Source organism: Pseudomonas sp. PA-7-1E (assembly GCF_021605325.1).
In the GTDB taxonomy this organism is placed as follows: domain Bacteria; phylum Pseudomonadota; class Gammaproteobacteria; order Pseudomonadales; family Pseudomonadaceae; genus Aquipseudomonas; species Aquipseudomonas fluorescens_BV.
Map to the genome: position 1 here is coordinate 1 of NZ_WKFA01000052.1, position 40,929 is coordinate 40,929.

Below are 40,929 nucleotides of genomic sequence, written 5' to 3' on the forward strand. Positions count from 1 at the left end.
GAGGACTACAATCCCCTCCCCCCCGCCACTGGCTGATTCACCCTCGCATGTCGACCTGCTCCGTTTACCCCTTACCCTACCGGGCCAACCCCGCCGAGTACTTTGCGGCTATTCGCCATGCGCCTGGCGCGGTGCTGCTCGACAGCGGCCGCCCGGCTGCCGAGCGGGGGCGTTATGACCTGCTCAGCGCCTGGCCCGAAGCGACCTTGACGGTTGGGCCGGATGAACGCGGCAGCGATTTCCTGCAACGCCTGCGCGAGAACCTGGCGCAGTTGGGTGAGGCGGCCCTGCCTGCTGGCGTTGAATTGCCATTTGCCGGCGGTTTGATCGGTTACTTGAGCTATGACTTCGGCCGGCACTTGGAACAGGTCTCGCGCCTGGCCGTGGACGACCTGCATCTGCCGGATGCGCGCCTGGGGCTGTATGCCTGGGCACTGGTCAGCGATCACCTGGCGCACACCAGCCAACTGGTGTTTCACCCGGTGCTGGCCGATAGCGAGCGGCAACGTCTGATCGCCCTGTTCAGTCATGCAACAGGTGACACCCCCACCACCTTCAAGCTCCAGGGCACCATGGCGCCGGACCTCAGCGTGGATGCGTACCAGCAGGCCATCCTGCGTATCCAGGATTACATCCAGGCCGGCGACTGCTACCAGGTCAACTTTGCCCAACGCTTTCGTGCGCCGTGCATCGGCGATCCATGGGCAGCCTACTGCGCGCTGCGCGAAGCCTGCCCGACGCCGTTTTCCGGGTTCCAGAGTTTGCCCGATGACGGCGCGGTGCTGAGCCTGTCGCCGGAGCGCTTCGTGCGCATCAGCGAAGGCCAGGTCGAAACCCGCCCGATCAAGGGCACCCGCCCTCGCGGTTTGACACCGGAAGAGGACGCTGCCAACGCCGCTGAGCTGCTCGCCAGCCCCAAGGACCGCGCAGAAAACCTGATGATCGTTGACCTGCTGCGCAACGACCTCGGCCGCAGTTGCCGAATCGGCTCAGTGAAAGTGCCGGAGCTGTTCAGCCTGGAAAGTTACCCCAACGTGCACCACCTGGTGAGCAGTGTCACTGGCATATTGGCCGACGACAAAGACGCCCTCGACCTGATCGCCGGCAGCTTCCCTGGCGGCTCCATTACCGGCGCGCCAAAGATTCGCGCCATGCAGATCATCGATGAGCTGGAGCCCACCCGCCGCGGGTTGTATTGCGGCTCGCTGGTGTACCTGGACGTGCGCGGCGAAATGGACAGCTCCATCGCGATTCGCAGCTTGCTGGTCAAGGATGGGCAGGTGTGTTGCTGGGGTGGCGGCGGGATTGTGGCGGATTCAGAGTGGCAGGCGGAGTATCAGGAGTCGCTGACGAAGGTGCGGGTGTTGTTACAAACGTTGGAAAACCTGTAGGGCACAGCCCCTGCCTAGCGTTCGAGTAGAACGCCATGCGATAGAAAAAGCCTGAATCAGAACCGCTGTGGACGGAATAGACGCTTGCAGATAGCGTCCGGATCGACCGTCCACCGCCACCTGTGAAGGATCACATGAAGCGACTACCTCCTCGTCTGGAAATATTTCCGAGATTGCCTAACCACGCAATCGCACCTATGATCTCCCAAAACGGGAGGTTGAAGCGATGCGGATAATCGCTCTCTCTACCCTACGAATATTCTGGGAAAGCCATTCAGCTTATAGCGACGCCAGAACACCGCTGGTCGAGTGGTATCGGCACATGGAAAAGGCCAATTATCCAACACCGCAAGCACTCAAGGCCGAGCTCAGAACAGCGAGCATTCTTAAGGGCGGCAGGGTCGTGTTCAACGTCGGCGGCAACAAGTATCGAGTGATCATGGCCATCGACTACCAGCGACAACTAGGGTTTATACGGTTCGTGGGGACCCACGCTCAGTACGACCAGATCAACGCGGAGACTGCGTGATGAACATCAAACCTATTCACTCCCAGGAAGACCTGACTGCGGCACTCGTACGAGTCGAGCAGATATGGGGAGCACTACCCGGCTCGCCTGAAGGTGATGAGCTGGAAATCCTGGCAATCCTCATCGAGAAGTACGAAGCCGAGCATTACCCCATGCCCCCTTCGGATCCGGTAGAGACTATCAAGTTTCGCATGGAGCAATTGGGCATGACCGCCCGCGATCTGGAGCCGTTTATCGGCACCAGTGGGCGGGTGTCAGAGGTGCTGAACCACAAGCGCAAGCTGAGCCTGGCGATGATCAAACGCCTGCATGAAGGCTTGCGTATTCCTTATGAGCGCTTGCTGGCCGAGGGTTAGGCGGTGACGGAGCCGACGCCGTCGCGGGCAACCCCGGCTCCCTCCGTTGACCGCGTCGTTTGACGTTACAGGGTCGAAGGTGGGAGCTGGCTTGCCTGCGATGGAGCAATCAGCCGCGCCGCATAACTTACAGGCTCAACTGCCGATTCGACGCCTTGATAAACTCTTTCTTCAGGTCTTCAAACGTATGCACCGCCGGGAACTGCGGGAATTCGCGAATCACATTGTCCGGCGCATGGAACAGAATCCCACGGTCAGCTTCACCCAGCATGCTGGTGTCGTTGTAGGAATCACCGGCAGCGATCACGCGGTAGTAGAGCGTCTTGAATGCCAGCACCGATTGGCGCTTGGGGTCTTTCTGGCGCAGTTGGTAGCTCACCACCCGATCGTTTTCATCGGTGATCAAGCGGTGGCAAAGCAAGGTCGGGAAACCCAGCTGACGCATCAGCGGCTGGGAGAACTCATAGAAGGTGTCGGACAGGATCACCACCTGGAAGCGCTCGCGCAGCCAATTGACGAACTCAATGGCGCCGTCCAGCGGCTTGAGCGTGGCGATAACGGCCTGGATATCGGCCAGCTTGAGCCCATGCTCGTCGAGGATGCGCAGGCGTTGCTGCATCAGCACGTCATAGTCGGGAATGTCGCGGGTGGTAGCGCGCAGGGATTCAATACCGGTTTTTTCGGCGAAGGCGATCCAGATTTCCGGAACCAGCACCCCTTCCAGGTCAAGGCAGGCAATTTCCACACGACACTCCTGTTAGATATTGTTAGTTGAGCGAGCAAAAGAACTGCCGAACTCTAGCGACTCAAGCCAGCCGCCGCAACGCGGGACAGTTTTTGATACCATCGCCCTCCTAGAGAGCGCTCAGCGCCACTGACCTGTAGGAACCGTCCTGATGAACCAAGCCTTCGACGTCGTTGAACTCGCCACGACTTATGCCAACAAGTCTGCCCAGGACATTCTCAAGCTGGCGTTCAGCCAGTTCGGCGATGACTTGTGGATTTCCTTCAGCGGTGCCGAGGATGTGGTCCTGGTGGACATGGCCTGGAAGCTGAACAAAAACGTCAAGGTGTTCAGCCTCGACACCGGCCGCCTGCACCCGGAGACCTACCGGTTTATCGAGCAGGTGCGTGAGTTCTACAAGATCGACATCGAGCTGATCTCGCCAGACCCGAGCAAGCTGGAGCCCTTCGTCAAAGAAAAAGGCCTGTTCAGCTTCTATAAGGACGGCCATGGCGAATGCTGCGGCATCCGCAAGATCGAACCGCTGCGCCGCAAACTCGCAGGCGTCAGCGCCTGGGCCACCGGCCAGCGCCGCGACCAGAGCCCCGGCACTCGCAGCCAGGTGGCGGCGCTGGAAATCGACACGGCGTTCTCCACACCGGAACACACCCTGTACAAGTTCAACCCGCTGGCGCAGATGACCAGCGAAGAGGTCTGGGGCTACATCCGCATGCTGGAGCTGCCGTACAACAGCCTGCATGAGCGCGGCTTCATCAGCATCGGCTGCGAGCCCTGCACCCGGCCGGTACTGCCCCGCCAGCATGAGCGCGAAGGCCGCTGGTGGTGGGAAGAAGCCACGCAGAAGGAATGCGGGCTGCATGCGGGGAATATCATCAGCAAGGCTTGAGCCTCCGATGCCACCGCCTCTGTAGGAGCGAGCTTGCTCGCGAAAAACTCACGGACGCCGCGTTTATTCAGGAAGCCCGCGTTATCGTTGACGTTTTTCGCGAGCAAGCTCGCTCCTACATAAAGCGATATTTGCCTTGGGGGTCGGGTAAACCTGTACACAACCTTGTAACCATAGGTGCCATTTTTGTGTGCAACTTAATGTACAACGCACCAAAACGTAACATCTCCCTGCGCCAATGGCGCTGCATATAAATAACCCTGCAATTAATGAAAAAATAAATACCTGTTCAAACGGTCAACTTATAGTGCCCGTAATTCAGTAAGTTATTCGAAACCTATATAAAAACGAAATTAGCCAAGATTTTCATATATCGAGAATTGGCACGCATATGGCTTAGGCAGAAGTACGCTTTGTATACAATCAATACAAAACCTACATACACTTTGCCATCCGCCGCTTTGCTGCAGATGCGCTGGAGCCTGCCGGAATGCGTACAAGTCTCTCGAACACCCTCGCACTGGATCTGCCCTCCTCCCCCCTGAATCCTGCAGCCACAGGCCCCGGCCCGCTGGTACTCAGCCCGCGCCTGCACAACAAGGACCTGGCGCCCACCAAAGTTGAAGCCCGACGCTGGGGGCGCTATAGCATCTTTGCGCTGTGGACCAATGACGTGCACAACATCGCCAACTATTCATTCGCCATTGGGCTCTATGCCCTGGGCCTGGGCGGCTGGCAAATATTGCTGTCCCTGGGGATCGGCGCAGCACTGGTGTACTTCTTCATGAACTTGTCGGGCTACATGGGGCAGAAGACCGGTGTGCCGTTTCCGGTTATCAGCCGCATCAGTTTTGGCATTCATGGGGCGCAGATTCCGGCGTTGATTCGGGCGGTAATTGCGATTGCCTGGTTTGGGATCCAGACCTACCTGGCCTCGGTAGTTTTCCGCGTGCTGCTGACCGCCATTCATCCAGGCTTTGCCGATTATGACCACGACTCGATTCTCGGCCTGTCGACCCTGGGCTGGGCGTGTTTTGTGGCGATCTGGCTGGTGCAGTTGGTGATCCTCGCCTATGGCATGGAAATGGTACGTCGCTATGAAGGCTTCGCCGGGCCGGTGATACTGCTGACCGTGGCCGCACTGGCCGGCTGGATGTACTTCCAGGCGAACGGGCAGATCGCCTGGTCGATCCGCGAGCCCCTGAGTGGCGGCGAGATGTGGCGCAATATCTTTGCCGGCGGCGCGCTGTGGCTGGCCATCTACGGCACCCTGATCCTCAATTTCTGCGACTTCGCGCGTTCATCGCCGTGCCGCAAGACCATCCAGGTCGGGAACTTCTGGGGCCTGCCGGTCAATATCCTGGTGTTCGCCGCAATTACCGTGCTGCTGTGCGGCGGACAGTTCCAGCTCAATGGCCGCGTGATCGAAAGCCCGACCGAAATCATCGCGGCGATCCCCAACACCTTTTTTCTGGTGCTCGGCTGCCTCGCTTTCCTGATCGTCACCGTGGCGGTGAACATCATGGCCAACTTCGTCGCCCCGGCCTTTGTACTGAGCAACCTGGCGCCCAAGTACCTGAACTTCCGGCGCGCCGGGTTGATCAGCGCCTTCGTTGCCGTGCTGATCCTGCCGTGGAACCTCTATAACAGCCCACTGGTGATCGTGTATTTCCTCTCTGGCCTCGGCGCGCTGCTGGGGCCGTTGTACGGGGTGATCATGGTCGATTACTGGCTGATTCGTAGAAGCCAGGTGGATGTACCGCAGTTGTACAGCGAAGACCCCCAAGGCATTTATTACTACAGCCGCGGGGTGAATATGCGTGCGGTGGCCGCGTTCATTCCGGCGGCAGTGATCGCCATCCTGCTGGCGCTGTTGCCGGGGTTTGCCAGCGTCTCGCCGTTTTCCTGGTTGTTTGGCGCCGGCATTGCCGGGTTGCTGTACCTGCTGATTGCCAAGCGTCAACCGCACTACGCCGATGTCAGCGGCGAAAGCATTGCCGTCGATAACGTCAGTCATTAAACAAGGACTTTCCATGCGTATCCTCGTGGTCAACGTCAACACCACCGAATCCATCACCGACACCATTGCCCAGCAAGCACGGGCCGTGGCTTCACCGGGCACCGAGATTGTCGGGCTCACCCCGTACTTCGGCGCAGAATCGGTGGAAGGCAACTTTGAAAGTTATCTGGCAGCCATCGCCGTGATGGATCGGGTCATGGCCTACGACCAGCCCTTTGATGCGGTGATCCAGGCCGGTTATGGCGAGCATGGCCGTGAAGGGTTGCAGGAATTGCTCAACGTGCCGGTGGTGGATATCACCGAGGCGGCGGCCAGCACCGCGATGTTCCTGGGGCACGCCTACTCGGTGGTGACCACCCTGGACCGCACTGTGCCGCTGATTGAAGACCGGCTGAAACTCGCCGGCCTCTACCAGCGTTGTGCTTCGGTGCGCGCCAGCGGCATGGCGGTGCTGGAACTGGAAGAAGACCCGCTGGGCGCCATGGAGGCCATCGTGCGCCAGGCCGAACTGGCCATCCGCGACGACAAGGCCGAGGTGATCTGCCTGGGCTGCGGCGGCATGGCAGGGCTGGATGAGCAGATCCGTCAGCGCACCGGGGTTCCGGTGGTGGACGGGGTAACGGCGGCGGTGATGGTGGCCGAGTCGTTGGTGCGGTTGGGGTTGTCGACCTCGAAGGTCAGAACTTATGCGACACCGCGGCCGAAGAAGGTCATCGGCTGGCCGGGCAAGTTCGGGCGGTAGACCGATGCGCCTGCATCGCGGGCAAGCCCGGCTCCCACATTGGATTGCGATCACTGTGGGAGCCGGGCTTGCCCGCGACGGCCACGACTCGATGCAAGGCCCTGCTCAGATAGCACTGAACCGTTGAGCCAGTTTCTGCTCGGCGAACTGCTCAATAATAAAATCCACAAACGCCCGCGTCTTGCCCGGCAGCAATTTATGCTCGGCGTAGTAGATGGAAATATTGCCGTCGTCCACATACCAATCGGGTAACACTCGCACCAACGCACCGCTGTCCAGGAACGGCACCGCCATCGGCATACTCACCAGCGCGATGCCAAGGCCCTGGGCACTGGCGCAGCAAGCGGCTTCGGAGTCGCTCATGGTCATCGCTGGTTTCAGCACTAGAGGGCTGTGCTCGCGCTCACGATGGGTCAGTTGCCATGAACGCACCCGGCCTGTCTGCGGCGAGCGGATCAAGATGCCAAGGCAGTGCGACAGGTCGTCGGGCGCCCGTACCGGCAAGCACCGCGCCAGGTAATCCGGCGACGCCACCAGCACCCGGTGCGCCGGGGTCAACTTGCGCGCCACCACGCCTTGGGGCAGCTCAAACCCGCCGCCAATGGCCGCATCGAAGCCTTGCCCGATCAGGTCGACCTGGCGGTTATCGAAATGCCAGTCCGGGCTGATATCCGGATAGCGCCGCATAAATTCGCCCAGCAACGGCACCACGTACCGGTTACCGAACACTGGCCCCATGCTGACCTTGAGCGTGCCCACCGGCCGCCCTTCGGCACTGGCCAGGTTGGCGACCGCATTCTGAATGGTGGTGAGGCTGCCGCTGACTTCCGCCAGGAACATCTTGCCGGCTTCGGTCAGCGCCAGACGCCGAGTGCTGCGCTGGAACAGCCGCACACCGAGGCGCGCCTCCAACTTGGCAACGCTTTTACCCACCGCAGCCGGGGTCAGGCTCAGGTGCCGAGCAGCCTCGGCAAAGCTGCCACCCTCGGCGCTGCGCACAAAGCATTCGATACTGCCAAAGCTTTCCATATCGCCAAACTCTAAACTTTTGGTTTACACAGACTATAGCAACCACGGGCTACCGAGCAGCGCGGGTGAGGTCGATACTCGCTCCATCAACTACCTCGGAGATCGACATGACCACACACAACCTCACCGGCAAAGTCGCCTTGATTCAAGGCGGTTCCCGCGGCATCGGCGCCGCCATCGTCAAGCGCCTCGCCGACCAGGGGGCAGCGGTTGCCTTTACCTACGTCAGCTCGGCCGCCAAGGCTGAAACACTGCAGAACGAGGTGATCAGCGCAGGGGGTCAGGCTCTGGCGATTCACGCCGACAGCGCCGATGCCACGGCGATTCGCGCTGCGGTCAACGCCACGGTCGAGGCGTTTGGACGCCTGGATATCCTGGTGAATAACGCCGGCGTGCTGGCCATCGCGCCGCTGGACGAATTCAAGCTGGAAGACTTCGACCAGACCTTGGCGATCAACGTACGCAGCGTGTTTATCGCCACCCAGGAAGCCGCCAAGCATATGGGCGAAGGTGGCCGCGTGATCAATATCGGCAGCACCAACGCCGAACGCATGCCCTTTGGCGGTGGCGGGCCCTACGCCATGAGCAAGGCGGCGCTGGTGGGGTTGACCAAGGGATTGGCGCGGGACCTGGGGCCACGGGGCATTACCATCAACAACGTGCAGCCTGGGCCGGTGGACACCGATATGAACCCGGCGAACAGTGATTTTGCCGAAAGTCTGATCGGGTTGATGGCGGTAGGTCGGTATGGGCATGTGGAGGAGATTGCCAGTTTTGTGGCCTATCTGGCCGGGCCGGAAGCCGGCTATATCACGGGCGCCAGCCTGACCATCGATGGTGGTTTCAGCGCCTGATTTTTGCAGAACCGCAACCCAAATGTGGGAGTGGGCTTGCTCGCGAAGGCGGTGTGTCAGTGCAGCATCTGTCACTGCACTACCGCTTTCGCAGGCAAGCCAGCTCCCACATTTTTGACCGCGCGGGGTCAGGCCATGGGGGGCAAGCCGTAGGCGGCCAAATCAAAGTCGGCGAGCTTGCGAATAATCTGGTCAGCATGCTGGTACTTGCTGTCAGCCATCGCCTCATCGGGCACCGCAATAGCGGTCATATGCGCAGCCTTCGCCGCCGTCACGCCGAACGGCGAGTCTTCGAACACCAGGCAATCCTCAGGCGCTACACCCAACCGGCGCGCGGCGGTGAGGAAGATATCCGGCGCTGGCTTGGCGGCGCCGACTTCCGGGTCATCGGCAGTGACGATGGTGTCGAACAGGCCAAACCATTCACGGTGCAGGGTGGTCTTGTGGCCAAACGAGTTACGCGATGAACTGGTGCCCACCGCAATCGGAATATTGTGCGCCTTCAAATGCCGCACCAACGCCTCGGCGCCGGGCATGCCCTGGGCCTTGGGAAAGCGCTCGCTCATCAGCGGTTCGCGTATTTCCAGAAACTCGGCGGGCGTGATCGGCAGGTCCAGGGCCTTGACCACGTAATCGGCCAAATCCTGGGCACCCCGCCCGATGATGTGCTGCTTGATGCTCCAGTCGTAGGTACGACCATAGCGTTCGGCAATGATCTGCGTGACTTCGGTGTAGATGCCTTCGGTATCCAGCAACAACCCGTCCATATCGAAAATAACGGCTTTGATCGGGACAGCGGTACGCGGTGCATTCATCACAACACAACCTTGGGGCGAGGACTAAAAGGATTCAGCACAATAACGGCCCTCATTGCCTGCAAGCAACCTTCGTGGGCCTTCCGTTGATTCATACCACGCAACAGTTTTACCCGTCGGCGCTGACGGCGGCCGTCTAGGGTTTGAAAGGAAAACGTCATGACCCGTTGACGCGGATCTGAAAATACCGATTGCAAACCTTATAAAAGACTTATTAACCTCCCATGAATTCAATCCAATGGACGCGAAAAGCCGTCAAACAATTGCTTCGGTTGCATTCGTATCATCAGCAACAGGTACGCGATGCCGTGTCCGCTCTTGAACACATGCCCGATGCAATCAACGTCAAGGCGCTGGTTAACCATCCTCACAGCTATCGCTTGCGGGTAAGTCATTACCGGGTCCTTTTCGACTGGGACGGCAGCATCCAGGTCGTCAGCATCCAAGAGGTTAAAAAACGTGACGAGCGAACCTACTGCCGTACAGATCATCCACAATACGCAGGGCGAGCCAGCCTATGTGGTGATTCCCTATGAACACTATGTGGCGCAGCAAAACGATCCAAACCTGATACCCCATGCGGTAGTCAGCCGCCTGGTGGATGGCGCAACACCTATTCGCGCGTGGCGCGAGCACCTGAGCCTGACCCAGGAAGAAGTCGCCAAACGCCTGGGTATTTCACAGTCGGCATTTGCCCAGCAGGAAGCGGTCAGCAAACCCCGCCGCACCACGCGAGAAAAGATAGCCAAAGCGTTCGGTATCAATGCCCGTCAACTGGAGCTATAACGGCACGCTGCAAAACTTCACCTATCCCTTCACCTTACATCGAGCTCACACATGCTCTACCGCCTAGCCGCCGACGGCCTCGTGCTGTTCCACCTGGCCTTTATCCTGTTCGTGCTGTTCGGCGGCCTGCTCACCCTGAAGTGGCCCCGGGTAATGTGGCTGCACCTGCCCGCCGTTGCCTGGGGCATCGCGGTAGAGGTGCTGCACCTGCCCTGCCCACTCACCCGTTGGGAAAACCTGTTTCGCCACTTGGCCGGGCAGGATGGTTATGGCGGTGGGTTTATCGAGCATTACATTCTGACGATGATCTACCCAGCCGGGCTGACTGCGAATACTCAATTAGTGCTGGGGGCCGTGGTGGTGGTGGTCAACCTCGCCGTGTATGCACGCCTGATCAAACGCAAGTAGGCAGGCAACCCAGGCCAACCAGGGTGGCCTCCACCGCCTGTTCCAGCGGTGTGTGGGGCTCATGGCCGAGCGTCGCGAGCAGGCGCTGGTTATCCAGGCGCAACGGTGTTTGCCACAGGTAGCGCATCTCCTGCATCTCACGCACGGTGACGACAAAAGGCGCCGCCCAGTTCAACAACCACCAGGGAAACGCGCCGACCCTGGGTTGCTGGCCCGTCCTGCGCAGCACCACACGCTGGATCGTCTTAGCCATCTGCGCACCGTCCGCATCCATGTACCCAGCCATATGAAAGCAGGCGAAGGCGCCAAGACTGGCACGACGCTCAATCAACTCAAGCATTGTACGCGCTACGTCCGGCAGATAAGCCCATTGATGGGCCACGCCGTAATCGCCTGGGTAGCGGATGGTGTGCACCGGTTTGCCGGGTTTGACCAAGCCTTGGGCAAACCAGTTATTGGCCACCCTGGCGCCGAAAAAATCCCCAGCGCGCACAATCACCACCCGGGCGCCCTGAGTGGAAGCGGCTCGCAAGCGCTGCTCCATCTGCACACGGATCGCGCCCTTGCGAGTCAGCGGGTGCTGGGGTGAGTCTTCGTGCAGCACAGGGAATGCATCCGGCCCGAAGTTGTAGACCGTGCCGGGCAGCACGACTGTCGCGCCTTCGCAGATGGCCGCCGCAATGGAGTTGTCGATCATCGGCAACACCCACTCGGCCCATTTGCGATAACCCGGCGGATTGACGCCGTGCACGATTACCGCGCAGCCCCGGGCGGCCGCGATCACGTCGTCGCGATTCAGGGCATCGCCTTTTAGCCACGTAAAAACAGGATTTTGGCTGCGAGCCTTGATCAGATCCCGAGTCAACGCCCGCACCTCCCAGCCCGCCGCGCTCAACTGCCGCGCCACTTCGCCACCAATGCCACCGGTTGCACCCAAAACCAGAACCTTGCTCATCACCCTCTCCCACTGTTGGTTGATGAGGGTATGTTGGATGCGGAACAGCTATAGAGGAATTGCCCAAGAGTATCGAGCCGCTATACATTTATGTATGGCTACGAATATCGGTTGGGAGCTTTACCGGTCATTTCTCGGTGTACTCAAGGAAGGATCACTGTCGGGGGCCGCACGGCAGCTCGGCATCACCCAACCCACGGTAGGGCGGCACATCGCCGCGCTGGAAACGGCGCTGGGCGTCGTGTTGTTCACCCGCTCGCCCTCAGGCTTATTACCCACTACGGTCGCCCACACACTGCGGGCGCATGCAGAAACCATGGCGCGTACCGCCGCCGCCCTTGAACGCGCCGCCTCGTCCCAAGGCGATGAGGTGCGCGGCGTGGTACGAGTATCGGCCAGTGAAGTGGTGGGTGTGGAGGTACTGCCGCCGATCATCACGCAATTGCACCGGGAACACCCGCACCTGAAGGTGGAACTGGTGCTGACCAACCGCTTGAGCGACCTGCTGCAGCTGGAAGCCGACATTGCCGTGCGCATGGTGCGCCCCAGCCAGGAGCAGCTGCTGGCGCGGCGTATCGGCCTGATCGAAGTCGGCCTGCATGCCCGTGACGATTACCTGCAGCAACACGGCATCCCCCAACACATGCACGACCTGGCCGGCCACTCCGTCATCGGCTTTGATCAAGCCACTGCATTTATCCGCAGCCTGGCAATCAAGGGTTTTGAGCGCAACGCCTTCGCCATCAGTAGCGACAGCGACCTGGCGCAACTGGCAATGATCCGCGCCGGTGCCGGCATCGGTGGGTGCCAGGTACAACTGGCCCAGCGCGACCCACGTCTGCGCCGAGTGCTGCCTGACGGCTTCGCGTTTAAAATGGACACTTGGGTCAGCATGCACGAAGACCTGCGCAACAGCCCACGCTGCCGGGTGACATTCGATGCACTGGTGGCAGGTTTGCAGCGTTACGTACAGGCTTGAGACAGCTGCGCTGGTGAACAATCAGCGCACCTCAATCCGTTCGCGGTCGCCCCATGTCCGAAGCCTTCGAAGTTCCCAGCCCCCACGAAAAACACCTTGAACACACCACCGAGCATGCTCACGGCCGCGGCGATAGCTTTGCCAGTCGTATCGCCGTGATGACCGCGATCATGGCGACCGTCGGTGCCATGCTCAGCTATCAGGCCGGCTCCAGCGAAAGTGAAGCTGCGATGGACAAGAACAACGCCGCCATCATCAAGACCGAAGCCGCTAACCAGTGGAACTACTACCAGGCCAAATCCAGCCGCCAGAACCTGGCAGAACTGGCCAGCCATATTCCCGGCGTGGATGCGGCGCATTACCAGGCGGAGATCGAGCGCTACAAGCGCCAGAAGGAAGAAGTGCGTAAACAGGCCGAAACGCTTGAGGCCACTTCACGGGACTGGGACCACAAATCCGAGGAAGCGCTGCACCAGCACCATCGCTGGGCCCAGGCGATGACGGCGATTCAGATCGCGATTTCATTGGCGGCGATTACCCTGCTCACGCGCAAGGAATGGCTCAAACGCATGTCGTACACCGCCGGCGGGGTGGCGGTGATGTTGGGTGGCCTGGCGTGGCTGCATCTCTGACACGCCGAAGAATAAATGTGGGCGCTGTCGAGCCCCAACCAGGCTGCAATGGGATCACCGCGCAGTACCCGCCAGACTGCGACCCAGCCTCGCTGATTGATTTCAATCTGCCAACTGAGCGCTTAGAGTGTCGCCCCCCCGAGAATTGAATCTCGAGATTGAATTTATGGAGTTATAAGTGAAATACGTCAGTAAAGTCGTTGCAGCAGCCGTACTTGGTTTCACCCTGGCAGGTTGCACCGGCACCGCCATGAAAACCCAGCAATACGACGCCAGCCAATACACCGTCCTCGGCCACAGCGAAGCCAGCGCCACCGGCATCATGCTGCTGGGCGTCATCCCCATCGGCCAGAACAACCGCTTCGTACGCGCCCAGGATGCAGCCATCAAGGCCAAGGGCGGCGACGCGTTGATCAACACACAAGTGCAGGAAAAGTGGTTCTGGGCTTGGGTATTGAACGGCTACACCACCAAAATCTCCGGTGATGTGATCAAGCTGAAAACCGCGCAATAAAGTACGAAATTGCCAGGGCGCTGACCCCGGCAAGCGACGTATCATGGGCCTGACTTTCGAGGATGGCCCATGAACCTCAGCATCATATACGCCCTCGCGGCCGCCGCCCTGTTCGGCGCCAGCACCCCGCTCGCCAAAAGTCTTGGCCTGGGCCTCTCGCCCATCCTGCTCGCCGGCCTGCTCTACCTCGGCAGCGGCATTGGCCTTGCCGGTGTGCGCTTGATCCGTGATCGCGGCTGGAAACCTACCGGGCTAACCCCATCGGAATGGCCCTGGCTACTTGGCGCCATCGCCTTCGGCGGCCTCCTCGGCCCCGTTGCACTGATGTTCGGCCTGACCCGCACCACCAGCGCCAGCGCCTCCCTGATGCTCAACCTTGAGTCGGTACTGACCGCCGTGATCGCCTGGGTCGTGTTCCGCGAAAACGCCGACCGACGCATCGTCCTCGGCATGCTTGCCATTGTGTTGGGCGGCGTGGTGTTGTCGTGGTCCGGTGCTGACAGCAGCCATCAGGACTGGACCGGACCGCTCGCCGTTGCGCTGGCGTGTTTGTGCTGGGGCATTGATAACAACCTGACGCGCAAGGTGTCGGCGTCTGACGCGCTCTTTATCGCTGGCGCCAAGGGTTTGATTGCGGGGTTGGTGAATTGCAGCCTGGCGCTTTACCTGGGGGCGCAGATTCCGGGCATGGCGCAACTGGCGCCGATTCTACTGGTAGGTTTCCTCGGCTATGGCATCAGCCTGGTGATGTTCGTGCTGGCCCTCCGCGGGCTGGGCAGCGCGCGTACCGGCGCTTACTTCTCCACGGCACCCTTTCTCGGTGCTGCAGTGGCGTTACTGGTGTTTGGCGAGTCGGTGACCGTCGCCTTCTGGATTGCCTCGGCGCTGATGGCCGTGGGCGTGTGCCTGCACCTGACGGAGCGGCATGCCCATGAGCATGTGCATGAGGCAACGCAACATGGGCACTGGCATGTGCATGATGAGCATCATCAACATGAGCATAGGTTTGAGTGGGACTCGAAGGTGCCTCATAGCCATGAGCATGCGCATGGAGTGATGAGGCATAGCCATGCGCACTTTCCGGATGTGCATCATCGGCATAGGCATTGAGGGCGGGCTTAGGCATAGGGTGTGACGTCATGGGGCCGCAGACTGAAAGGCCAGACAACTGAGCTGATAAAAGTTGTACTTTTCAAACCCAGAAATCACAAAACCCCTGGTTTCTTTCGAAACCAGGGGTTTTGTTTACATCGAATTTGGCGGTGAAGGAGAGATTCGAACTCTCGATACAATTTCTTGTATACACACTTTCCAGGCGTGCTCCTTAAGCCACTCGGACACTTCACCGTATCTCGTCAAACCAGTTCAGTCTGTCGAGGCGCGCTAATGTAGTCGAAAGCCTTTCTGATGGCAAAGGTTTTTTTCAGAATTTTCATGCGGTTAGACCGTTATGCCATTCACCGTCCGGCAAGGGGTGGTGATTGTGCCATTCTCAGGCATCGGCGGCACGCGTCTGGAGCGCTTGCTGCGCCCTGCTCCGGGGCGTCTACCCTTGGGGATGCAGGAAAAGCCTGACTGGGTAGTCAGTCACGGTGCTTTACCCGCACGGGCGTGGTGAGTAACGTCTGCGCATCTATCTCTATAACAAGCCCTACAAGGAACCGCGTCATGAGTGAGTTGATTGCCTACCACTTCGAAGACGGTATCGCGACCCTGACCCTGAGCAACGGCAAGGTGAATGCCATTTCTCCGGCGGTGGTCAGTGAGTTTAATGCGGCGCTGGATCAGGCCGAGAAGGATCGGGCAGTGGTGATCATCACGGGCACGCCGGGGATTTTGTCGGGTGGTTATGATTTGAAGGTGATGACCGCTGGCCCTAAAGAGGCAATCAGCCTGGTGACCTCGGGTTCGACCCTGGCGCGGCGGATGTTGGCGCATCCGTTCCCGGTGATCGTGGCCTGCCCTGGCCATGCGGTGGCCAAAGGCGCGTTCCTGTTGTTGTCGGCCGATTATCGGATTGGCGTCGAAGGCCCGTTCAGCATTGGTCTGAATGAAGTGGCGATTGGCATGACCATGCACCATGCCGGTATCGAGTTGGCGCGGGATCGCCTGCGTAAGTCGGCGTTTCAGCGTTCGGTGATCAATGCCGAGATGTTTGATCCGCAAGGCGCCTTGCACGCCGGTTTCCTCGACAAAGTGGTGGCACCCGAAGAACTGCACGCTGCAGCACTGGAAGCAGCGCGGCAGCTGAAGAAGATCAATATGAACGCCCACAAGCACACCAAGTTGAAAGTACGCCGCGCGCTGCTCGAAGCCCTGGACGATGCAATCATCCAGGATCAGGGCCATAGCCTGAGCTAAGTCCTACACCTGCTGTGCCTGAGCCCGACCTTGAGTCGGGCTTTTTCTTACCTATAAATGTGAAACGTCCGTAGCCGCTCTAGCTAGCCGTTATCGGCCGATGTGGAAACATGCGCTTAAACATCGGCTATCTCCTACGTCTGTAGGGGCAATTGCCGAATACAGTGCACATCCGTACACTGCGCCACCTTTTGTCCCGATGGGCCGTGTCGATGCTTTTTCTGTTGCGTATGTTGTTGATGAGCCTGCATTTTATGATCGCTGGCGTGCTGGGTGTGCTGGTCGGTGTGTGCCGGCCGTTCAACCCGGACAACAGCCGTCTCTGCGCTCGCCTCTATGCGTTGCCGGCCATGCGGATCTTGGGCTTGAACGTGAAGACCGACGTCGACTCGCTGCGCGACAAGCCCGGTACCTGCGTGGTGATCGCCAACCATCAGTCCAATTACGATTTGTTTGTGTTCGGCAATGTAGTGCCCCACCGCACGGTCTGCATCGCCAAGAAAAGCCTGAAATGGGTACCACTGTTCGGCCAGTTGTTCTGGCTGGCGGGCAATGTGCTGATCGACCGTGGCAATGCGCACAAGGCCCGGCGTGCGATGCTGACGACCACGCATACCTTGCAGCATGAGGACACGTCAATCTGGGTGTTCCCGGAAGGTACGCGCAACCTGGGCAAAGGGTTGTTGCCGTTCAAGAAAGGCGCGTTCCATATGGCGATTGCGGCCGGTGTGCCTATCGTGCAGGTGTGTGTCAGCAATTACGTGACGCAGATGAAGCTCAATCGTTGGGACAGCGGCAGTGTGCTGATACGCTCGTTGCCGCCGATTCCTACCTGTGGGTTGACGGTGGATGACATCCCTCAGTTGCTGCTGACGTGTCAGACGCAGATGGCTGAGTGCATTGCACAGATGGACCGCGAACTGCAACGCGCGTAGGCGCACGCTTAGGGTGACGCGGAGCGTCACGGGCGGCATTCCCACGCAGAGCGTGGGAACGATCAGTGATATCAGCCAGCAACAACGGAACGCCATTCAGGCTAAGCTGCCCAACATCTGTCCTCTTGATAAGAAGTGATCAGCACCATGGGTAGAGTTGTTGCGGCTGCCGTCTACAGCGCCGGTAAGAAAGTCTCGGATATCACTCTCGATGAAGGCGCGGCCTGGGCCGCCAAACCTGGGCACTTTGTGTGGATCGGCCTGGAAGAACCCAGCGCCCAGGAACTGAACAACCTGCAACGCCAGTTCAACCTGCACGAGCTGGCGATCGAAGACGCCATGGAAAAACACAGCCGCCCGAAGCTGGAAACCTTCGGCGACGCGCTGTTTATCGTCACCTACTCACCGGTGCGCGAGAACGGCAAGCTGGAGTTTATCGAAACCCATATCTTTGCCGGCAACGGCTACATCATAACCGCACGCAACGGCCACTCGGCGTCCTACGGTTTTGTGCGCCAGCGTTGTGAGGCGCGACCGTTGTTACTGGAGCATGGGGAAGATTTCGTACTCTATGCGTTGCTGGATTTTGTCACTGAAAACTACCAGCCGGTGAGCGAGGCGATCCATGCCGAGATCGATGAGCTGGAGCGCAACGTGCTGTGCAGTTCGCTAAACGAGCGCGATATCCAGCACCTCCACGGCCTGCGCCGCGATGTGTTGCGGCTCAAGCGGCATGTGGCGCCGATGGTCGAAATCAGCCAAGAGTTGCAGAAGCTCAGCTTTCCGTTTATCGACAAGAACATGCGCCCGTATTTCCGTGACGTGCAAATCCACGTGACGCGGCAAATGGAAGACCTCACCACCCTGCGCGACATTGCCAGCCAGACCATCGAGATCGGTGTGTTGCTGGAGGCTTCGCGCCAGAGCGTGGTGCAGCGCAAGTTCGCCGCGTGGGCGGCGATCCTGGCGTTCCCCACGGCGGTGGCGGGGATTTACGGGATGAACTTTCAGAACATGCCCGAGCTGCAATGGCACTACGGCTATTTTGCGGTGCTCGGTTTTATTACCTTGGGCTGTACCGGTTTATGGGCCAGTTTCAAGCGTTCGGGCTGGCTTTAAGCCTTGGCTTCAGGCTGGTGCGCCACAAAGCGCATCATCCACTCCGCCACGGTCACGCCGTGGTGGTCGCGCTCCAGGCTGGCCACGCCGTTGCTGTAGACCTTTTCACCCAAGGTTGTCTGAAGTATTTCCAGCAACTCACGGGAATAGTCGTGAACAAACTCCGGATGGCCCTGGAAGCACAGCACTTGGTCGCCAATGTGATACGCGGCAAACGGGCAGAATTCGCTGGAGGCGATCACGGTGGCGTTTTCCGGCAAGGTGGTGACTTGGTCCTGGTGGCTGATCAATAGCGTCAGCTCCGGCACCTCGGGGCTCATCCATGGCGTCTTGGCATCCAGTTTGTAGGCGTGGGTGCCCATGCCCCAGCCCTGGCTGGCACGTTCGGCCTTGCCGCCCAGCAGCAGCGCGAGCAACTGATGGCCGAAGCACACGCCCAGCAGCTTGTCGCCGCGCTCATAACGCGTGAGCAGGTAGGTCTTGAGCGTCTGGACCCAGGGGTCGGTACCGAAGGAATCGGCCTTGCTGCCGGTGATCAGGTACGCGTCAAACACTTCGTCATCCGGCGGGTACTCGCCTTGCACCACGTTGTAGACCACAAACTCGGCGGCTATCGGTTGCTTGGCGAACAGGCGCTTGAACATCTGCCCATAGCCTTGGTACTCATCGATCAAAGCGGGACGCAGAATATCGGTTTCCAGGATGCAGACGCGTAGCGACATAAAAAATACCTGACACGGCGATGGGAATATTGCACACCCAGAGCCTGCCTTGAAATACACCCCCAAAGCAAGCCCTCAATGGGCACCCACACTCACTGTAGGAGCGAGCTTGCTCGCGAAGAACGTCAACGATAACGCAGGTATCCTGGATAAAAGCGATGCCTGTGCGTTTTTCGCGAGCAAGCTCGCTCCTACAGTGAAACGTCTAAAACAGCGCACCTTTTGCGGCTTTTTCCAACAACAACGTCGGCGGCGAGAAGCGCTCCCCGTACTCCTCGGCGAGGTAGCGGGCGCGGGCGATGAAGTCGTTCAGCCCGTACTGGTTGATAAACTGCAACGCGCCGCCACTCCAAGCGGCAAAACCGATGCCGAAGATTGAACCGACGTTGGCATCCGCCGTGGACATCAACACGCCCTCCTCCACACAGCGCACGGTTTCGATGGCTTGGATAAACAGCAAGCGGTCACGCACATCCTGGGGGGAGATTTGCTTGCCGGGCTGTTCGAACCGGTTTTTCAGCTCAGGCCACAGGTGCTTCTGGCCGCCAGCGGGATAGTCGTAAAAACCACCGCCGGCCGCCTTGCCCGTGCGCTTGTATTCGTTCACCAACAGATCAATCACCGCCGTCGCCGGATGGTTCGGCATAGCCTTGCCTTCGGCCTGCAGGTCCTTGGCCGTTTGCTGTCGGATATGGCTCATCAGGCTGAGGGACACTTCATCGGACACCGCCAGCGGCCCCACTGGCATGCCGGCCTTGCGCGCTTCGGTCTCGATCATCGGCGCCGCCACGCCTTCGCCGAGCATGGCGATGCCTTCGTTGGTAAAGGTGCCGAATACCCGCGAGGTAAAGAAACCGCGACTGTCGTTGACCACAATCGGGGTTTTCTTGATTTGGAGTACGAAGTCAAAACCTCGGGCCAGGGTTTCGTCGCTGGTGCGCGCCCCCTTGATGATTTCCACCAAGGGCATCTTGTCCACGGGGCTGAAGAAGTGCAGGCCGATGAACCTGGCTTGATCAGGCACCGCCGTGGCCAGGCCGCTGATGGGCAAGGTGGAGGTGTTGGAGGCGATCACCGCGTCGGCCCCCACCACGCTTTGCGCTGCGGCCGAGACCTTGGCCTTGAGTGCGCGGTCTTCGAATACGGCCTCGATGATCAGGTCGCAGCCGGCCAGGTCGGCGTCATCCTGAGTAGGATGAATGCGCGCCAGGGTGGTTTCGCGCTGTTCGGCGGTCAATTGCCCACGGCTGACTTTCTTGTCCAGCAATGCGGCCGAATGGGCTTTGCCTTTTTCAGCGGCGGCCAGGGTGATGTCTTTGAGCACCACCTCGATCCCCGCACAGGCACTGACATAGGCGATGCCCGCGCCCATCATCCCGGCGCCGAGCACGCCGACTTTGCGCGTTACATAAGGCGCAAAACCCTGCGGTCGCGAGCTGCCGGCGTTGATTTGGTTGAGCTGGAACCAGAAGGTGCCGATCATGTTCTTCGCCACTTGCCCGGTCACCAGTTCGGTGAAGTAACGGGTTTCGATCAGGTGCGCGGTGTCGAAGTCCACTTGGGCGCCCTCGACCGCTGCACACAGGATTTTCTCCGGCGCGGGGAAGCAGCCCTGGGTCTTGCTACGCAAAATCGACGGCGCAATGGCGAGCATCTGTGCGACTTTAGGGTGGGATGGCGTGCCGCCGGGAATCGCGTAGCCCTTGGTGTCCCAGGGTTGCCTGGCCTGCGGATTAGCCAGAATCCAGGCACGGGCCTGGGCCAGCAATACCTCGCGATCCGCCGCCAACTCATCAATCAAACCCGCTTGCAGGGCCTGTGCGGGCCGCACCTTTTTGCCTTCGAGCAAATACGGCAAGGCTTTTTCCAGGCCAAGCATGCGCACCATGCGCACCACGCCACCGCCCCCGGGCAACAGGCCAAGGGTGACTTCCGGCAAACCCAGTTGCACGGACTTGTCGTCCAGCGCGACCCGGTGATGGCAGGCCAGGCAAATCTCCCAACCACCTCCCAGGGCCGCGCCATTGATCGCGGCGACCACCGGTTTGCCGAGGGTTTCCAGGCGGCGCAATTGCGCTTTCAATACCAAGACACTGTCGTAGAACGACTTGGCGTGGGCTTTATCGACCTTGATCAGCTCATTGAGGTCACCCCCGGCAAAAAAGGTTTTCTTGGCCGAGGTGATCACCACCCCGGCGATCTCGTCCTTTTCCGCTTCCAGGCGCGCGAGGGTGGCCGCCATGGCTTCACGGTAGGCGGCGTTCATGGTGTTGGCGCTCTGGCCGGGCATGTCCAGGGTCAGTACCACGATCTGGTCCTGGCCTTTTTCGTAACGAATGGCATCGGTCATGACAAATTCCTTAGGCTCAGAGGCGTTCGATAATGGTGGCGATCCCCATGCCACCGCCGACACACAAGGTGGCCAGGCCGTAGCGTTGCTGGCGCACCTCGAGCTCGTCGAGCAAGGTGCCGAGAATCGCGCAGCCGGTGGCGCCCAAGGGATGGCCCATGGCGATGGAGCCGCCGTTGACATTGACCCGTGCGGTGTCGATGCCCATGTCCTTGATGAACTTGAGCACGACCGAAGCAAAGGCTTCGTTGACTTCGAACAGGTCGATGTCTTCAACCCGCAGGCCGGCTTTGGCCAGTGCTTTGCGAGTGGCCGGCGCGGGGCCGGTGAGCATGATGGTCGGGTCGGTGCTGGTCACCGCCGTGGCGACAATACGCGCCCGCGGTTGCAGGCCCAGTTCACGGCCTTTGGCCTCGGAACCGATCAGCATCAGCGCGGCGCCATCCACAATGCCGGAACTGTTGCCCGGCGTGTGCACATGGTGGATGCGCTCCACGTGGCTATAGACCCGCAACGCGGTGGCGTCGAAGCCCATCTGGCCCATCATTTCGAAGCTCGGCTTGAGCTTGCCCAAGCCCTCGAGGGTTGAGTCGCCGCGGATAAATTCGTCATGGTCCAGCAGCACAATGCCGTTCTGGTCGTGCACCGCGATCAGCGACTTATTGAAGGAACGGTCTGCCCGCGCCCTGGCGGCTTTCTGCTGGGACTGTAGGGCAAAGGTGTCGACATCCTGGCGTGTGAAGCCTTCCAGGGTGGCGATCAGGTCGGCGCCAATGCCTTGGGGCGTGAAGTGGCTGTGCATATTGGTTTGCGGGTCGAGCACCCAGGCGCCGCCATCGCTGCCCATGGGCACGCGGGACATGGACTCGACGCCGCCAACAACCACCAGGTCTTCGAAGCCGGAACGCACCTTCATCGCCCCCAGGTTCACCGCCTCCAGGCCCGACGCGCAGAAGCGATTGACCTGTACACCGGCAACACTGACATCCCAGTCGGCCACCAGCGCGGCGGTCTTGGCGATATCGGCGCCCTGGTCGCCCACGGGGGTGACGCAGCCAAGGACGATGTCATCCACTTGGCGGGTGTCGAGGTCGCTGCGCTGCGCCAGCGCCGTGAGCAAGCCGGCCACCAGGTTTACAGGCTTGACGCTGTGCAGGGCACCGTCGGCCTTGCCTTTACCCCGGGGCGTGCGTATCGCATCAAAGATCAAAGCTTGGGTCATGACATCCTCGAACCGCTATGGGTGTGTGCCCCTACCTTAGGCCCGATTGACACGGTTTCAATGACGGATGCGCTCATTGCTTTTGACCCCCTCGCTCGGACGAACGGTAGGTACCTACGGGAAATGCCTGATTAATCGTTTTAGCCGTCTAGCCCTAGGGCTGGCGCCAAGATGGCAATAAGCCTCATGCCGTTTTTAGCGCAAATACTTCTTAGCTGATATGAAATGAGTCTAAGCCAGAAAGAACGGGCGCTCTAAGGTTGAATCTGTAAGACGCTGCTGCCGGGTTTTGCTGGAGCAGCTGTAAGAAAAGTGCAACGTCACCTCGCGATACTGACTTCAACGGCACGCATTTGACGCTCAGGAATAACAACAAAAGAAAAGGCAGTCAGCCATGTTCAAACAATCGAAAGTACGTCAGGCGGGACTTATCCTGTTCGCCACCACCTTGATTCTGATCTTGCCCAATTTAACCAAGGTTATTGGGTGACACTTCCAGCTTCCGTGCACACATCGCACCAGGCCTGCAGCTTTTGGCAGCACCTGCCAGGACATTGCGCTTAGCGCTCCTGTTGCAGGGGCTGTCTTTTTACCTGCCGTTTTCCGTTATCGTGTGCGCCCTCACTCTCTCGCAACGGGCCTGTGCCTTGAAACCGATCCTCGCCCTTTTTGCCCTGCTGCTGAGCCTGCCTGCGGCGGCGGCACAGTTGACCATCGAGTTGGACCACACCCACAAAACCTGGGAGACCGCCGAGCTGCTCAAGCATCCCGACGCTCAGACGGTGCAGATCGTTGATGATGTGTCCTACAAGCGCAACATGACCTATCGTGCGGTGCCCCTCGCGGTGCTCTTGCCGGGCCTTAAATCTGCGAACCACCTGCAAGCCGTTGCCCTTGATGGTTTTGCCGCCGAACTTGCCGCCGCGCCGTTGCTGGAAAAAAACGGCGCCCGCGCCTGGCTGGCCGTGGAAGACCCGGCCCATCCATGGCCACCACTGGCACAGGGCAAGCCCAGCGCCGGACCGTTCTATCTGGTCTGGACCAACCCTCAAGCCGGACGTATCAGCCCGGAACAGTGGCCGTTCCAGGTCTCCAGGTTCAAACAGTTGCAGACGGTTGGCGAGCGTTTCCCGGCGTTATTGCCCGACCCTAAGCTGGCGGCGAACGACCCGATCAACCAGGGCTTTGCGTTGTTCCAGAAGAACTGCCTGGCGTGCCATCGCCTCAATGGCGGCGGTGATGCCCAGATGGGGCCGGACTTGAATGTGCCCTACAACCCCACCGAGTATTTCAGCGGCGATTTTCTCAAGCGTTACATCCGCGACCCGCAAAGCCTGAGGCATTGGCCACAGGCGAAGATGCCGGCGTTTACAGCCAGTGTATTGCCAGACAATGAGTTGGACTTGCTGGTGGGGTATCTGCGGCATATGGCGGGCCGCAAGCTGTAGGGGCGAGCTTGCTCGCGAAAAGCCTGAGAGCACCGTCGAGCGTTCCCACGCTCTGCGTGGGAACGCCTCTTGTGATGCTCTGCGTCACGCTATGGGACGCGGAGCGTCCTGGGCTGCATTCCCACGCAGAGCGTGGGAACGATCAAGCAAGCTTGCTCCGACAGTTATCGGTCATTGCTGCGGCGCCACGAATACCTTGGCGTGCATCTGCTCATGCCCACCGCCACGGCGCATGCCCCGGACCGGGCAGGCGTCGAGGTAGTCCAGGCCGACGGCCAGCTTCAAGTGCCGCTCCGGCCGCGCCAGTTGGTTGGTCACGTCAAAGCTGTACCAGGCGTCATCCAGCCAGGCTTCGGCCCAGGCATGGCTGGCCAGGTGCGTGCTGTCTTCGGTATACAGATACCCGGACACATACCGCGCAGGGATCCCCAGGCTGCGTGCGCAGGCCAGGAACGCATGGGTGTGGTCCTGGCACACCCCTGCTGCACCTGCAAAGGCCTGGGCGGCGCAGGTATCGACGTCGGTCGCACCGGGGGCGTAGACCATGGTGTGGTTGAGCGCGTGCATCAAGTCGATAAGCGCCGTGCGGTCGCGACGCTGATGGCAGTGTTGCCCGGCAAACCCGCGCAGGGCGTCGTCGGGCTCGGTGAGGCGCGTGGAGCGCAGGAACGGAAAGGCAGACTGACTTTCGTGTTCGGCCTCGCGCAATTCATCGATCTCCACCACGCCCCGGGCGCCAATGATGATGGCGTCATGGGGCTCGTCCAGCGTAAGCACATGCAGGATGTTGCCGAACGGGTCCACCTGCGCCCGCACGGGGCGTGGAAGGTCGAGTTGCCAGCTCAGCACGTGCTGGCGCTCGCTGTCATGAGGGGTCAGGCGCAGGTACTGGATGCTGGCGCGCACCTGGTCTTCGTAGTGGTAGGTAGTGTCGTGGCTGATGGAGAGTCTCATGCCGCCTCCAGGTAGGAACTGTAGATGGCGTCGCCCAACTGGCGGACCAAGGGGATAAAGTCGGTCAGCCAGGCATGCAGGCCTTCCTCGAGGATTTCGTCGATGGCCGTAAAGCGCAGGCGCGCATCCATCTCGGCGGCCAGGCGCTGGGCCGGGCGACCATTGAGGCCTGGCAGGCTCGCGAGGATCTGGTCGATCTCTTCGCTGCAAGCACGCAGCGAACGCGGCACATCCGCGCGTAAGAGCAGCAGTTCGGCCACTTGCCGAGCGCCCGGCGCATCGCGATAAATCTCGGTGTACGCCTCGAACGACGACAGAGCGCGCAGCAACGCACTCCATTGGTAATACGCGTGAGCCGTACCATCGCTGACCGCCGCCGCCTGTTCGCCGGCCATTTCGTAGCGGGCATCCAGCAGGCGCAGGGTGTTATCGGCACGCTCAATAAAAGTGCCCAGGCGGATAAAGCGGAAGGCATCGTTGCGCATGATGGTGCCGTACGTGGCGCCCCGAAACAGATGGGAACGCTCCTTGACCCACTCACAAAACCGGCTCATGCCGTAATGGCTGAGCCCCTGCTGGGCGATATCGCGAATGTCCAGCCAGGTGGCGTTGATGTTTTCCCACATGTCGGCGGTGATCCGCCCACGTACCGCATGGGCGCTGGCCCGCGCCGCACCCAGACAGCTGTAGATGCTCGCCGGGTTGGCCGCGTCCAAGGCAAAAAAGTGCAGCAAGCGTTCAGCGTGCAATGGGCCATGGCGCTCGTGGTAATCGTCCAGAGTGCCGGTGATCAACAGCGGCATGGCCAATTCGTGCAGGCCATCGCCGCGCCCGTCCTGGGGCATCAGCGACAGCGAATAGCTGACATCGAGCATGCGTGCGAGGTTTTCGGCACGCTCCAGGTAACGTGACATCCAGTACAAATCCGAGGCAGTTCTACTCAACATGGCATCAGTCCTCGACCACCCAGGTGTCTTTGGTTCCGCCGCCCTGGGACGAGTTGACCACCAGCGAGCCTTCGCGCAGCGCCACACGGGTCAGGCCACCCGGCACCACGCGGGTGTCCTTGCCGGACAACACGAAGGGGCGCAGGTCGATATGGCGCGGGGCGATGCCGTTTTCGACAAAGGTCGGGCAGGTGGACAAGCACAGGGTCGGCTGCGCGATATAGGCGTGTGGCTTGGCCTTGATACGCGCCCGGAACGCTTCGATTTCTGCGGTCGTAGACGCCGGGCCAACCAGCATGCCGTAACCACCGGAGCCCTGGGTTTCCTTGACCACCAGGTCGGGCAGGTTGGCCAGCACGTGGGACAACTCGTCAGGCTTACGGCATTGAAAAGTCGGAACGTTCTGCAGGATCGGCTCTTCATCGAGGTAGAAGCGGATCATCTCGGTGACGAACGGGTAAACCGATTTGTCGTCCGCGACTCCGGTGCCAATGGCGTTGGCCAGCACCACATTGCCGCACCGGTAGGCGGCGAGCAGGCCGGGTACACCGAGCATCGAGTCGGGGTTGAATGCCAAGGGATCTAGAAATGCATCATCGAGGCGACGGTAGATCACATCGACAGCCTTGGGCCCATCGGTGGTGCGCATGAACACACGGTCATCGCGCACGAACAAATCCGCGCCTTCCACCAACTCCACACCCATTTCCCGAGCCAGGAAGGCATGTTCGAAGAACGCGCTATTGAAACGCCCGGGCGTCAGTACCACCACACTGGGGTTATCCAGGGGGCTGGCGCTTTTGAGGGTGTCGAGCAGCAGGTTGGGGTAATGGTCGATGGGCGCGATGCGCTGGGCCGCGAACAACTCGGGGAACAGACGCATCATCATCTTGCGGTCTTCGAGCATGTAGCTGACACCGCTGGGCGTGCGCAGGTTGTCTTCGAGCACGTAGTACGTGCCGTCGCCATCGCGTACGAGGTCCACCCCGGAGATGTGCGAATAGATATCGCGGTGCAAGTCCAGGCCCCGCATTGCCAGTTGGTATTGCTCGTTGGCCAATACCTGCTCGGCGGGGATGATGCCGGCCTTGATGATGCGTTGGTCGTGGTACAGGTCGGTGAGGAACAGGTTCAGCGCCTTGACCCGCTGGATGCAACCGCGTTCGACAACCCGCCATTCACTCGCCGGAATGCTGCGGGGGATGGTATCGAAGGGGATCAGGCGCTCGGTGCCTTGTTCGTCCCCGTAGAGGGTGAAGGTGATGCCGGCGCGGTGGAACAGCAAATCGGCTTCACGCCTGCGCTGGGCCAGCAGTTCGGCAGGGGTGTCGGCCAACCAACGGGCGAACTCGCGATAATGGGGGCGAACCTGCCCTGCCCCATCGTACATTTCATCGTAATAAGTGCGGATCATGCCGTACTCCTTGTCACCCGGACGCAAGAACCTTCGCAAGGCCCGTGCCAGCGGCATAAACACTTGATAATCAAACAGTTGCATAATCCGAGGGGATTTGCCGCACCGTCCTGGTGCGCGCAATTGCCTGGGCCACGCCGTACGCTCCGTTGCAATGCGGTGTTTGGCTATCAACAGCATAGTCAGAGTTGATTTCACTGCCCGCCTGCACATGCGGATAATCGCCCACATCGGTTGAACAGGACGTGTCCTACAGCCAAACCCTTTGCACATTCAGTAACGTATTGACTCGTGTACTGATGACTCCTCGGTCTTCCCTTTCCGCCACCCCATCCGGGTGGCTTTTTTTTGCGCCTGAAACGGCAGTTTCCGTTGCGACGGTAGCCCAAACAAAATCGGCCGACCCAAAGGTCAGCCGACACGCTGTGCTGCTCATAAATACCAACTACATGGGTAACCCACGCACCTCCTGCTTGACGCCCCATCCTTCGATGATCCCTCCCAGGGGCTCGACCACCGCTTCAAAGTCTTGCTCGAAGTCTCCTATGCCGTCGTAGGTTGCGAACATGATTTTGCTCAGTTCCAGGTACCAGGCGCCATCGTCGCGCGCGCTGACCTGGGCGTTGAGGGACTCCCCACGAAATCGACCCGCAGCCCTGCGCGCCCGTTCCTCATCCGGGAAAATGGCGTAGAACTCGATGGGGTGAAAGCGCGAGAAATCAAAGCCGCCTTCTTTCATGCGGCGCAGTACGTTGGTGCTGATGTCTTCTTGATAGGCTGTGCTCATGAAACGTCCTCCTCACACCGATGGATAGACTTTCCGTGCTTCCTGAAGCCCCGCGCCCTGCTGGCGCGGGCACCACGGCATAACAACACCGCAGGAAAACAAGCATGTAGCTGACAAGACCAGACCTTAGCGATTCATTCGCTGATCTCGATTGCAGAGTAGCGTGAAGCTGTCACCGCCACCAGAGGCGCTCGTGTGGCGCGTGAAAAATGTTTAGACGGAGGGAGAAATATCGAGAATCTGGATACTGTTCTGGTCTTTGAGAATCTTGACCGTCGGCTCGGGTTTACGGCCTTCCAGGTCATTGAGATCGAGTTTGGCAGCAATCGGCACCAGCTTCGCACGAATCATATGCGCAGCATCTTCGAGGCTGGGCTTTTGTTCGCAGGTGAACTGCTGCACGGACGTTTCACCGTGATCATCAACGAAGGTAATTTGCCACGTTTGCATCGATGCCTCCTCGATAAAACCCATAGGTGGGCTTACAAGTATCTGGACCTTGGCGGCGCGCAAAACGTTCCGCTCAAGCCCGGAGGCACCGGATCAACTGCACTTATTTTTCAGCGTGTTCTTTCAAGGCTTTCAAGGTGTTGAACGGCGCGTCCACCACAAACTTGTTGGCCAGCCACGAAGGTACGCTGCCACCTGGCTCGGTGTGTACCTGGTAGGTGACTTCGGTCTGGTTATCGCCCTTTGGCACCAGTTTCCAGAAACCCTCCACCTGGGCGACCCGCACGTAGCCTTTTGCTTCGGGCTTGTAGGTCGGCACACCTTCCAGTTTGCGCGTGACGGTACCGTCAGCGGCTTTGGTGGTGGTGACGTGGATGTAAGAATCGCGGTCCGTCACGGGGAATGGGGCCTTGAACTGGGTGTAGGTCCAGGCCTCGTCGCCTTTCTTGTCGACGAGTTTCTGGGATTTGCATTCATGGATCCAGGCGCAAGCACCGACCACATCTTCCTGCAGCGCCTGGACCTTGGCCAAAGGCGCCTTGATCACGGTCACGCCGCGATAGGCCTTGTACTTGGAACCGGCAATCTCGCTCAGGGACACCTTGATACCGTCTTCGTCCTTGGCGACTTGCCAATCCTCAGCCTGGGCAGTGGCCGCAAACAACAGCGTAAAACCGCACAGCACAGCCACTCGTTTCAGCGAACCCATCGTTGTATTCCTTATTGTTGAAGTTCCGATTGTAAAGCCCATCAAGCCGCCGTCATCTGCTCCCACCAGCCGATCAGCCGGATGGCATCGGCCTGGTCGTTGCCGCACACCTCAATATCGGCATGGAAATCACTGCACACGGCGGGCCGCTGCGGTTGACCGAACAACTGGCACAATTGTTCCACCGACAGGTGCACGCAACGAACGCCAGCGGGTTTGCCCTGGGGCATTCCGGGTAGTGGCGAACTGATGGAGGGGGCAATGCAGCAGGCGCCACAGCCTTCACGGCATTTCATGACCAGCAGGTCCTCGACGACTCAATAGGGATGGCCGGGCTAGAGTACGCCCTTAAACAGCCGTTTTAAAATGCCCCAACAGGAGTTTTTCGCACAAAACAAAAGTGACCGACCAGTCTGCGACAGATGGTCGGCAACCTGGGTCACCTGTGCTCAGAAAGTTTATTGCTTGAATTCGAAATCCAGCGCAGCGCCTTCAACATCACGGCGCTCTTCGTTACGCAGTTGCAGCTTCATCTCATTGCTGAGCAAGCGGCCGTTGATCTGGAACGCACTGTTGTCGGTGGGCTTTTCACCAAACATCGGCGGCAATAGAGGCACGCTCTTGGGCTTGGGCATGGTGCCGATGGGTTGCAAGTGCCTGACCATGTCCGAAGGCAGGGACAGGTCCAACTGTGCCGGTGGCAGTTTGGTCTGGGCGACCTCATGGGCCGACTTGGACTTGCTCGCCACGGGTGCACGCTTTTTGGTCGAAGCGGCTTTCTTTTGCGCGGCAGGGGATTTTTTCGCAGGCGTTGGCTGCTTGGCTGAGGTCTTTTGCTCGGCACCGACAACAGGCTTGCCTTCAGCCACCGGTGCTGCAGCCAGCACGCTACCGGCATTGCACAGGCTCAGCAGACCAAGCATCAACGTAACGCGAAAAATAGAAGTCATATCGCCAACAGCATTAACGGCAGAAGGCCATATGCTCGCTTGTTGTGCGCGGCATGACAAGGGCACAGATCAGTCTTGTCCCCTTTGCTCGCCTCAAAAACCCGCTGCGGCCTCTTGGCACAGCTGGCTGGCAAGCATTCCCAGGGTCATCAACGCCCTCTCCGCCTCGCGGTTCCACGGCGTGCCGCAATTGAGGCGAATACAGTGGTTGAACTGTTCGGTATTACTGAAAATCAGCCCTGGCGCAATGCTGATGCCTTGTTGCAGGGCACGCACATGCAGTTCCTGAGTATTGACCCGCCCCGGCAAACTGACCCACAGGATAAAGCCGCCGGTCGGGCGGGTCATCTGGGTGCCCTCGGGGAAATACTGCTGCACCGCCAATTGGAAGGCGCTGAGGTTCTTGCGGTATTCCTGGCGGATGTAGCGCAAATGACGGTCGTAGCCACCGTTTTCCAGATAGGCCGCGACGCCCATCTGGGTGACGCTGCATGCCGAATGCGTGCTGAACATCTGCAGGCGCTGGATTTCCTGCTGGTATTTACCGGCAATCATCCAGCCAATGCGCACGCCCGGCGACAAGGTCTTGGAAAAGCTTGAGCAATAGATCACCCGGTCGAGGCGGTCGTAGGCCTTGAGAGCTTTGGTGCGGCCGAGTTCGAACATCAACTCGCCGTAAATATCATCTTCGACGATCTGGATATCAAAGTCCGACGCCAGGCGCAGCAACTGTTTCTGCCGCTCCTCTGGCATGGTGCCGCCCAGCGGGTTACTCAAGCGCGTGGTCAGCACCAGCGCCTTGATCGACCATTGGTTGGCGGCCAGTTGCAGGGCTTCCAGGCTCATGCCCGTGGCAGGGTCACTGGGGATCTCGATCACCTTGAGGCCCAGCAGATCAGCCAATTGCAGCAAGCCGTAATAGGTCGGCGACTCAGCCGCGATCAGGTCGCCAGGGCGCGTCAGCACGCGCAGCGACATTTGCAAGGCATCGACACAGCCGTGGGTGATCACCACTTCGGAAGGGTCCACTACCACCCCGGCATCGCGCATGCGGATCGCCACCTGGCGCCGCAGGGGTTCAAAGCCAGGGCTGAACATGTAGCTGAAGGCTCGTGGGCTCTGGAAACGCGTGACCTTGGCCAATTGCTGATGCAATGCCCGCACCGGCAGGTAGTCGACACTCGGCACCGCCGCGCCCAAGGGAAACACCCCTTCACGGCGCGACTCGACCAGCACCTGCTGGATGATACTGCTACGGGTGACCAACCCTGGGCGCTCGACCCGTGCGATATCAGGCGTAGGCGCCGTGAGTGCTGGCGTCTGGTGCACGTAGTAGCCCGACTGCGGCCGCGCCCGAATCAGCCCCTGGTCTTCCAGGTTGGCGTAGGCCTGCAGCACCGTGGCATGGCTCACATTGAGCTGGGAACTCATCTTGCGTACCGACGGCACGCGCTCCCCCGGTTGGTAGACACCGCGGCGGATGTCCTCAGCCAGTTGCTGGGCAATACGTTGGTAAAGCAACAGATTGGTCATGACGCAGCACTCGATTTCACGGGCATTTTATTTTTGTGTGAAACATACATACCGGCACAGTTTAGAAGTGTACGGGGACAGTTGCCACAATAGTCGAGCGTGGGCGGGAGTGACAGTAAAAACTGCCGGGGGAGCTGGGGTGGGCATCGCCGAAATGAAATGTGGGAGCGGGCTTGCTCGCGAAGGCGGTGTGTCAGTCAGCACATCCAGTACTGAGCCACCGCATTCGCGAGCAAGCCCGCTCCCACAATTTGGATCTGCGTCAGCTATTAGCGCGCTGCGCCCAATTGGCCCTTCTCGTCAGAGAACACAATTTCCACCCGACGATTCTGTGCACGACCACGCTCGGAGGCATTGGCTTCCACCGGGTATTGGTCGCCATACCCCTCGACCTCAATGCGTTTGTCATCGATACCCAGGTCCATCAACAGGTCGGCCACCGATTGAGCCCGGTCGCAGGACAGTTTCAGGTTTTCCTGCTCGCCACCGGTGTTGTCGGTGTAGCCCTCGACGCGCACCCGACGCTTGGGGTTCAATTGCAGGAATTGCACGATCTTGAGCACCGTGCGGTTGGCCGAGTTCTGCAGCTCCGCTTCGCCGGTGTCAAACAGTACGTCGCCCAGGGTCATCACCAGGCCACGGTCGGTCTGGGTAGTGAGGCTGGCGATTTGCGCTTCAACCCACTTGCCCTGCTGTTGCACGCTGGCCAGCTTGTTCTCGCGCAAGGCCAGTTGCAGGCGCTGACGTTCCAACTCCAGTTGGGTGCCGCGCTCGGCATTCAGGCCCTGCTGGGTGTGCTCTCGGGCGATGGCGCTGTAGCGCTGGCTCAGGTAGGCGTAATGCACCACATCGGAGCCGCTGCCCCAGTAGCTGGACAGGCGATCGGCGCGGGCCAAGGACTCTCCGGCGCGGATCACGTCCTTGGGCGCGAAGCGCAGCACGTTGGCGTCTTCCTTGACCTTTTGAAAGTCATCGCCGGCCTGCTGCAACGCCTGCTCACTCGTGGGTTGGCTCGCACAGCCGCCCAAGGCCACGCTGCCCAGCAGCAGTACACAGCTCAGGCCACGGATCATCGGGCTCATTGTGCTTCTCCCAACTGCAGCTGCTTACGCAGGCGAGTGATACGGGTATTGAGCACGTTCAATTGTTCCTGGCTCTTGCCGGTCAGCACTTTGGCTTCGGCCAGGCGTGCGTCCAGCTCAGCCTGCTCGGCGCGCATCCGCGCTCGCTTGTAGGATTGGTCGGCCATGTTGCCCTTGGCCCGGGCGAATTTTTCTTCGGCCAGCTTCAGTTCGGGGGATTCATCGGTGTTGGCCCCGACCGCGGTGGCTTGTTCCAAGGCTTGCTGGGTCAGGCGCATTTGTTCGATCGGCGCAGGATCGGTTGCGCATCCCGCCAGCGCGACAACGGCAAGGGCCGCGAAAAGAGCTCGAAAAATCACTGTAAATCCCTACTTTGTTGGGGTGCCGACAGGTTGTTGCAGTTGCGCTTTCCAACGCTCCAGATTGCGCTGCAGCGCGGCTTGAGCGGCACCGGAGGCGGGCAATTCTGTCATCTTTTTCGTCAGCTGTCCGCGAAGCCAAGGATCATTGCAGGCCGAGTTGTGGGAAATCGCCAGGTACAGGCCAGGCTGATCGACAGGCACTTCATGGGCCACCAGGTCATTACTCATGCCCAGGGTCTGGGCCATGGCCATGCCGGAATAGCGCCCAGCCAGCACGTAGTCCACCTCACCGAGCAACAGTTTCTGGAAAGCCGGCGTCAAATTGGGCAGGCGTTGCAGGTTGAGTTGCTGGCTGGCGAAGGTTTCGAACTCCGCGCTCAAGCGCGCACGCTCCGAGACTGCACCTTTGTGGCCGTGCAAATCGGCGGCGGTGGAATAGACCACGGCCGAATCCTTGCGCGTCCATACCAGGTAGTCGGTCTGCATCAGCGCCGGATGGATGTAGTCGAAGTGGTCCAGTTCACCCAGGTTCAGCGGTGCGTCGGCGAGAATGTCCATGCGCCCGCTGCGTGCTTCATCAAGGGCCAGGGAGCGTTTGCCGCCGTAGAGCAGGTCGATTTTCAGCCCGAGCTCCTTGCCCACTTGTTGCAGCACGTCAGCGGTCGCGCCGATCAGGTGCGTAGGGTCCTGAGGGTCGCGCCAGAGTAAAGGCGGTGCGTCCGGGCTGCCGGTGATCACCAGGCGCTCGCACTTGCCGGCGGCGAGCGTCAGGCTCGGCAGCAGCGTAAGGGCCAGCAGTAAGGCCCAGGGGCGCAGTTCCATGGCAAGACTCTCCCGATCAGTAAAAAAAAACCCGGTCATAAGACCGGGCTCTTTATAAGTGAAGCGGCTGGATTAGACCAGCTTCTCCAATTCAGGTACGGCTTCGAACAAGTCCGCCACCAGGCCATAATCGGCAACCTGGAAGATCGGAGCTTCTTCGTCCTTGTTGATCGCAACGATCACTTTGGAGTCTTTCATACCGGCCAAGTGCTGGATCGCGCCGGAGATACCGACGGCGATGTACAGCTGTGGCGCAACGATCTTGCCGGTCTGGCCGACCTGCATGTCGTTGGGTACGAAACCTGCGTCAACGGCTGCGCGGGAAGCGCCGACCGCAGCGCCCAGCTTGTCGGCCAGGGCGTACAGGTGTTTGAAGTTGTCACCGTTCTGCATGCCACGCCCGCCCGAAACGACGATCTTGGCAGCGGTCAGTTCAGGACGGTCCGACTTGGCCAGCTCTTCGCCGACGAAGCTGGAAGTGCCAGCGTCGTGGGCAGCGGAGACAGCTTCAACGGCAGCCGAGCCACCTTCGGCGGCAACCGGGTCGAAACCGGTGGCACGCACGGTGATGACCTTGACCGAAGCATTGGACTGCACGGTGGCGATGGCGTTACCGGCGTAGATCGGGCGCTTGAAGGTATCGGCGCTTTCTACCGAGATGATCTCGGAGATCTGGTCAACGTCCAGCTGGGCGGCAACGCGTGGCAGGATGTTTTTGCCGTTGGAGGTAGCGGCGGCCAGGATGTGGCTGTAGCCAGCGCCAAGCTCGGCGACCAGCGGTGCAACGTTTTCCGGCAGCTGATGCGCATAAGCGGCATTGTCAGCGTTCAGGATTTTGCTCACGCCTGCGATTTTTGCAGCCGCTTCAGCCACGGCGCCAGCGCCCTGACCAGCAACCAGCACGTGGATATCCCCACCGATTTTAGCGGCAGCGGCCACGGTGTTCAGGGTGGCCGGGGCCAGTACCTTGTTGTCGTGTTCAGCGATTACCAAGATAGTCATGATTAGATTACCTTCGCTTCGTTTTTCAGTTTCTCGACCAGTTCAGCCACCGACTTGACCTTGATGCCCGCGCTGCGTGCAGCCGGCGCTTCGACTTTGACGGTCTTGTTGGTAGAGGCGGTGGAAACGCCCAAAGCGTCCGGAGTCAGCGTTTCCAGAGGCTTCTTCTTGGCTTTCATGATGTTTGGCAGGGACGCATAACGCGGCTCGTTCAAACGCAGGTCGGTGGTGACGATAGCCGGCAGTTTCAGGGAAACCGTTTGGGCGCCGCCGTCGATTTCACGGGTGACCGCAACGCTGTCGCCGCTCACTTCGACTTTCGAAGCGAAGGTGCCCTGGCCGTAACCGGTCAGTGCAGCCAACATCTGGCCAGTCTGGTTGTTGTCGCTGTCGATGGCTTGTTTGCCCAGGATCACCAGTTGTGGCTGCTCCTTGTCGACAACGGCCTTGAGCAGCTTGGCAACGGCCAGTGAGGTCAGCTCTTCAGCGGACTCCACCAGAATGGCGCGGTCGGCGCCCAGGGCCAAAGCGGTACGCAACTGCTCTTGGGCAGTGGTCGGCCCGATGGACACCACGACGATTTCCGTCGCCACGCCTTTCTCTTTCAGGCGTACGGCTTCTTCCACAGCGATTTCGCAGAAAGGGTTCATCGACATCTTGACGTTAGCAAGGTCGACGCCGGAATTGTCCGCCTTGACGCGAACTTTCACGTTGTAATCGACAACGCGTTTGACAGCTACAAGAACCTTCATGGATTCCTCGTTACTCTCCGGTGAAAAGAAAGTCGCCTAGGCGAACCTGGCGGTTGATGCTCATCGGCACACAAGGGCACCTCCAAAGACCTCGGCAGTGGCCTTGCACACGGGAAATGACGACCGTTCGTCAGTGGTGACTGAGAGGTCATTCTTTATCGCGGCGTGTAAACTGCGCTCCAACGTTTGGGTGCGCATCACCTTTATTGCCTTCAGCCTGTCTTTGGACGTGCTCTTGAAACCTGCAGTCTGCCTACGGGAAGCGCAAAACCGACCGTATCTTGACCGGAACGCCTATTCTGGTCAATACGACAAAATGGTCAGTCATAAGCCCCGTTGCTTTGATTTATCTAGGCTGCAGGCAATTCAAACAAACGTTTGTATTGGACGCTGTCAGTGGTCTATATATAATGCGCCACCTAGAGAGACAGGTGGGTGCTGCCTTCGCGCAGAACCACACCGAACCTCCACCCATTAGAAAAAAAAGCCTGTTGAGCCTTGAGTAGGAGATAGCCTGTGGAACGCGAATACATGGAATTCGACGTGGTCATCGTCGGCGCTGGCCCGGCTGGCCTGTCTGCCGCCTGCCGACTGAAGCAGAAGGCCGCCGAAGCCGGTAAGGAAATCAGCGTCTGCGTGGTCGAGAAAGGCTCCGAAGTCGGCGCCCATATCCTCTCCGGTGCCGTGTTTGAACCACGTGCCCTGAACGAGCTGTTCCCGGACTGGAAAGCACTCGGCGCCCCGCTCAACACGCCCGTGGTGCGCGATGACATCTATGTACTGCGCAGCCCGGAAGCCTCCACCAAGGTGCCCGACTTCTTTGTGCCCAAGACCATGCACAACGAAGGCAACTACATCATTTCCCTGGGCAACCTGTGCCGCTGGCTGGCCCAGCAGGCCGAGAACCTCGGCGTGGAAATCTACCCAGGCTTCGCCGCCCAGGAAGCGCTGTTCGACGAGAACGGCGTGGTACGCGGCATCATCACCGGCGACCTCGGCGTCGACCGTGAAGGCAAGCCAAAAGACGGCCTGTACACCCCGGGCATGGAGCTGCGTGGCAAGTACACGCTGTTCGCCGAAGGTTGCCGTGGCCACATCGGCAAGCAACTGATCCAGCGCTTCAACCTGGACAGCGACGCCGACGCCCAGCACTACGGCATTGGCCTGAAGGAAATCTGGGAAATCGACCCAGCCAAGCACCAGCCGGGCCTGGTGGTGCACACCGCCGGTTGGCCGCTGGACATCATGGGTAAAGAGAACACCGGTGGCTCGTTCCTTTATCACCTGGAAAACAATCAAGTCGTGGTCGGCCTGATCGTCGACCTGTCCTACAGCAATACCTTCCTGTCGCCGTTCGATGAATTCCAGCGCCTCAAGCACCACCCGGTGCTGGCCCAGTACCTGGAAGGCGGCAAGCGGGTCAGCTACGGCGCCCGCGCGATTTGCAAAGGTGGCCTGAATTCGCTGCCGAAGATGGTCTTCAAGGGCGGCGCGCTGATCGGTTGCGATCTGGGCACCCTGAACTTCGCCAAGATCAAAGGCAGTCACACCGCGATGAAGTCCGGCATGCTCGCCGCCGACGCCGTGGCCGACCGCCTGTTTGCCGAATCCGAGGGCGGTGATGAGCTGACCACATATGTCGACAGCTTCAAAGCCAGCTGGCTGTATGAAGAACTGTTCGCCAGCCGTAATTTCGGCCCGGCCGTGCACAAGTTCGGCGCAATCATCGGCGGCGGTTTCAACTGGCTCGACCAGAACATTTTCGGCGGCAAGATCCCTTTCACCCTGCACGACACCAAACCGGACTACGCCTGCCTGAAGCTGGCCAAAGACAGCCAGAAGATCGACTACCCCAAACCCGACGGCAAGCTAAGCTTCGACAAACTGAGCTCGGTGTTCATCTCCGGCACCAACCATGAAGAAGAGCAGCCGTGCCACTTGAAGCTCAAAGACCCAAGCATCCCGATCGGCACCAACCTGCCGCTCTACGATGAACCGGCGCAGCGCTACTGCCCGGCTGGCGTGTATGAAGTGGTGACCAAGGAAGACGGCGAGAAACGCTTCCAGATCAACGCCCAGAACTGCGTGCACTGCAAGACCTGTGACATCAAGGACCCTTCGCAGAACATCACCTGGGTGACGCCGGAAGGCGCGGGCGGGCCGACTTACCCGAATATGTAAGTCGTTCGCTTAACCAGAAAAGGCTCCCGAAATGGGTAATGCCAGTCAGTTAAGACAGAATCGGTAACTGTGGCGAGGGAGCTTGCTCCCGCTGGGGCGCGAAGCGGCCCCCAAAATGGGACTGCTACGCAGTCCAGCGGGAGCAAGCTCCCTCGCCACAAGTCACTGGTTGTCTGCTCTAGCTCTTAACTGACTGGCATTACCCGAAATGGGAGCCTTTTTTGTGGGCGACATCGATCAATATGTGGGAGCTGGCTTGCCTGCGATGGCGGTCTTCAGGTGCCAAATGTATAGCTGACCCACCGTTATCGCAGGCAAGCCAGCTCCCACAATAACCTCGTGGTGTCAGGCGGCCCGCTCTTCCCCCGGGTTGCGCAGGAAATAGCGCTTGTACTCCCGACTGAACTGCGACGTGCTCTGGTACCCCACCTTGTGCGCCGCCTGCGCCACGCTCATGCCTTCCACCAGCAGCAACTGCTGGGCCTTCAATAGCCGCAGGCGCTTGAGGTACTGCACCGGCGATAACAAGGTGCAGCGTTTGAAATGCTCATGAAAGGTCGACGCACTCATGTGCGCATACCCGGCCAACGTCTCGATATTCAGCGGCTCGGCGTAATGGGCATGCAGGTGATTCAATGAGGTGGCGATGCGCGAAAACTGCCCCTGTTGTTCCACCAGCGCACGCAGCACATCGGCCTGAGGACCACGCAAGGCGGTGAACAACAATTCGCGCACCCGCGCAGGCCCCATGATCCGGCTTTCCAGCGGATCGTGCAGGCACTGCAACAACCGCTCGACGCAGCCGCGCATCGTATCGTCCAGCACCACCGAACTCATCGACTCCAAAGTCTGCGCGGTCGGCGGCGGCCCGGCCTGCATACCCATCGCGATCACCAACTCGCCCAATACCACCCGATCGATGCCCACCGTCACGCCATACAACGGCGCCTCGGGGGCCATGGCAAAGGTCTCGCATTCGAACGGCACCGGCATCGCCTGGATCAGGTAATGCCCGGCGCCATACTCCAACGTGCGCGGGCCGAGGTAGGCGACCTTGCTGCCCTGGGCCACGAACATCAGGCTTGGCTCATAGATCTGCGGCCCACGCGCCACATCGCAACTGGCGCGCAGCACCTGCACGCCGGGCAGGTGAGTCGGGGAAAAACCGTCGCGGGGCGTGAGCCCTTCGATCAAGGCAACCAGCGTGGCATTGGCGTCCAAATGGCGGGTCAACAGCATGGCAAAAAACTTCGCGAATGAGGGATGACAGCATCATCGCAGGTCTGGCGGCCAATATATCCAAACCTCAGGCACTGCCGGACGAATAGGCATGAGACTCGGAGCAATTGCCATGTTCGCGCCCCCAGGCCGGCGCGCAGAATTTGCCGCCTCTGCAGTCCAAGCTTTTGTGAGGTTTACTATGTACACCGCCATCGGTTACGCCGCCCAGTCGGCCACCACGCCCCTCGCCCCGATGTCATTTGAACGCCGCAGCCCGCGCGTCGATGACGTGGCCATCGAGATCCTCTACTGCGGCGTGTGCCACTCCGATATCCACCAGGCGCGCAACGAATGGGGCATCGCCGTGTACCCGCTGATGCCGGGCCACGAGATTGTCGGCAAAGTCACCGCGGTCGGCGCCAACGTCACTGCGCATAAAGTCGGTGACCTGGTGGGCGTAGGCTGCATGGTCGACTCGTGCCGTCACTGCGAAGCCTGCCAATCAGACCTTGAGCAATACTGCCTCGAAGGCCCGACCATGACCTATGCCACGCCGGACCGCGTGGATGGCAGCAACACCATGGGTGGCTACTCCGACAGCATCGTGGTCAGTGAACACTTTGTGGTGAAGATCCCGGCCAAGCTCGACCTGGCCAGCGCTGCGCCGATCCTGTGCGCAGGCATCACCACCTACTCGCCCCTCAAGCACTACGGCGTGAAAGCCGGCGATAAAGTCGGGATCCTCGGCATGGGTGGCCTGGGCCACATGGGCATCAAGTTCGCCAAAGCCATGGGCGCCGAAGTCACGTTGTTCACGCGCTCGGCCAGCAAGGCCGAGGAAGGCCGTCGCCAGGGCGCCGACCATGTGATCGTGTCCACGGATGCCGAGCAGATGAAAGCCGCTGCGGGGCACTTCGATTTCCTGCTGGACACCATCCCGGTGCAGCACGACCTGAACCCCTACCTCGATGTGCTGCGCTTTGACGGCGTGCATATCCTGGTCGGCCTGATCGAGCCGGTGGACCCACCCGTCAACGCTGCCAAGCTGGTGCTGGGTCGTAAAGTCTTGGCCGGCTCGCTGATCGGCGGCATTGCCGAAACCCAGGAAGTCCTGGATTTCTGCGCCGAGCATGGCATTACCTGCGACATCGAGATGCTCGACATTCGCCAGATCAACGAAGCTTATGCGCGCATGATTGCCGGTGATGTGAAGTACCGCTTTGTCATCGACATGGCGAGCCTGAAAGCCTGATCAGGCCTTGGCGCCCAACTCCGCTGACAGCCGGGCTGCGACCTGTTTGATCACAGGGATCAGTTCGGCCATTTTCTCCAGCGGCATGTAGGGCACCGTACTGGCAATGCTGATGCCGGCGACAATGCGCCCGCTGGCATCGCGCACCGGTGCGGCCACGCAGCGGATCGAAGGCTCGTTGTCTTCGAGGTCAAACGCGTAGCCACCCTCGACATACTCATGCATGCGCTGTTCGAACTGCGCCCAGGATTGCTCCGGGTGCTGCGGCCATTGCAGGCTCTTGCCCACCGCCGGCAAGCTCGCCTCATACAAGCGCTGCCACTCCTGCGGCGAATCATCCAGCATCAACGCCTTGCCGATACCGGTGCGCGCCAGCGGCATGCGATGGCCGACCCGCGAGCGCATTTCCGGCCCATTGCGGCCGGGGTTCTTGTGCAGGTAAAGCACCTCGTCGTACTCACGAATCGCCAGGTGAATGGTATCGCCGGTCAGCGCCGACAACTCATCCAGGTAGGGCACCGCCAGGTTCACCAAGGGCAACTCTTCACGGGCCTGGAACCCCAACTCGATCAGCTTGGGCCCCAGCAGATAACCGACCTGGGGCACCACGCGCAGGTAACGCTCGTCCACCAGGCAACTGGCCAGGCGGTGCGTTGTGCTGCGGGTGGTGCCGATGCGCCGGGCGATCTCCTTGAGATCCCGCGCACCAGCCG

The 40,929-nt window shown here is 60.0% G+C and carries 43 protein-coding genes, 1 tRNA gene and 1 pseudogene; 21 read left to right on the forward strand and 24 right to left on the reverse strand.

What is annotated here, in order from left to right; translation table 11 throughout:
* Positions 1-47 precede the first annotated feature (47 nt).
* The 3 genes from pabB to GIW79_RS23730 all read left to right on the forward strand — a co-directional run bounded on the left by pabB (position 48) and on the right by GIW79_RS23730 (position 2,276).
* Entirely contained in the window at positions 48-1,391 is a 1,344-nt protein-coding gene (gene pabB / locus GIW79_RS23720) for an aminodeoxychorismate synthase component I (protein ID WP_072447392.1), read from the forward strand.
* Positions 1,392-1,617: 226 nt separating this feature from the next.
* Complete coding sequence (locus tag GIW79_RS23725; RefSeq protein WP_032903090.1) at positions 1,618-1,920, forward strand: type II toxin-antitoxin system HigB family toxin; 303 nt, start codon at positions 1,618-1,620, stop codon at positions 1,918-1,920.
* Positions 1,920-2,276, forward strand: coding sequence for a helix-turn-helix domain-containing protein (locus tag GIW79_RS23730; RefSeq protein ID WP_072447390.1), 357 nt, complete (start codon positions 1,920-1,922; stop codon positions 2,274-2,276). Before GIW79_RS23725 ends, GIW79_RS23730 begins: the two co-directional genes overlap by 1 nt.
* A 127-nt stretch (positions 2,277-2,403) precedes the next feature.
* On the opposite strand, the gene thrH is transcribed toward GIW79_RS23730, so the two are convergent.
* Positions 2,404-3,021, reverse strand: a complete 618-nt coding sequence (gene thrH / locus GIW79_RS23735) for a bifunctional phosphoserine phosphatase/homoserine phosphotransferase ThrH (RefSeq protein WP_014719505.1) — start codon at positions 3,019-3,021, stop codon at positions 2,404-2,406.
* A gap of 151 nt (positions 3,022-3,172) precedes the next feature.
* Here thrH and GIW79_RS23740 point away from each other — a divergent pair, with 151 nt between their 5' ends.
* From GIW79_RS23740 to GIW79_RS23750, 3 genes are all read left to right on the forward strand, one after another.
* Complete coding sequence (locus GIW79_RS23740; protein ID WP_072447388.1) at positions 3,173-3,907, forward strand: phosphoadenylyl-sulfate reductase; 735 nt, start codon at positions 3,173-3,175, stop codon at positions 3,905-3,907.
* A gap of 490 nt (positions 3,908-4,397) precedes the next feature.
* Positions 4,398-5,927 (forward strand): NCS1 family nucleobase:cation symporter-1, encoded by a 1,530-nt coding sequence (locus GIW79_RS23745; protein WP_236453103.1) that lies wholly within the window; start codon positions 4,398-4,400, stop codon positions 5,925-5,927.
* Positions 5,928-5,940: 13 nt separating this feature from the next.
* Entirely contained in the window at positions 5,941-6,669 is a 729-nt protein-coding gene (locus GIW79_RS23750) for an aspartate/glutamate racemase family protein (protein ID WP_054897200.1), read from the forward strand.
* 105 nt (positions 6,670-6,774) lie between these two features.
* On the opposite strand, the gene GIW79_RS23755 is transcribed toward GIW79_RS23750, so the two are convergent.
* A complete protein-coding gene (locus GIW79_RS23755; RefSeq protein WP_054897201.1) occupies positions 6,775-7,698 on the reverse strand; it encodes a LysR family transcriptional regulator in 924 nt (307 codons plus the stop codon).
* Between the two features lie 107 nt (positions 7,699-7,805).
* Here GIW79_RS23755 and GIW79_RS23760 point away from each other — a divergent pair, with 107 nt between their 5' ends.
* Complete coding sequence (locus GIW79_RS23760) at positions 7,806-8,552, forward strand: 3-oxoacyl-ACP reductase family protein (protein ID WP_057976282.1); 747 nt, start codon at positions 7,806-7,808, stop codon at positions 8,550-8,552.
* 128 nt (positions 8,553-8,680) lie between these two features.
* Here GIW79_RS23760 and GIW79_RS23765 read toward each other — a convergent pair whose 3' ends face one another.
* Positions 8,681-9,367, reverse strand: a complete 687-nt coding sequence (locus tag GIW79_RS23765; protein ID WP_054920599.1) for an HAD-IA family hydrolase — start codon at positions 9,365-9,367, stop codon at positions 8,681-8,683.
* A 224-nt stretch (positions 9,368-9,591) separates the two neighbouring features.
* Between GIW79_RS23765 and GIW79_RS23770 the strand changes: the two are divergent.
* The 3 genes and pseudogenes from GIW79_RS23770 to GIW79_RS23780 form a co-directional block, all read left to right on the forward strand.
* Positions 9,592-9,843: pseudogene (locus GIW79_RS23770) on the forward strand (type II toxin-antitoxin system RelE family toxin); the annotation flags it as partial.
* On the forward strand, positions 9,827-10,153 hold the full coding sequence (locus GIW79_RS23775) for a helix-turn-helix domain-containing protein (RefSeq protein ID WP_096143563.1): 327 nt from the start codon (positions 9,827-9,829) through the stop codon (positions 10,151-10,153). The pseudogene GIW79_RS23770 and the gene GIW79_RS23775, both read left to right, overlap by 17 nt.
* A 51-nt stretch (positions 10,154-10,204) precedes the next feature.
* Positions 10,205-10,561, forward strand: coding sequence for a DUF2784 domain-containing protein (locus GIW79_RS23780; protein ID WP_014719513.1), 357 nt, complete (start codon positions 10,205-10,207; stop codon positions 10,559-10,561).
* Here GIW79_RS23780 and GIW79_RS23785 read toward each other — a convergent pair.
* Entirely contained in the window at positions 10,548-11,516 is a 969-nt protein-coding gene (locus tag GIW79_RS23785) for an NAD-dependent epimerase/dehydratase family protein (RefSeq protein ID WP_181124867.1), read from the reverse strand. The genes GIW79_RS23780 and GIW79_RS23785 overlap by 14 nt on opposite strands.
* 94 nt (positions 11,517-11,610) lie before the next feature.
* On the opposite strand from GIW79_RS23785, the gene GIW79_RS23790 reads away from it, so the two are divergent.
* The 4 genes from GIW79_RS23790 (at position 11,611) to GIW79_RS23805 (ending at position 14,751) form a co-directional block, all read left to right on the forward strand.
* A complete protein-coding gene (locus GIW79_RS23790) occupies positions 11,611-12,495 on the forward strand; it encodes a LysR family transcriptional regulator (RefSeq protein WP_054920598.1) in 885 nt (294 codons plus the stop codon).
* A 53-nt stretch (positions 12,496-12,548) separates the two neighbouring features.
* A complete protein-coding gene (locus GIW79_RS23795) occupies positions 12,549-13,127 on the forward strand; it encodes a DUF4337 domain-containing protein (RefSeq protein WP_003193347.1) in 579 nt (192 codons plus the stop codon).
* Between the two features lie 178 nt (positions 13,128-13,305).
* Entirely contained in the window at positions 13,306-13,641 is a 336-nt protein-coding gene (locus GIW79_RS23800) for a hypothetical protein (RefSeq protein ID WP_003193349.1), read from the forward strand.
* Between the two features lie 69 nt (positions 13,642-13,710).
* Positions 13,711-14,751, forward strand: a complete 1,041-nt coding sequence (locus GIW79_RS23805; protein ID WP_236453100.1) for a DMT family transporter — start codon at positions 13,711-13,713, stop codon at positions 14,749-14,751.
* Positions 14,752-14,898: 147 nt separating this feature from the next.
* On the opposite strand, the gene GIW79_RS23810 is transcribed toward GIW79_RS23805, so the two are convergent.
* Positions 14,899-14,988, reverse strand: a tRNA-Ser gene (locus GIW79_RS23810).
* A gap of 103 nt (positions 14,989-15,091) precedes the next feature.
* On the opposite strand from GIW79_RS23810, the gene GIW79_RS23815 reads away from it, so the two are divergent.
* The 4 genes from GIW79_RS23815 to GIW79_RS23830 all read left to right on the forward strand — a co-directional run bounded on the left by GIW79_RS23815 (position 15,092) and on the right by GIW79_RS23830 (position 18,056).
* Positions 15,092-15,259 carry a hypothetical protein gene (locus tag GIW79_RS23815; RefSeq protein WP_155290843.1) on the forward strand — a complete coding sequence of 56 codons (168 nt, stop codon included), beginning with the start codon at positions 15,092-15,094 and terminating at the stop codon, positions 15,257-15,259.
* A 50-nt stretch (positions 15,260-15,309) separates the two neighbouring features.
* On the forward strand, positions 15,310-16,002 hold the full coding sequence (locus GIW79_RS23820) for a crotonase/enoyl-CoA hydratase family protein (protein ID WP_014719521.1): 693 nt from the start codon (positions 15,310-15,312) through the stop codon (positions 16,000-16,002).
* Positions 16,003-16,214: 212 nt separating this feature from the next.
* Positions 16,215-16,937: a 1-acylglycerol-3-phosphate O-acyltransferase gene (locus tag GIW79_RS23825; protein WP_236453097.1), complete on the forward strand. Its 723-nt coding sequence runs from the start codon at positions 16,215-16,217 to the stop codon at positions 16,935-16,937.
* Between the two features lie 147 nt (positions 16,938-17,084).
* Positions 17,085-18,056 carry a magnesium and cobalt transport protein CorA gene (locus GIW79_RS23830; protein ID WP_003193449.1) on the forward strand — a complete coding sequence of 324 codons (972 nt, stop codon included), beginning with the start codon at positions 17,085-17,087 and terminating at the stop codon, positions 18,054-18,056.
* On the opposite strand, the gene GIW79_RS23835 is transcribed toward GIW79_RS23830, so the two are convergent.
* The 3 genes from GIW79_RS23835 to GIW79_RS23845 form a co-directional block, all read right to left on the reverse strand.
* Positions 18,053-18,778 (reverse strand): amidotransferase, encoded by a 726-nt coding sequence (locus GIW79_RS23835; RefSeq protein ID WP_236453090.1) that lies wholly within the window; start codon positions 18,776-18,778, stop codon positions 18,053-18,055. The two genes, GIW79_RS23830 and GIW79_RS23835, sit on opposite strands and share 4 nt — an antisense overlap.
* Before the next feature lie 205 nt (positions 18,779-18,983).
* Complete coding sequence (locus tag GIW79_RS23840) at positions 18,984-21,128, reverse strand: 3-hydroxyacyl-CoA dehydrogenase NAD-binding domain-containing protein (RefSeq protein WP_236453087.1); 2,145 nt, start codon at positions 21,126-21,128, stop codon at positions 18,984-18,986.
* A gap of 16 nt (positions 21,129-21,144) precedes the next feature.
* A complete protein-coding gene (locus GIW79_RS23845; protein WP_054897210.1) occupies positions 21,145-22,350 on the reverse strand; it encodes an acetyl-CoA C-acetyltransferase in 1,206 nt (401 codons plus the stop codon).
* Between the two features lie 647 nt (positions 22,351-22,997).
* On the opposite strand from GIW79_RS23845, the gene GIW79_RS23850 reads away from it, so the two are divergent.
* On the forward strand, positions 22,998-23,798 hold the full coding sequence (locus GIW79_RS23850; protein WP_034127040.1) for a c-type cytochrome: 801 nt from the start codon (positions 22,998-23,000) through the stop codon (positions 23,796-23,798).
* Positions 23,799-23,969: 171 nt separating this feature from the next.
* Here GIW79_RS23850 and GIW79_RS23855 read toward each other — a convergent pair whose 3' ends face one another.
* From GIW79_RS23855 to GIW79_RS23920, 14 genes are all read right to left on the reverse strand, one after another.
* Positions 23,970-24,752: a transglutaminase family protein gene (locus GIW79_RS23855; protein ID WP_054897211.1), complete on the reverse strand. Its 783-nt coding sequence runs from the start codon at positions 24,750-24,752 to the stop codon at positions 23,970-23,972.
* Positions 24,749-25,699 (reverse strand): alpha-E domain-containing protein, encoded by a 951-nt coding sequence (locus GIW79_RS23860; RefSeq protein WP_034126756.1) that lies wholly within the window; start codon positions 25,697-25,699, stop codon positions 24,749-24,751. Before GIW79_RS23860 ends, GIW79_RS23855 begins: the two co-directional genes overlap by 4 nt.
* Positions 25,700-25,703: 4 nt before the next feature.
* Positions 25,704-27,113, reverse strand: a complete 1,410-nt coding sequence (locus tag GIW79_RS23865) for a circularly permuted type 2 ATP-grasp protein (RefSeq protein ID WP_054897219.1) — start codon at positions 27,111-27,113, stop codon at positions 25,704-25,706.
* 445 nt (positions 27,114-27,558) lie between these two features.
* Positions 27,559-27,900, reverse strand: a complete 342-nt coding sequence (locus GIW79_RS23870; RefSeq protein WP_003193463.1) for a ribonuclease E inhibitor RraB — start codon at positions 27,898-27,900, stop codon at positions 27,559-27,561.
* A gap of 213 nt (positions 27,901-28,113) precedes the next feature.
* Complete coding sequence (locus GIW79_RS23875; protein WP_054897212.1) at positions 28,114-28,350, reverse strand: hypothetical protein; 237 nt, start codon at positions 28,348-28,350, stop codon at positions 28,114-28,116.
* Positions 28,351-28,453: 103 nt separating this feature from the next.
* Positions 28,454-29,059, reverse strand: coding sequence for an START domain-containing protein (locus tag GIW79_RS23880; RefSeq protein WP_034126754.1), 606 nt, complete (start codon positions 29,057-29,059; stop codon positions 28,454-28,456).
* A 41-nt stretch (positions 29,060-29,100) separates the two neighbouring features.
* Positions 29,101-29,355 (reverse strand): YkgJ family cysteine cluster protein, encoded by a 255-nt coding sequence (locus GIW79_RS23885; RefSeq protein WP_197883257.1) that lies wholly within the window; start codon positions 29,353-29,355, stop codon positions 29,101-29,103.
* A 162-nt stretch (positions 29,356-29,517) separates the two neighbouring features.
* Positions 29,518-30,009, reverse strand: a complete 492-nt coding sequence (locus GIW79_RS23890) for a hypothetical protein (protein ID WP_034126752.1) — start codon at positions 30,007-30,009, stop codon at positions 29,518-29,520.
* 93 nt (positions 30,010-30,102) lie between these two features.
* The gene (locus GIW79_RS23895; RefSeq protein ID WP_003193472.1) at positions 30,103-31,542 is read right to left on the reverse strand and encodes an aminotransferase-like domain-containing protein; all 1,440 of its coding nucleotides are present in this window, start codon (positions 31,540-31,542) and stop codon (positions 30,103-30,105) included.
* 269 nt (positions 31,543-31,811) lie between these two features.
* The gene (locus tag GIW79_RS23900) at positions 31,812-32,624 is read right to left on the reverse strand and encodes an OmpA family protein (RefSeq protein ID WP_057976366.1); all 813 of its coding nucleotides are present in this window, start codon (positions 32,622-32,624) and stop codon (positions 31,812-31,814) included.
* Positions 32,621-32,983 carry a DUF4398 domain-containing protein gene (locus tag GIW79_RS23905; protein ID WP_003193475.1) on the reverse strand — a complete coding sequence of 121 codons (363 nt, stop codon included), beginning with the start codon at positions 32,981-32,983 and terminating at the stop codon, positions 32,621-32,623. Before GIW79_RS23905 ends, GIW79_RS23900 begins: the two co-directional genes overlap by 4 nt.
* A gap of 9 nt (positions 32,984-32,992) precedes the next feature.
* The gene (locus GIW79_RS23910) at positions 32,993-33,808 is read right to left on the reverse strand and encodes a substrate-binding periplasmic protein (protein WP_054897214.1); all 816 of its coding nucleotides are present in this window, start codon (positions 33,806-33,808) and stop codon (positions 32,993-32,995) included.
* Positions 33,809-33,880: 72 nt separating this feature from the next.
* The gene (locus GIW79_RS23915; RefSeq protein WP_054897215.1) at positions 33,881-34,810 is read right to left on the reverse strand and encodes an electron transfer flavoprotein subunit alpha/FixB family protein; all 930 of its coding nucleotides are present in this window, start codon (positions 34,808-34,810) and stop codon (positions 33,881-33,883) included.
* A 2-nt stretch (positions 34,811-34,812) separates the two neighbouring features.
* On the reverse strand, positions 34,813-35,562 hold the full coding sequence (locus GIW79_RS23920; RefSeq protein WP_014719538.1) for an electron transfer flavoprotein subunit beta/FixA family protein: 750 nt from the start codon (positions 35,560-35,562) through the stop codon (positions 34,813-34,815).
* A gap of 516 nt (positions 35,563-36,078) precedes the next feature.
* Here GIW79_RS23920 and GIW79_RS23925 point away from each other — a divergent pair.
* Positions 36,079-37,743, forward strand: coding sequence for an electron transfer flavoprotein-ubiquinone oxidoreductase (locus GIW79_RS23925; protein WP_034126749.1), 1,665 nt, complete (start codon positions 36,079-36,081; stop codon positions 37,741-37,743).
* Between the two features lie 345 nt (positions 37,744-38,088).
* Here GIW79_RS23925 and GIW79_RS23930 read toward each other — a convergent pair whose 3' ends face one another.
* The gene (locus tag GIW79_RS23930) at positions 38,089-38,982 is read right to left on the reverse strand and encodes an AraC family transcriptional regulator (RefSeq protein WP_054922615.1); all 894 of its coding nucleotides are present in this window, start codon (positions 38,980-38,982) and stop codon (positions 38,089-38,091) included.
* Positions 38,983-39,163: 181 nt separating this feature from the next.
* Here GIW79_RS23930 and GIW79_RS23935 point away from each other — a divergent pair, with 181 nt between their 5' ends.
* Complete coding sequence (locus GIW79_RS23935; protein WP_054897943.1) at positions 39,164-40,216, forward strand: NAD(P)-dependent alcohol dehydrogenase; 1,053 nt, start codon at positions 39,164-39,166, stop codon at positions 40,214-40,216.
* Here GIW79_RS23935 and GIW79_RS23940 read toward each other — a convergent pair.
* Positions 40,217-40,929: IclR family transcriptional regulator (locus tag GIW79_RS23940; protein ID WP_236477421.1), on the reverse strand; the 713-nt coding region annotated here is incomplete at its 5' end.

What these genes read in the sequence shown, in the direction of transcription:
- GIW79_RS23725 (WP_032903090.1), top strand. Translation starts at nt 1,618, where the DNA reads ATGCGGATAATCGCTCTCTCTACCCTACGAATATTCTGGGAAAGCCAT.
- GIW79_RS23740 (WP_072447388.1), top strand. Translation starts at nt 3,173, where the DNA reads ATGAACCAAGCCTTCGACGTCGTTGAACTCGCCACGACTTATGCCAAC.
- GIW79_RS23880 (WP_034126754.1), bottom strand. Translation starts at nt 29,059, where the DNA reads ATGGGTTCGCTGAAACGAGTGGCTGTGCTGTGCGGTTTTACGCTGTTG.
- GIW79_RS23910 (WP_054897214.1), bottom strand. Translation starts at nt 33,808, where the DNA reads ATGGAACTGCGCCCCTGGGCCTTACTGCTGGCCCTTACGCTGCTGCCG.
- GIW79_RS23875 (WP_054897212.1), bottom strand. Translation starts at nt 28,350, where the DNA reads ATGCAAACGTGGCAAATTACCTTCGTTGATGATCACGGTGAAACGTCC.
- GIW79_RS23825 (WP_236453097.1), top strand. Translation starts at nt 16,215, where the DNA reads ATGCTTTTTCTGTTGCGTATGTTGTTGATGAGCCTGCATTTTATGATC.
- GIW79_RS23845 (WP_054897210.1), bottom strand. Translation starts at nt 22,350, where the DNA reads ATGACCCAAGCTTTGATCTTTGATGCGATACGCACGCCCCGGGGTAAA.
- GIW79_RS23935 (WP_054897943.1), top strand. Translation starts at nt 39,164, where the DNA reads ATGTACACCGCCATCGGTTACGCCGCCCAGTCGGCCACCACGCCCCTC.
- GIW79_RS23785 (WP_181124867.1), bottom strand. Translation starts at nt 11,516, where the DNA reads ATGAGCAAGGTTCTGGTTTTGGGTGCAACCGGTGGCATTGGTGGCGAA.
- GIW79_RS23765 (WP_054920599.1), bottom strand. Translation starts at nt 9,367, where the DNA reads ATGAATGCACCGCGTACCGCTGTCCCGATCAAAGCCGTTATTTTCGAT.
- GIW79_RS23755 (WP_054897201.1), bottom strand. Translation starts at nt 7,698, where the DNA reads ATGGAAAGCTTTGGCAGTATCGAATGCTTTGTGCGCAGCGCCGAGGGT.
- GIW79_RS23745 (WP_236453103.1), top strand. Translation starts at nt 4,398, where the DNA reads ATGCGTACAAGTCTCTCGAACACCCTCGCACTGGATCTGCCCTCCTCC.
- GIW79_RS23820 (WP_014719521.1), top strand. Translation starts at nt 15,310, where the DNA reads ATGAGTGAGTTGATTGCCTACCACTTCGAAGACGGTATCGCGACCCTG.
- GIW79_RS23790 (WP_054920598.1), top strand. Translation starts at nt 11,611, where the DNA reads ATGGCTACGAATATCGGTTGGGAGCTTTACCGGTCATTTCTCGGTGTA.
- GIW79_RS23855 (WP_054897211.1), bottom strand. Translation starts at nt 24,752, where the DNA reads ATGAGACTCTCCATCAGCCACGACACTACCTACCACTACGAAGACCAG.
- GIW79_RS23885 (WP_197883257.1), bottom strand. Translation starts at nt 29,355, where the DNA reads ATGAAATGCCGTGAAGGCTGTGGCGCCTGCTGCATTGCCCCCTCCATC.
- GIW79_RS23870 (WP_003193463.1), bottom strand. Translation starts at nt 27,900, where the DNA reads ATGAGCACAGCCTATCAAGAAGACATCAGCACCAACGTACTGCGCCGC.
- GIW79_RS23835 (WP_236453090.1), bottom strand. Translation starts at nt 18,778, where the DNA reads ATGTCGCTACGCGTCTGCATCCTGGAAACCGATATTCTGCGTCCCGCT.
- GIW79_RS23805 (WP_236453100.1), top strand. Translation starts at nt 13,711, where the DNA reads ATGAACCTCAGCATCATATACGCCCTCGCGGCCGCCGCCCTGTTCGGC.
- GIW79_RS23750 (WP_054897200.1), top strand. Translation starts at nt 5,941, where the DNA reads ATGCGTATCCTCGTGGTCAACGTCAACACCACCGAATCCATCACCGAC.
- GIW79_RS23920 (WP_014719538.1), bottom strand. Translation starts at nt 35,562, where the DNA reads ATGAAGGTTCTTGTAGCTGTCAAACGCGTTGTCGATTACAACGTGAAA.
- GIW79_RS23840 (WP_236453087.1), bottom strand. Translation starts at nt 21,128, where the DNA reads ATGACCGATGCCATTCGTTACGAAAAAGGCCAGGACCAGATCGTGGTA.
- pabB (WP_072447392.1), top strand. Translation starts at nt 48, where the DNA reads ATGTCGACCTGCTCCGTTTACCCCTTACCCTACCGGGCCAACCCCGCC.
- GIW79_RS23730 (WP_072447390.1), top strand. Translation starts at nt 1,920, where the DNA reads ATGAACATCAAACCTATTCACTCCCAGGAAGACCTGACTGCGGCACTC.
- GIW79_RS23930 (WP_054922615.1), bottom strand. Translation starts at nt 38,982, where the DNA reads ATGCTGTTGACCCGCCATTTGGACGCCAATGCCACGCTGGTTGCCTTG.
- GIW79_RS23895 (WP_003193472.1), bottom strand. Translation starts at nt 31,542, where the DNA reads ATGACCAATCTGTTGCTTTACCAACGTATTGCCCAGCAACTGGCTGAG.
- GIW79_RS23900 (WP_057976366.1), bottom strand. Translation starts at nt 32,624, where the DNA reads ATGAGCCCGATGATCCGTGGCCTGAGCTGTGTACTGCTGCTGGGCAGC.
- GIW79_RS23915 (WP_054897215.1), bottom strand. Translation starts at nt 34,810, where the DNA reads ATGACTATCTTGGTAATCGCTGAACACGACAACAAGGTACTGGCCCCG.
- GIW79_RS23865 (WP_054897219.1), bottom strand. Translation starts at nt 27,113, where the DNA reads ATGATCCGCACTTATTACGATGAAATGTACGATGGGGCAGGGCAGGTT.
- GIW79_RS23830 (WP_003193449.1), top strand. Translation starts at nt 17,085, where the DNA reads ATGGGTAGAGTTGTTGCGGCTGCCGTCTACAGCGCCGGTAAGAAAGTC.
- GIW79_RS23760 (WP_057976282.1), top strand. Translation starts at nt 7,806, where the DNA reads ATGACCACACACAACCTCACCGGCAAAGTCGCCTTGATTCAAGGCGGT.
- GIW79_RS23815 (WP_155290843.1), top strand. Translation starts at nt 15,092, where the DNA reads ATGCCATTCACCGTCCGGCAAGGGGTGGTGATTGTGCCATTCTCAGGC.
- GIW79_RS23795 (WP_003193347.1), top strand. Translation starts at nt 12,549, where the DNA reads ATGTCCGAAGCCTTCGAAGTTCCCAGCCCCCACGAAAAACACCTTGAA.
- GIW79_RS23860 (WP_034126756.1), bottom strand. Translation starts at nt 25,699, where the DNA reads ATGTTGAGTAGAACTGCCTCGGATTTGTACTGGATGTCACGTTACCTG.
- GIW79_RS23780 (WP_014719513.1), top strand. Translation starts at nt 10,205, where the DNA reads ATGCTCTACCGCCTAGCCGCCGACGGCCTCGTGCTGTTCCACCTGGCC.
- GIW79_RS23890 (WP_034126752.1), bottom strand. Translation starts at nt 30,009, where the DNA reads ATGACTTCTATTTTTCGCGTTACGTTGATGCTTGGTCTGCTGAGCCTG.